The sequence below is a fragment of the uncultured Barnesiella sp. genome (genome assembly GCF_946496565.1).
Lineage (GTDB): Bacteria > Bacteroidota > Bacteroidia > Bacteroidales > Barnesiellaceae > Barnesiella > Barnesiella merdigallinarum.
In genome coordinates, this window is the sequence record NZ_CAMMHD010000005.1 from 1 (window position 1) to 57,671 (window position 57,671).

General features: G+C 54.8%; 53 protein-coding genes and 1 riboswitch (1 of these 54 running past the window's edge). Of the genes, 36 read left to right on the plus strand and 17 right to left on the minus strand.

Annotation, left to right across the window (positions count from 1 at the left end; translation table 11 throughout):
• Positions 1–534: 534 nt before the first annotated feature.
• The 7 genes from rsfS (at position 535) to Q1K76_RS03690 (ending at position 8,223) form a co-directional block, all read left to right on the plus strand.
• Positions 535–891 (plus strand): ribosome silencing factor, encoded by a 357-nt coding sequence (gene rsfS, locus Q1K76_RS03660; RefSeq protein WP_087409671.1) that lies wholly within the window; start codon positions 535–537, stop codon positions 889–891.
• Positions 892–931: 40 nt separating this feature from the next.
• A complete protein-coding gene (gene ftsH, locus Q1K76_RS03665) occupies positions 932–3,022 on the plus strand; it encodes an ATP-dependent zinc metalloprotease FtsH (RefSeq protein ID WP_087409672.1) in 2,091 nt (696 codons plus the stop codon).
• A 235-nt stretch (positions 3,023–3,257) separates the two neighbouring features.
• Positions 3,258–4,103: a phosphatidate cytidylyltransferase gene (locus tag Q1K76_RS03670; protein WP_300131145.1), complete on the plus strand. Its 846-nt coding sequence runs from the start codon at positions 3,258–3,260 to the stop codon at positions 4,101–4,103.
• A 62-nt stretch (positions 4,104–4,165) separates the two neighbouring features.
• Positions 4,166–5,335: an AIR synthase related protein gene (locus Q1K76_RS03675; protein ID WP_087409674.1), complete on the plus strand. Its 1,170-nt coding sequence runs from the start codon at positions 4,166–4,168 to the stop codon at positions 5,333–5,335.
• A 33-nt stretch (positions 5,336–5,368) separates the two neighbouring features.
• Positions 5,369–5,980, plus strand: a complete 612-nt coding sequence (gene udk / locus Q1K76_RS03680) for a uridine kinase (protein WP_087409675.1) — start codon at positions 5,369–5,371, stop codon at positions 5,978–5,980.
• Between the two features lie 4 nt (positions 5,981–5,984).
• A complete protein-coding gene (locus Q1K76_RS03685; RefSeq protein ID WP_258328008.1) occupies positions 5,985–7,379 on the plus strand; it encodes a transglycosylase SLT domain-containing protein in 1,395 nt (464 codons plus the stop codon).
• Between the two features lie 292 nt (positions 7,380–7,671).
• Positions 7,672–8,223 carry a DUF3332 domain-containing protein gene (locus tag Q1K76_RS03690; RefSeq protein ID WP_087409677.1) on the plus strand — a complete coding sequence of 184 codons (552 nt, stop codon included), beginning with the start codon at positions 7,672–7,674 and terminating at the stop codon, positions 8,221–8,223.
• A gap of 113 nt (positions 8,224–8,336) precedes the next feature.
• On the opposite strand, the gene Q1K76_RS03695 is transcribed toward Q1K76_RS03690, so the two are convergent.
• A complete protein-coding gene (locus Q1K76_RS03695; protein ID WP_300131148.1) occupies positions 8,337–9,797 on the minus strand; it encodes an aminoacyl-histidine dipeptidase in 1,461 nt (486 codons plus the stop codon).
• 272 nt (positions 9,798–10,069) lie between these two features.
• Between Q1K76_RS03695 and Q1K76_RS03700 the strand changes: the two genes are divergently transcribed.
• Together Q1K76_RS03700 and Q1K76_RS03705 are read left to right on the plus strand one after the other, a co-directional pair.
• Positions 10,070–10,306: a hypothetical protein gene (locus Q1K76_RS03700; protein ID WP_300131151.1), complete on the plus strand. Its 237-nt coding sequence runs from the start codon at positions 10,070–10,072 to the stop codon at positions 10,304–10,306.
• Positions 10,307–10,335: 29 nt separating this feature from the next.
• Positions 10,336–10,935, plus strand: a complete 600-nt coding sequence (locus Q1K76_RS03705; protein WP_298662174.1) for an OmpH family outer membrane protein — start codon at positions 10,336–10,338, stop codon at positions 10,933–10,935.
• Positions 10,936–11,045: 110 nt separating this feature from the next.
• Here Q1K76_RS03705 and radC read toward each other — a convergent pair whose 3' ends face one another.
• The 3 genes from radC to efp form a co-directional block, all read right to left on the minus strand.
• Positions 11,046–11,747, minus strand: coding sequence for a DNA repair protein RadC (radC, locus tag Q1K76_RS03710; protein ID WP_300131154.1), 702 nt, complete (start codon positions 11,745–11,747; stop codon positions 11,046–11,048).
• 2 nt (positions 11,748–11,749) lie between these two features.
• Positions 11,750–12,745 (minus strand): glycosyltransferase, encoded by a 996-nt coding sequence (locus Q1K76_RS03715; RefSeq protein ID WP_258328002.1) that lies wholly within the window; start codon positions 12,743–12,745, stop codon positions 11,750–11,752.
• Between the two features lie 234 nt (positions 12,746–12,979).
• Positions 12,980–13,543 carry an elongation factor P gene (gene efp / locus Q1K76_RS03720; protein ID WP_008862476.1) on the minus strand — a complete coding sequence of 188 codons (564 nt, stop codon included), beginning with the start codon at positions 13,541–13,543 and terminating at the stop codon, positions 12,980–12,982.
• 187 nt (positions 13,544–13,730) lie between these two features.
• On the opposite strand from efp, the gene rpmH reads away from it, so the two are divergent.
• Entirely contained in the window at positions 13,731–13,886 is a 156-nt protein-coding gene (gene rpmH, locus Q1K76_RS03725; protein ID WP_008862477.1) for a 50S ribosomal protein L34, read from the plus strand.
• An 86-nt stretch (positions 13,887–13,972) separates the two neighbouring features.
• Here the strand turns inward: rpmH and Q1K76_RS03730 are convergent, their stop codons facing one another.
• The 4 genes from Q1K76_RS03730 to Q1K76_RS03745 all read right to left on the minus strand — a co-directional run bounded on the left by Q1K76_RS03730 (position 13,973) and on the right by Q1K76_RS03745 (position 20,869).
• Positions 13,973–15,274: a phosphatase PAP2 family protein gene (locus Q1K76_RS03730; RefSeq protein WP_298663504.1), complete on the minus strand. Its 1,302-nt coding sequence runs from the start codon at positions 15,272–15,274 to the stop codon at positions 13,973–13,975.
• 96 nt (positions 15,275–15,370) lie between these two features.
• Positions 15,371–18,628 carry an exodeoxyribonuclease V subunit beta gene (locus Q1K76_RS03735; protein ID WP_300131157.1) on the minus strand — a complete coding sequence of 1,086 codons (3,258 nt, stop codon included), beginning with the start codon at positions 18,626–18,628 and terminating at the stop codon, positions 15,371–15,373.
• A gap of 13 nt (positions 18,629–18,641) precedes the next feature.
• Positions 18,642–18,986 carry a translation initiation factor gene (locus Q1K76_RS03740; RefSeq protein WP_258327999.1) on the minus strand — a complete coding sequence of 115 codons (345 nt, stop codon included), beginning with the start codon at positions 18,984–18,986 and terminating at the stop codon, positions 18,642–18,644.
• Positions 18,987–19,192: 206 nt separating this feature from the next.
• Positions 19,193–20,869, minus strand: coding sequence for a T9SS type A sorting domain-containing protein (locus Q1K76_RS03745; RefSeq protein ID WP_300131159.1), 1,677 nt, complete (start codon positions 20,867–20,869; stop codon positions 19,193–19,195).
• A 289-nt stretch (positions 20,870–21,158) separates the two neighbouring features.
• Here Q1K76_RS03745 and porU (Q1K76_RS03750) point away from each other — a divergent pair, with 289 nt between their 5' ends.
• The 14 genes from porU (Q1K76_RS03750) (at position 21,159) to Q1K76_RS03815 (ending at position 40,579) form a co-directional block, all read left to right on the plus strand.
• Positions 21,159–24,587: a type IX secretion system sortase PorU gene (gene porU / locus Q1K76_RS03750; protein ID WP_300131161.1), complete on the plus strand. Its 3,429-nt coding sequence runs from the start codon at positions 21,159–21,161 to the stop codon at positions 24,585–24,587.
• 40 nt (positions 24,588–24,627) lie between these two features.
• Positions 24,628–25,245, plus strand: coding sequence for an NYN domain-containing protein (locus Q1K76_RS03755; protein ID WP_087409564.1), 618 nt, complete (start codon positions 24,628–24,630; stop codon positions 25,243–25,245).
• A 234-nt stretch (positions 25,246–25,479) separates the two neighbouring features.
• Positions 25,480–26,127 (plus strand): redox-sensing transcriptional repressor Rex, encoded by a 648-nt coding sequence (locus Q1K76_RS03760; protein WP_087409565.1) that lies wholly within the window; start codon positions 25,480–25,482, stop codon positions 26,125–26,127.
• Positions 26,128–26,133: 6 nt separating this feature from the next.
• Positions 26,134–26,751 carry a fumarylacetoacetate hydrolase family protein gene (locus Q1K76_RS03765; RefSeq protein ID WP_300131167.1) on the plus strand — a complete coding sequence of 206 codons (618 nt, stop codon included), beginning with the start codon at positions 26,134–26,136 and terminating at the stop codon, positions 26,749–26,751.
• A gap of 16 nt (positions 26,752–26,767) precedes the next feature.
• Positions 26,768–30,160, plus strand: a complete 3,393-nt coding sequence (porU, locus tag Q1K76_RS03770; RefSeq protein ID WP_300131170.1) for a type IX secretion system sortase PorU — start codon at positions 26,768–26,770, stop codon at positions 30,158–30,160.
• 52 nt (positions 30,161–30,212) lie between these two features.
• A complete protein-coding gene (gene porV, locus Q1K76_RS03775) occupies positions 30,213–31,421 on the plus strand; it encodes a type IX secretion system outer membrane channel protein PorV (protein WP_087409568.1) in 1,209 nt (402 codons plus the stop codon).
• Entirely contained in the window at positions 31,418–31,894 is a 477-nt protein-coding gene (gene ispF / locus Q1K76_RS03780; RefSeq protein WP_087409569.1) for a 2-C-methyl-D-erythritol 2,4-cyclodiphosphate synthase, read from the plus strand. The genes porV and ispF overlap by 4 nt, the downstream gene beginning before the upstream one ends.
• A 539-nt stretch (positions 31,895–32,433) precedes the next feature.
• On the plus strand, positions 32,434–33,543 hold the full coding sequence (gene mnmA / locus Q1K76_RS03785) for a tRNA 2-thiouridine(34) synthase MnmA (protein ID WP_300131303.1): 1,110 nt from the start codon (positions 32,434–32,436) through the stop codon (positions 33,541–33,543).
• A complete protein-coding gene (locus tag Q1K76_RS03790; protein ID WP_300131172.1) occupies positions 33,540–35,138 on the plus strand; it encodes a S8 family serine peptidase in 1,599 nt (532 codons plus the stop codon). Before mnmA ends, Q1K76_RS03790 begins: the two co-directional genes overlap by 4 nt.
• Positions 35,135–36,400, plus strand: a complete 1,266-nt coding sequence (gene xseA / locus Q1K76_RS03795) for an exodeoxyribonuclease VII large subunit (protein WP_300131174.1) — start codon at positions 35,135–35,137, stop codon at positions 36,398–36,400. Before Q1K76_RS03790 ends, xseA begins: the two co-directional genes overlap by 4 nt.
• 8 nt (positions 36,401–36,408) lie before the next feature.
• The gene (xseB, locus tag Q1K76_RS03800; RefSeq protein WP_087409573.1) at positions 36,409–36,612 is read left to right on the plus strand and encodes an exodeoxyribonuclease VII small subunit; all 204 of its coding nucleotides are present in this window, start codon (positions 36,409–36,411) and stop codon (positions 36,610–36,612) included.
• 107 nt (positions 36,613–36,719) lie between these two features.
• Positions 36,720–38,237: a glutamate--tRNA ligase gene (gene gltX / locus Q1K76_RS03805; RefSeq protein WP_300131177.1), complete on the plus strand. Its 1,518-nt coding sequence runs from the start codon at positions 36,720–36,722 to the stop codon at positions 38,235–38,237.
• Positions 38,237–39,316, plus strand: coding sequence for a hypothetical protein (locus tag Q1K76_RS03810; protein ID WP_087409574.1), 1,080 nt, complete (start codon positions 38,237–38,239; stop codon positions 39,314–39,316). The genes gltX and Q1K76_RS03810 overlap by 1 nt, the downstream gene beginning before the upstream one ends.
• A gap of 27 nt (positions 39,317–39,343) precedes the next feature.
• A complete protein-coding gene (locus Q1K76_RS03815; RefSeq protein WP_300131180.1) occupies positions 39,344–40,579 on the plus strand; it encodes a glycosyltransferase N-terminal domain-containing protein in 1,236 nt (411 codons plus the stop codon).
• Positions 40,580–40,645: 66 nt separating this feature from the next.
• Here Q1K76_RS03815 and Q1K76_RS03820 read toward each other — a convergent pair whose 3' ends face one another.
• Positions 40,646–41,122 carry a low molecular weight protein-tyrosine-phosphatase gene (locus tag Q1K76_RS03820; protein WP_300131305.1) on the minus strand — a complete coding sequence of 159 codons (477 nt, stop codon included), beginning with the start codon at positions 41,120–41,122 and terminating at the stop codon, positions 40,646–40,648.
• A gap of 277 nt (positions 41,123–41,399) precedes the next feature.
• On the opposite strand from Q1K76_RS03820, the gene Q1K76_RS03825 reads away from it, so the two are divergent.
• Together Q1K76_RS03825 and Q1K76_RS03830 are read left to right on the plus strand one after the other, a co-directional pair.
• Entirely contained in the window at positions 41,400–43,526 is a 2,127-nt protein-coding gene (locus tag Q1K76_RS03825) for an Ig-like domain-containing protein (protein ID WP_300131182.1), read from the plus strand.
• A 166-nt stretch (positions 43,527–43,692) separates the two neighbouring features.
• Complete coding sequence (locus Q1K76_RS03830; RefSeq protein WP_300131185.1) at positions 43,693–44,331, plus strand: recombinase family protein; 639 nt, start codon at positions 43,693–43,695, stop codon at positions 44,329–44,331.
• An 81-nt stretch (positions 44,332–44,412) separates the two neighbouring features.
• Here Q1K76_RS03830 and Q1K76_RS03835 read toward each other — a convergent pair whose 3' ends face one another.
• Together Q1K76_RS03835 and Q1K76_RS03840 are read right to left on the minus strand one after the other, a co-directional pair.
• Positions 44,413–45,183 (minus strand): glycerophosphodiester phosphodiesterase family protein, encoded by a 771-nt coding sequence (locus Q1K76_RS03835; RefSeq protein ID WP_300131188.1) that lies wholly within the window; start codon positions 45,181–45,183, stop codon positions 44,413–44,415.
• Positions 45,184–45,218: 35 nt separating this feature from the next.
• Positions 45,219–46,175, minus strand: a complete 957-nt coding sequence (locus Q1K76_RS03840; protein WP_300131191.1) for a haloacid dehalogenase-like hydrolase — start codon at positions 46,173–46,175, stop codon at positions 45,219–45,221.
• Between the two features lie 448 nt (positions 46,176–46,623).
• Here Q1K76_RS03840 and Q1K76_RS03845 point away from each other — a divergent pair, with 448 nt between their 5' ends.
• The 4 genes from Q1K76_RS03845 (at position 46,624) to Q1K76_RS03860 (ending at position 51,242) form a co-directional block, all read left to right on the plus strand.
• Positions 46,624–47,250 (plus strand): hypothetical protein, encoded by a 627-nt coding sequence (locus tag Q1K76_RS03845; RefSeq protein ID WP_300131194.1) that lies wholly within the window; start codon positions 46,624–46,626, stop codon positions 47,248–47,250.
• Between the two features lie 27 nt (positions 47,251–47,277).
• On the plus strand, positions 47,278–47,844 hold the full coding sequence (locus Q1K76_RS03850) for an RNA polymerase sigma-70 factor (RefSeq protein WP_300131196.1): 567 nt from the start codon (positions 47,278–47,280) through the stop codon (positions 47,842–47,844).
• A gap of 1 nt (position 47,845) precedes the next feature.
• Positions 47,846–48,811: a FecR family protein gene (locus Q1K76_RS03855; protein ID WP_258327981.1), complete on the plus strand. Its 966-nt coding sequence runs from the start codon at positions 47,846–47,848 to the stop codon at positions 48,809–48,811.
• Between the two features lie 121 nt (positions 48,812–48,932).
• On the plus strand, positions 48,933–51,242 hold the full coding sequence (locus Q1K76_RS03860) for a TonB-dependent receptor (protein WP_241147868.1): 2,310 nt from the start codon (positions 48,933–48,935) through the stop codon (positions 51,240–51,242).
• A gap of 112 nt (positions 51,243–51,354) precedes the next feature.
• Here Q1K76_RS03860 and Q1K76_RS03865 read toward each other — a convergent pair whose 3' ends face one another.
• The 3 genes from Q1K76_RS03865 to Q1K76_RS03875 form a co-directional block, all read right to left on the minus strand.
• Positions 51,355–51,534, minus strand: coding sequence for a DUF4250 domain-containing protein (locus tag Q1K76_RS03865; protein ID WP_025279088.1), 180 nt, complete (start codon positions 51,532–51,534; stop codon positions 51,355–51,357).
• Positions 51,535–51,661: 127 nt separating this feature from the next.
• Positions 51,662–52,300: a hypothetical protein gene (locus Q1K76_RS03870; protein WP_087409583.1), complete on the minus strand. Its 639-nt coding sequence runs from the start codon at positions 52,298–52,300 to the stop codon at positions 51,662–51,664.
• Positions 52,288–52,800, minus strand: coding sequence for an NAD(P)H-dependent oxidoreductase (locus Q1K76_RS03875; RefSeq protein ID WP_300131200.1), 513 nt, complete (start codon positions 52,798–52,800; stop codon positions 52,288–52,290). Before Q1K76_RS03875 ends, Q1K76_RS03870 begins: the two co-directional genes overlap by 13 nt.
• Before the next feature lie 404 nt (positions 52,801–53,204).
• Here Q1K76_RS03875 and Q1K76_RS03880 point away from each other — a divergent pair, with 404 nt between their 5' ends.
• From Q1K76_RS03880 to Q1K76_RS03905, 6 genes are all read left to right on the plus strand, one after another.
• Positions 53,205–53,534: a winged helix-turn-helix domain-containing protein gene (locus Q1K76_RS03880; protein WP_300131202.1), complete on the plus strand. Its 330-nt coding sequence runs from the start codon at positions 53,205–53,207 to the stop codon at positions 53,532–53,534.
• A 78-nt stretch (positions 53,535–53,612) separates the two neighbouring features.
• Positions 53,613–53,843, plus strand: a complete 231-nt coding sequence (locus Q1K76_RS03885) for a thioredoxin family protein (RefSeq protein ID WP_087408833.1) — start codon at positions 53,613–53,615, stop codon at positions 53,841–53,843.
• An 11-nt stretch (positions 53,844–53,854) separates the two neighbouring features.
• Complete coding sequence (locus Q1K76_RS03890) at positions 53,855–54,259, plus strand: nitrophenyl compound nitroreductase subunit ArsF family protein (protein WP_298663151.1); 405 nt, start codon at positions 53,855–53,857, stop codon at positions 54,257–54,259.
• Between the two features lie 10 nt (positions 54,260–54,269).
• Positions 54,270–54,983, plus strand: coding sequence for an aromatic aminobenezylarsenical efflux permease ArsG family transporter (locus Q1K76_RS03895; RefSeq protein WP_258327977.1), 714 nt, complete (start codon positions 54,270–54,272; stop codon positions 54,981–54,983).
• Positions 54,980–55,429: an arsenate reductase ArsC gene (locus Q1K76_RS03900; RefSeq protein ID WP_300131205.1), complete on the plus strand. Its 450-nt coding sequence runs from the start codon at positions 54,980–54,982 to the stop codon at positions 55,427–55,429. Before Q1K76_RS03895 ends, Q1K76_RS03900 begins: the two co-directional genes overlap by 4 nt.
• 51 nt (positions 55,430–55,480) lie before the next feature.
• A complete protein-coding gene (locus tag Q1K76_RS03905) occupies positions 55,481–56,449 on the plus strand; it encodes a permease (protein ID WP_300131207.1) in 969 nt (322 codons plus the stop codon).
• A 121-nt stretch (positions 56,450–56,570) separates the two neighbouring features.
• Here the strand turns inward: Q1K76_RS03905 and Q1K76_RS03910 are convergent, their stop codons facing one another.
• The 3 genes from Q1K76_RS03910 to Q1K76_RS03920 form a co-directional block, all read right to left on the minus strand.
• Complete coding sequence (locus Q1K76_RS03910) at positions 56,571–56,933, minus strand: DUF190 domain-containing protein (RefSeq protein ID WP_087408836.1); 363 nt, start codon at positions 56,931–56,933, stop codon at positions 56,571–56,573.
• Between the two features lies 1 nt (position 56,934).
• Positions 56,935–57,312: a fluoride efflux transporter CrcB gene (crcB, locus tag Q1K76_RS03915; RefSeq protein ID WP_300131209.1), complete on the minus strand. Its 378-nt coding sequence runs from the start codon at positions 57,310–57,312 to the stop codon at positions 56,935–56,937.
• Positions 57,313–57,334: 22 nt separating this feature from the next.
• Positions 57,335–57,397: riboswitch (Fluoride riboswitch) on the minus strand.
• A 126-nt stretch (positions 57,398–57,523) separates the two neighbouring features.
• Positions 57,524–57,671, minus strand: the end of a protein-coding gene (locus Q1K76_RS03920) for a helix-turn-helix domain-containing protein (protein ID WP_087408838.1). The gene runs 200 nt beyond the window's last position; 148 of the gene's 348 nt are visible here — the last part of the coding sequence; its start codon lies beyond the right edge, outside the window; the stop codon is at positions 57,524–57,526.

The window sequence follows — 57,671 nt, forward strand, 5'->3', positions numbered from 1 at the left end:
GTGAAAGGTGAGAGCAGAGGCAAACAAAAACGAAGTTTTTAAGTTTGACTATGCCGAACCGACTCCTATATTCTGAAAATATAGCGAAAGGTGAGAGCAGAGGCAAACAAAAACGAAGTTTTTAAGTTTGGCTATGCCGAACCGACTCCTATATTCTGAAAATATAGTGAAAGGTGAGAGCAGAGGCAAACAAAAACGAAGTTTTTAAGTTTGACTATGCCAAACCGACTCCTATACCCCGAGAGTACGACGAAAGTCAAGCGGAAAATAAAATATCGGACCCCGATTTCAGATATTTCTTTATTCCAAACCGTATCCTATATTATCGGAATATAGGCAAAGCAACCAAACCTCGCAGCCGAACTTTTCTGTTTTTCATTCGTTATTCTGCAAAATCCTATTATACCCACAGTTAGCAAAAGGAGTTTTTAACGAAAGCCTTAATTTTATAACAAAGCTATTTTCTCGTAATTGGAAAAATCGCATTATCTTTGCAAAATGAGAATATATACATATAAGCCATACAATAAGTAAATGAAAGAAAAACAACTAATCCAAACCATTATAGAAGGCATTCAAGAAAAAAAAGGGAAAAAAATCACCACCGTAGATCTCTCGGACATAGAATCGGCTGCAGCTTCATACTTCGTCATCTGCGAGGGACAGTCGACTACCCAAGTGGCAGCGATTGCCGACAGCGTGAGAGAGTATGTGCAGCAACACACCGGCACCAAACCTTTCGGATACGACGGATACCAAAACAGCCAATGGATAATTATCGACTACGGCAGCATTCTGGTACATGTTTTCCTGCCCGAATACCGCAACTACTACAAACTCGAACAATTGTGGAACGATGCCAAATTGACAGAGATTCCTGACGTGGAATAATTTTTGATACACCATTTGCATCTTATACTATATATAAAATATGGGAAACAACAACATGTCTCCATTAGGGCCTAATAAGAAGAAGCGCATCCGGTTCAACCTGTACTGGATGTATGCGATTATCGCACTGCTTCTGTTTGGCCTCTACTATGCCAACGATCCTTCGATGAGCAAGGAGGTGAACTGGTCGGAATTTGAAAAGATAGCCAAGGAGGGCGGCATGACCAACGTAACGGTTCATGCCAAGAAAGACTACGTCGAGGCTCAACTCAACGACAGCACGGCCAAAGCTATTTTCAAAACCGACAAGATTACCGGCAAGCCCATCGTATACACCAACATACCCTCGGGCGACAGTTTTGCCACTACCCTCGAGGCGTGGAAAAAAGACTACGGCTTCAAAGCCGATGTCAACTACGAGAACAGCAGCGATCTGACCAATATCCTGTGGACCTTCGGCCCCATCGTATTCTTTATTATCTTCTGGATTTATCTGGCCCGCCGAATGACCAACCAGGGTGGCGGCGGTGGCGGCGGCGTGTTCAATGTGGGCAAGGCCAAAGCTCAGCTTTTCGACAAGGACGGAGCCGTGAAGGTAACCTTCGACGATGTAGCCGGACTCTCGGAGGCCAAACAGGAGGTCGAAGAGATTGTAGAGTTTTTGAAGAATCCCAGTCGATATACCGACCTGGGTGGCAAAATACCCAAAGGCGCTTTGCTGGTAGGCCCTCCGGGGACCGGTAAAACCCTGCTGGCCAAAGCCGTAGCCGGCGAGGCCAACGTACCGTTCTTCTCGCTGTCGGGTTCCGACTTCGTCGAGATGTTCGTAGGCGTGGGTGCGTCGCGTGTGCGCGACCTCTTCCGCCAGGCCAAGGAGAAAGCCCCCTGTATCGTCTTCATCGACGAGATCGATGCCGTGGGTCGTGCCCGTGGCAAGAACCCCAACATGGGTTCCAACGACGAGCGGGAGAACACCCTGAACCAGTTGCTTACCGAAATGGATGGTTTCGGGTCGAACAGCGGCGTCATCATTCTGGCTGCCACCAACCGGGCCGACATTCTGGACAAGGCCCTGCTGCGTGCCGGACGTTTCGACCGTCAAATCTACGTAGAGTTGCCCGAGTTGAACGACCGAAAGGCCATCTTCAAGGTACACCTGCGCAACGTGAAGATCGACGACTCGGTCGATGTAGACCTGTTGGCCCGCCAGACCCCGGGATTCTCGGGGGCCGACATTGCCAACGTCTGCAACGAAGCCGCCCTGATTGCCGCCCGCAAGAACAAGAAGAGCGTACAGCGTCAGGACTTTATGGATGCCGTCGACCGTATCGTAGGCGGTCTGGAGAAGCGGTCGAAAATCACGACTCAAGAGGAGAAACGCTCCATCGCCATACACGAAGCCGGGCATGCCTCGATCAGCTGGCTGCTGCAATATGCCAACCCGCTTATCAAGGTGACCATCGTACCACGCGGTCGCGCGCTGGGCGCTGCCTGGTATCTGCCCGAAGAGCGGCAAATCACCACCCGCGAGCAGATGCTCGACGAGATGTGTGCCACGCTGGGAGGCCGGGCCGCCGAAGAGGTATTCCTCGGACGCATCTCGACCGGCGCCTCGAACGACTTGGAGCGGGTCACCAAGCAGGCCTACGCCATGGTGGTCTACTTCGGTATGAGCGAGCAGTTGCCCAACCTCTCCTACTACGACTCTACGGGTCAGGAGTATGGATTCACCAAACCGTACAGCGAAGAGACGGCCAAACTCATCGACAAAGAGGTGAGCCGAATCGTAAACGAACAGTACGAGCGCGCCAAGTCGATTCTGCGCGAGAATGCCGAGAAGCATGCCAAACTGGCCGAGGTACTGATTACCCGCGAGGTTATCTTTGCCGAAGACGTGGAGCAGATATTCGGCAAGCGTCCGTGGATTTCGCGTACCGAAGAGATACTGCAAGACGAAGAGGCAGCCAAGAAGGAGGAAGAGGCCGAACACAAAAAACCGGAGGCCGAAGGCAATCCGACACCGTCTGACGAAAAACCTCAACCGACAGCTGAAGGCACGGCCGACCAACCCAAGGCTGAAAACGGCGAAACAAAAGGAAATGAAAAAGATACCTCCGACTCGAAGGCCTAACCGCCCGACAAGCGAGAGAATCTACATGATACAAGAGATACAGCCGACAATCGACTGTATCTCTTTTTTTATCGCTTTATCACAAAAAAAAACTACCCAGAAGGGCCGCTTTATGGGATTATACCTATATTTGTAAACTATATGAAAGCGTAAAGCACAGCCTATGCCGAGTACCCGCTGCCCGCAACTGTCGCTATATGCCTTATAATTCACCCAACATCAAAAATAAGGAACCGTGAAAAATCTACTGACCCGAACTTTTACCGGTATACTGTTTATCGTTATCATTACTACGGCTGTCTTGTCGGGAGCCTATACCTTTCTGGGCATTTTTGGTATCGTCGCCCTGCTTGGCTATGTCGAATTTCTCATGCTTACCCGATTCGGTAGGCCATTCGATCAACTCACTTTTGTCATCGATATGGCAGGAGCCTGCGCCCTGTTTCTCACGGCCTTTTCCTATTCGGGCCAATTAGGCGAGTCGCTTCATAAAGCCTCGATACTCACCTACCTCATCTATCTGGTAGCACGCTCCATCATCCAGCTCTACCTGTCGCCCGACAAGTCGCCCGTCATGGGTTGGGCATACAGCATATTGGGACAAATCTATATCGTTCTGCCCCTTGCACTGCTCGGTGTATGGGGATACAGTACCGAATATCAACTGCTGTACGGCCACCCCGAATACATACTGATGGCCCTCTTCGCCTTCATCTGGATAAACGATACCGGCGCCTATGTGGTAGGCAGCACGCTGGGACGCCACCGGCTCTTCGAGCGCATCTCGCCCAAAAAGTCGTGGGAGGGATTTTTCGGCGGCCTGCTCTTCTGCATCATTCTCGGCTTCTGCCTCAACTACATCATACCCGGCATGCTCACCACCGCTCAATGGGTAGTCATGGGCATACTTACCTCGGTATTCTCGACCTGGGGCGACCTGTGCGAATCGCTGCTCAAACGCACGGCCGGCGCCAAAGACTCGGGCAAACTGCTCCCCGGGCACGGTGGCATCCTCGACCGGTTCGACAGCGAGCTTCTGGCCTCGCCCGTGATATTCATCTACCTGACACTCGTTTTATAAACCAGATGCTTGCACCGATGCCATTTTTGCACTAATTTTGTGAGCATCAATTACACATACCTATGAGCGACCAACGTTACAACCTGCGCGGCGTATCGGCTTCGAAAGAAGATGTACACAACGCAATCAAGAATATAGATAAAGGTATCTTTCCCAAGGCCTTCTGTAAGATTATCCCCGATATTCTGGGCGGCGACCCCGACTATTGCAACATCATGCACGCCGACGGTGCCGGCACCAAGTCGTCGCTGGCCTACATGTACTGGCGCGAAACCGGCGACCTGAGCGTGTGGCGGGGCATTGCACAGGATGCCCTCATCATGAACATCGACGACCTGCTCTGCGTAGGTGCCACCGACAACATACTGGTATCGTCGACCATCGGCCGCAACAAGCTGCTGGTACCCGGCGAAGTAATCTCGGCCATCATCAACGGCACCGAAGAGCTGCTTGCCGAACTGCGCGCATTGGGCGTGAACGCTTACAGCACGGGCGGCGAGACGGCCGACGTGGGCGACCTGGTGCGCACGATTATCGTCGACAGCACCGTAACCTGTCGCATGAAGCGCAAGGATGTGGTATCGAACGAGCACATACGCCCGGGCGACGTCATCGTGGGACTCTCGTCCTACGGCAAAGCCTCGTACGAAAAAGAGTACAACGGCGGTATGGGCAGCAACGGACTCACCTCGGCCCGCCACGATGTCTTTGCCAAATACCTCGCTGCCAAATATCCCGAGAGCTACGACAACGCCGTGCCCGAAGAGCTGGTATACTCGGGCAAGCTGAAACTGACCGACCAGATTGCCGAACTGGGAATCGATGCCGGCAAACTGGTACTCTCGCCCACCCGCACCTACGCACCCGTCATCAAGAAACTGCTCGACGAGATGCGTCCGCGCGTGCACGGTATGGTACACTGCTCGGGCGGAGCCCAGACCAAAGTGATGCACTTCGTGGAAAACATGCGGGTCATCAAGAACAACCTCTTCCCCGTACCCCCGCTGTTCAGCATCATCCAGGAGCAATCGGGTACCGACTGGCACGAGATGTACAAGGTCTTCAACATGGGTCACCGCATGGAGGTCTATGTCGACGCCGAGGATGCCCAACGCGTGATCGACATCAGCCGCTCGTTCGACATCGATGCCCGCATCATCGGCTATACGCAGGCAGCCGACCACAACGAGCTAATCATCGAATCGGACAAAGGCCGGTTTGAGTACAAATAACGATCAAGTCACACCCCTAAAACCAGAAGCGTCATGTTAATCATAGGAATAGCCGGTGGAACCGGGTCGGGCAAAACCACCGTCGTGCGAAAAATCATTGAGAGCCTTCCTCCCGGACAAACAGCCGTTATTCCCCAGGACTCCTATTATTGGGACAGCAGCGATGTGCCGGAAGACGAACGTCAGAACATCAACTTCGACGAGCCGGCAGCCATCGACTTCGACCTGCTGGTCAAGCACCTCAAAGAGCTGAAGGCGGGCCGCCCCATCGAGCAGCCCATCTACTCGTTCCTCACCTGCACCCGGTCAAAGGAGACGATCACCGTCGAGCCTCGCGACATCATCATCGTCGAGGGTATCCTGATTCTCTGCAACGAAGAGTTGCGCAACATGATGGACATGAAAGTATTTGTCGATGCCGATGCCGATGACCGCCTCATCCGGGTCATCAACCGCGACATCATCGAGCGGGGACGCACGGTCGAGATGGTAATCGACCGCTACCAACGGGTACTCAAACCCATGCACCTGCAACACATCGAACCTACCAAACGCTACGCCGACATCATCATCCCGCAGGGCGGTCACAACACGGTCGCCATCGAGATTATGACCAACTTTATCTCTCACAAGCTCAAAGGGTAAGCCTATGCCGAGGAACATATCCCGCTGGATATATGTGCTCCTCGCCCTCTGTCTGCTCACGGCCTGCGGAGGGAACAAGCAGCACACCGCCGAAGAGGTGCCGAACGACTTCGACTCCATCTGCGAGCGGGGCGAACTGCGAGTTCTCACGCTCTACAGCTCCACCTCCTACTTCCTCTACCGAGGCGAAGAGATGGGTTATGAATACGAACGCATCAAACAGTTTGCCGACCACTACAACCTCAAGACCACCGTCATCGTAGCCGACAACATCAAGCACCTCACCGAGATGCTGCAACAGGGCAAGGGCGACGTCATCGCCTACGAGATGCCCATCATCGGCGACGCCAAAAACGAGTGGCTCTACTGCGGTGCCGAAAACATCACCCACCAAGTGCTCATCCAGCCCCGCAAGCCCAAGGACGAAATGATAAACGACGTGGTCGACCTCATCGGGAAAGATGTCTACGTCGAAGCCGGCTCGAAATACGAAGAGCGCATCAACAACCTCAACAACGAATTGGGCGGCGGCATACACATCCACCACATCGACAAGGATACGGTGGTGACCGAAGAGCTCATCGAGATGGTCTCGACCGGCGAGATACCCTACACCCTGGCCGACAACAACCTGGCGCAGTTGAACCGCACCTATTACAACAACATCGACATCCACCTGCAGGTGAGCTTCCCCCAACGGGCCTCGTGGGCCGTGAGCAAGACCTCGCCCGCCCTGGCACACGCCATCAACCAGTGGGTGAAGGAGAACCAGAAATCCGACTCCTACCGCAGCATCTCGCGCCGGTATTTCGAACTGAGCAAGTCGTTCCCCAACTCGGCCGTGCTGTCGGTCTCGAAAGGACAAATATCCATCTACGACCACCTATTTAAAAAGTATGCCCGCGAACTCGACTGGGACTGGCGCATACTCGCCGCACAGGCCTACAACGAGTCGCACTTCGACACCTTGGCCGTATCGTGGGCCGGAGCCCGGGGACTGATGCAACTGATGCCTCGCACGGCACAGGCCTTCGGGGTATCGGCCCAGGAGATTACCAACCCCGAGAAGAATCTGAAGGCGGCCGTCAAAAGCATACAATCGCTCAACAAAAGCCTCTCGGCCATCCAGAACAAAAACGAGCGGCTCAAGTTTATCCTCGCCGCCTACAATGCCGGGCTCGGCCACGTGCTCGACGCCATGGCGCTGGCCGAGAAGTACGGCAAGAACCCCTATGTATGGGACGACAACGTGAGCGACTTCATCCTGCTCAAGAGCAACCCCGAGTATTTCAACGACGAAGTGTGCAAATTCGGCTATTTCAGAGGACGCCAAACCGTAGCCTATGTTCATGAGGTTCTGCGATATTACAAAATATATCAAGAAAAAATCCCCTTATAAAAACCTTTTTCTCCAAAAGTTTTTTATCTTTGTAAAAGATAGAAGTCAATCGGTCTGGTAGAAGAACGTCGATTTTCACCGGTCTCTGTACTCGTCAGTCCTCCCTCTCCCCGACAAGAGACGGGAAATGCCGTGTGTGAGTCTCCTGCTCGATGAACCTGAAATTGGCCCTATCGCCATCAAATGAATTGCCGTGCAGCATGTTTCGCGCCATCTTTTGCCACCATGCCGCCCTCTTTTTCAACTTACTAAATTTTGCGTATTACATATTTCTAACTAAAAATTTAAAACGATGAAAAAGAACAAACTGAATGTGGCTATTGCCCTTACCTTAGCAGCGACTCTCTGCTTCTCGTCTTGTATCGGATCGTTCAGCCTCACCAACAAGGTACTTAGCTGGAACGGCGGTGTAGGCAACAAATTTGTAAACGAACTCGTATTTATCGCCTTCCATATTATCCCGGTATACGAGGCAACCGTATTTGTTGACCTCATTGTGCTCAACTCTATTGAATTCTGGACCGGCAGCAGCCCCATCGCTCAGGAATCGACCAAGGAAGTGAAAGGCGAAAACGGTGACATCTATCTGGTAAAGACCGATAAAGACGGCTACACCATTACCAACACGGCCGACAACTCGACCATCGGTTTCGTATTCGACAGCAACGACAACTCGTGGTCTCTCTCGGCTAACGGCGAAACGACCAAATTCATGACCTTCGTCGATGACAACCACGTACAAATGGTAGGTGCCGACGGCAACAACATGACCGTAGAGCTTTCGCAAGCCGGTGTACTGGCCTACCAACAAGCTGCACAACAGCTCAATCTGGCTATGAAATAAGCTCCGTATCACATACAAAAAAGGGAGGCAATCGCGCCTCCCTTTTTTTGTATCTATCCCCGCCAACGGCGAGACTATGCCGGGGAGGGAATCCCCTCCCCGAGCGGAATGTATCAATGCTCGGCAGCCACCTTCTCCAGGATGAGAACCAGGTGATTCCAGAACTTCTCTACGGCCGGGATGTGCATCATCTCGTCGGGAGAGTGTACGCCCCGCAACGTGGGACCGAACGAAATCATGTCGAGTTGCGGATACTTCGTCAGGAACAGGCCGCACTCGAGACCGGCGTGGATAGCCTTGATGGCCGGGGTCTGCTGGTAAAGCTCCTCATAGGCAGCCACGGCAATATCCTTGATGTGCGAGTGCATGTTGGGTTTCCATCCGGGGTAACCGTCGCCATGCGTAGGCTCGGCACCGGCCATCCGGAAAAGACACTCTACCTGATAGGCGATGTCGTACTTCTCCGACTCGACCGAACTGCGCTGGCTCGTAGCCACCACAATCTTACCCGGCTCGGTCATCTTCACCGAGGCCAGGTTGGTCGAGGTCTCTACCAACCCCTCAATATCGTGGCTCATGGCTATCACCCCGTGAGGTGCCGCATAGAGGGCACTGACGAGCGAACGGGCCACTCCATCTTCAATCATGAACTCGGGTGCATCGACCGTAGCAACATCTACCGTCACATTCGGGTCCACGCCACTCAACTCGGCAGCCACATCGGCAGCAAAGTGGTTGACCTCGGCCCGGATAGCCTCCTTATCCTCGGGATTCACGGCAATCACCGCCATGGCCTCGCGCGGTATGGCGTTGCGCAGGTTACCGCCGTCGATGGCACACAGGTGAATCTCGTGACGTTGCATGCACAGCCACAGGAAGCGGGCCAGCAGTTTGTTGGCATTGCCGCGGCCCAGATGAATATCGCCACCCGAGTGGCCGCCCAGCAGGTTCTTCACCTCGACCCGCAAGTAGAACTTACCGGCCGGTAGAGGCTCCTGCTTGTAGGTAAAGGTCGACGTGGTGTCGATACCACCGGCGCAACCGATAAAGATTTCGGCCTCGTCTTCCGAATCGAGGTTCAACAGATATTTGCCGTCGATCATACCGGCTTCGAGACCGAAAGCACCCGTCAATCCCGTCTCTTCATCGACGGTAAACAGCGCCTGTATGCGACCATGCTTCAACTCCTTGTCGGCCAGCACCGCCAGAGCGGCAGCAATACCGATACCATTGTCGGCACCCAACGTCGTGCCCCGAGCCTTCACCCACTCGCCATCGACATACGTCTCGATGGGGTCATTCTCGAAGTCGTGTTTCACATCGCCGTTCTTCTCGCACACCATATCCATATGAGCTTGCAAGATAACGGTAGCAGCCCCTTCGCAACCCGGGGTAGCCTCTTTGGTAATCACTACGTTGCCCGTCTTGTCGACCTGGGCTGCCAGATTTTGTTCCCGGGCAAAAGCCAACAGGAACTCACGAATGCGCTCCTCCTTTTTCGAAGGACGGGGAACCTGAGTAATGGCATCGAAATAGTGCCAAATTGATGAGGGTTTCAGTTCTTTAATCTCCATTTTTTTCTATTTTAGTTACAATTTGTTCATTGCTAAACTTTCTGTACTCGAAGAAATTTATGTTAAATTTCCCGTTTTTACCGATTCTATCGTCAAAATATTTCCATTCTTCGACCAAATTCACATTTTCCTTTCCTATATTTGCACAGCAAAGACGGCCGTAAGGCATACACAACCAACACGTTTGTTTCTGCCCGCTCGGGGGTCTTTGTTTTACTATACAAATATAGTGAAAGGGAAGTGCAAAGACAAATGAAAAGACGAGTTTTCAAATGGACAGAGCCGAACCGATCTCTGTATTTTTAATGAAAGAAGGAATGTGGATTATTTTACTTTTTACCATAGGGTTTCTTGCACTGGCTGTCATACTCTTGGGCATACGGGTTTTCTTCGTCAAGGGAGGCAGGTTCCCCAGCCCGCACATCAGCGACAACAAATACCTGCGTAAAAAGGGTATTTCCTGCGCGGTCTCTACCGATGCACAGGAGAGGAAGGAGAAACTTATATAACGATATAATATTTTAGACTGATAAATAACATGAAGACTTTTACTCTTGCAATCCGGACTGTAGCTGTGATTGCCGTTTCTTTATTGATGGTACAATGCGGCAATAAACAAAACGCATCGAATCAACCCTCCAACAACACCGCATCGTCGGCCTCCTTCGAAGGGAAATTACCCATCGCTTACATCAACGTAGATTCTTTGCTCTCCAAATACAACTATGCAAAAGATCTCAACGAAAAGATGATCAACAAACAGGAGAACGCCCGCGCCTCAATCAACGAAAAGGCTCGTCAATTAAAAAAAGAGCAGGACGACTTCCAACGCAAATATCAAAACAACGCTTTCCTCTCGCCCGAGAGAGCTCAACAGGAGTATCAACGCCTCGAAAAGAAAGCTGCCGACCTGCAAGAGTACGCTCAACGCCTCGACAACGAGAACATGCTCGAGCAACAAAAGATGCTCATGCAGATGAACGACTCGATCAACACCTTCATCAAAGAGTATAACCAAGACAAAAAATACGAGGCTATCTTCAACAACGCCAGCACTCTCTACATCAACCCCGCCTACGACATCACCAACGAGGTGGTCGAGCTGCTGAACAAACGCTACGCCGCTGCCAAGAAATAAGATTACAAAACATTTTCCATAAGACAAGGGGCTGTGTCGATACAAATTCAGGCACAGCCCCTCATATTTTAAACCTATGATACCATTGAAAGTATTACGAGAAAAAGACACTACATCCGCCCCTCGTCGGCATAGCTGAAGTAGCCCTCCTCGCCCACGATAATATGGTCGAGCACGGCAATATCGAAAAGCGAGGCAGCCGCCTTGATCTTGCTGGTTACCTTATCGTCGGCACCACTGGGAGCCAAATTGTTCGACGGGTGATTGTGACACAGAATCAGGGCCGAGGCCAACTGCTGCAAGGCCGACCGCATGATCAGCTTCACATCGACTACTGTCGCCGCAGTGCCACCCTGGCTTACCCGCAAGGTATCAATTACCCGGTTGGCCCGGTTGAGCAGGAGCACCCAGAACTCCTCGTGCGGCAAGTCAATCATTTGCCCCCGCATGAGGCTGTACACATCGGCACTGTGGGTAATGGCGGGACGCTTGGGCAACTCCTCGTCGCGCCTGCGGCGCCCTATTTCCAACGCCGCCATAATGGTAATGGCCTTGGCTTCGCCTATCCCTTTGAACGGTTTCACGAAATCGTCTATACCATATTTTCCCAGCCGGTTCAGGCTGTTGCCTGCCGCATTGAGAATGCGTTGCGAGAGCTCCACTGCCGTCTCGTCCACATTGCCCGACCCGATGAGAATGGCTATCAGCTCGGCATTGCTCAAGGAGCGGATGCCGTGCAGCATCATCTTCTCGCGCGGACGGTCTTCGGCCGCCCACTCGGTTATCTTCAACTTGTCGCGCTTGCGGTCCATGGCTACTTTCCTTTACGCAGGCGCACCTCTTCGGCTTCGTCCCGACCGCGGCCGAGTATCACCTTCAAGAAGTAGGCTTTCAAGAAACCCACACCATATCCGCACAATTGTATGAGACTGGCTACCACCGACAACGCGGCTATTTTGAGCCGCTTGTTCACGCACCACGACACGATAAAGACCGCCAACAGATAGGCAACCAACGGCAGAATGGCCGGCCACCAGAAGAGCGACCCTATAATCATGACCAACGCCCCTACGACAAAACAGGCCGGAAGCCAGTGAACGAGCTTCAGCGTATCGGGGTAAAGCAGGTAGAGCGAAATGCGCGACATCCCGAATATATACACCTGCCTGAAAAACAGCCGCAGGTTCACCCTGCGCTTGTGGTAGACAAAGGCATCGCGTATGAGGGTAATGGAGAATCCGGCCTGACGGATGCGGGTACTCATGTCGATGTCCTCGCTGAACATCTCGCGGAACCCGCCCACCCGCTCGTAGACCTCGCGCGAAAAGCCCATGTTGAAGGTACGCGGGGTAAACTTCTCGAGCTGGACCTTCCCGCCCCGGATACCACCCGTAGTGAGAAACGAGGTCATCGAATAGTTGATAGCCTTCTGCACGTCGCTGAACGAGTCGTGAGCAGCATCGGGACCTCCGAAACAGTCGGTATAGTGTCGTTGCAAGGCCGCACTCAGCACCTCGAAGTAACGGGCCGGTATCACGCAATCGGAATCGAAAAAGATAAAATAGCGACCCGATGCCCGCTCCATACCGTAGTTGCGAGCAATGCTACGCCCCTCGTTCTCCTTATAATAGTAGTGTATGTCGACCGACGACTCGTAACGCGCCACGGCATCGGCACACCGCACGGTCGAACCATCTTCGACCAAGACGATTTCAAAATCCTTACAGGTTTGTTGCGACAGGCTCGCGAGCAGGTCGCTCACTTCGTCGGGCCGGTTGTATACCGGTACAATAATCGAGAAATAGGGCATAACGGTAATATTCTGTTTCGTACAAATATATAAAAAGGTAAGTGCAGAAACAAATGAGAAAACAAGTTTTCAAATTCGACTATGCCGAACCGGCTCCTATATCCGTGAAACAGATATACATCTTTCATCTCAAACACCCATCCAAGAGCTGGGCCGAAACATATCGGGCACAAAAAAACGGGCCCCGTTTGCACGAGACCCGTTTTTTTATGGCATGAATGCGGAATCGATTCTTTATTTGGCACGCTCGATATACGAACCGTCGCGAGTATCGACTACAATCATCTCGCCCGTTTCGATAAAGAGAGGCACGCGTACCGTAGCACCCGTCTCGACCGTAGCCGGTTTAGTGGTGTTGGTAGCGGTATCGCCTTTGAGACCCGGCTCGGTGTAGGTCACCTCGAGCTGTACCTTTACCGGCAATTCGGCAAAGAGCACCGTCTCGGTCGAAGCATCGGAAACCACCTCGACAACCATACCCTCTTTCAGGAAGTCTACACCCGTGATAAGGTCTTTGTTGATAATCAGGTCGTCCCAAGTCTCCTGATTGAGGAAGTGATAGTGTTCACCCTCGTTGTACGAGAACTGATACGGACGACGTTCTACCCGTACATCTTCCAGTTTTTCACCGATATTGAAGCGGCGTTCAAGCACACGACCCGATACCACATCTTTGAGTTTGGTACGCATAATCGTGTTTCCCTTACCCGGTTTTACATGTAAAAATTCTACACAGAAATAGAGCTTTCCGTCCAAACGGATACAGGTTCCGTTTTTAATGTCTTGCGAGTTAATCATACTTTGTATACTGTTTTGTATTTATATTATTCTTTGTTTCTGAACTTTCGAGGTACAAAAGTAAACTAAATCAATAAAATCTCAAAAAGAAAATCCCCAAAAATGGGTAATCTCTTGGTTTATTAAAAAAAAGTATCTATTTTTGCAGTCCGAAAAAAGGAATAATAACGATAAAAATATAACGGCAATGAAAAGAACATTTCAACCTTCGAACAGAAAAAGAATTAACAAACACGGATTCCGTTTGAGAATGTCTACTGCAAACGGTCGTCGCGTACTGGCCAGCCGTCGTGCAAAAGGTCGTGCTAAATTGACGGTTTCGGACGAAAGACATCCTTTCTAAAAAAATTTATCCGACATATGAAACGGGGCTGTATCCGACGATGCAGCCCCGTTTCATATTATATCGGCTCCTCCGGCCGATACCTGTCAGAACAGAATATTGGCCGAAGCTCCCCACGTGAGCGACCGGATAGCACTACTCCCCGAGCGAGCCTCCGAAACGCCCAACTCCTGCGAGGGCAACAGGCTGTACGAGACCAAGGCCGAGGTGTAGTCACAAAAGAAACGGGCCCCGAAGTTGCGCTTCATCATGTAACCAATCGACACACCGGTACTCCATACGAAGCTGTTGCGACCAAATTCGATAGACTCACAGTTCAGGGCATTCGACGGGATATAGTTGTACCCGGCCAATACCTTTCCGCCCAACGACCAGCGACTCGAACAGGGATATTGCAAGTAAACACCGGCCATGGCCCGCCCCTCGTCGATAGGTTCCAGTGCTGCATCGGGCCGGGTATTGAGCGAAACCGGAATATTCGACACCGTAGCCAAACCACCGCACCCGATGTATTTGTTGAAGAAATAGGCTCCCTCCACACCTATCCGGCTGCCAATGCCGGTATTGAGTTTCATGCCGTTACCGAGACCTATGCGTCCCAGCCCCGACGAGAAACCCATGTAGAGGCCCACAAACGAGGGCTTCTCGAGCAAAGGGTAGTAGGTAGGATCGAGATTCAAACCCTTGTCTTTGAATATCAGATCGGCCAGGTAATAGCCCAGTTCGGTCGACAGGATACCGATGCCGGCACCAGCCAGTACATCGGAAACCCAGTGACGATTGTTCAACTGCCGGCTTACGCCGGTTACCGCTGCTACCGTAAAAGCCGAGATGCTGTACCAGGGACTGCGGTCGCCATACTCCTTGTGCAGCATCATGGCCGTCATAAAGGCCGTAGCCGTATGGCCCGAGGGGAACGACTTGTAGTTGCTGCCGTCGGGGCGCTGCACATGTGCCGTATATTTAATGGTGTTGACCACCGTAGCCATGATGGCGGCCGAAAAGGCATCGGATACCAGCATGCGACCCCACGAACTGCGGCTCTCTACGCCGAAACCTTTCAGCCCCAGCATCACCACAGCCGGAGCATACTGCAGGTAATTGTCATACTCGTATTTGAACTTGGGTACATAGTCGTTACGCAACTGGCGGAAACGCTCGCGCCCCGGTATGGTAGCCACACCGGCAACCACCAGGGGCACCCCTACGTAAGTCATCTGGAAGCCCTTGGTCGAGGTAAACCGGTCGACCTTCTGGTTGAACCGCTGCCACGAGTTGAGCGGCCGTACATCGATTGTCGTATCGCGGGCTACGGACTGGAGCGTGATTTCGGCACGTGCCGGTAGCATGGACAGGACCACGACAACGGCAATCCACAATCTTGTCATGTGTTTCATCTTGTTTAAAAAGCTTTTAGCATAACGGTATTACCGCACAAAGGTAAGGGCAATTATGCGGTATATCCAAAAAACAGAGCCTTGTATTTACTCGACCGCCTCTATCTTTCCCAACGAAAGATACCAGATGAAGCCCGACACGCGGGCATAGCCCATCTCGCCAATCAGCTGCATGTAGGTGCGCACCTGCTTCTTGTAGGACGAACGCTCTACCGCACCGAACTTATAGTCGATTACCACCACCTCGTCGGGGGTCTCGACCACGCGGTCGGGCCGATAGAACGAGCCGTCGGCCTGCAAGATTTCCCGCTCGCTCCACACCTTGGCCCCGGGCAGAAACCACGACCTTACCCGCTCGTCGCCCAGCCACGCCTCGAGTTTCTCGAGAGTTTCGGCTGCCTCGGCTGCCGAGAGTTCGCCGGTCTGTACAAAGGACTCGACCGTCTCGTCCAGACGATCGAGGGTATCGACCTCGCTCAAGATGCGGTGCATCAGGGTACCGTAGGCGCGGTCGTTACCCTCGCCAAAGACACCCTTGCCCTGCAACCGCAAGTGCAGCCGGTTGCCCGGCTCAATCGAGCGATAGGGGCCCGAGATTAGCGTCAAGGCCGTCGATTCCGGCGTCGGCCGCACCTCGGCCCGCCAGTCGCTCCCCTCCTCGTAGTGCAGGTCTCCCCCATCGCCTCCGTCGGGGAAAAGTATCTCGTTCAACAACGCCGATATGCTGCCCACACTCTCCCGTTTGCCCCGGTTCTTCTGGGCCGGAGCGAAGATATGCAGCTCTTCACCGGCGCGGGTAAAGGCCACATAGGCCACGTTGAGGTTGTCGATATAGGCGTGCATCTTCTCGTCGAAATATTCGGTAGCGTAGTAGGTCTGGGCCAGCCGGCTGCCATACCGCAGGGGCAACACGGGAATCTGCGAGAAGGGCTCGCCCTGTGTGCGGCACCAGATGAAATTGGTCTTGTCGGTACGGTGGTCGAGTTTCCAGTTGCAGAACGGGATAATCACCACCTTGAACTCCAGCCCCTTCGACTTGTGTATGGTCATCACCCGCATGGCATCCTGCTCTTGCGGGGTCGTGACCGAGAGCTTGTCTTCGTTGTCGTCCCACCAGGCCAGGAACGAAGCCAAATCGGCCGTATGCGTGCGGCAATACTCCAGCACATAATCCTGGAATGCCTGTATATAGACCCGCTCGCCCCGCTCGTCGTCGACCTGGGCAAAGCGGGCGATAATGCGCTCGCACATCTCGTAGAGCGGCTCCTTGCGCACACTCTCGACAAAGCGCATGAAGTCGTCGTCGAGGTGTTGCCCCACATCGCCGTGGCGCTCGAAGTAAGTGAGTATCGCGGCCGTCTCGTCGCTGCCGGCAGCCTGCTGCCGGTTGTATTCATAGACTGCCATCACCCGGTTCAACTCGTCCGAGGGGTTCTGGATATAGCGCAGAATACCCACCAGCAGCCCGATGACCGGCGAGTTCTTGATGAGCAGCGACTCGCTCGAGATGACATCGAACCGGTAGCGCGGGTCGCTGTTCTCTTCGTTGAGGCGCAACAGCAGGTCGACCAGCAGCGTACCCTCACGGGCCGTACGGGTCAGGAAGGTTATATCGCCGGGCGAATAGCCCCGGTCCTGCAGGTCGCGCAACAGGTCGGGGATACGCGCCAGGGCCTCTTCGCAAAAGTCGTCGCGGGTATCGGCCTCCCACATCGTCACCGACACCCGTCCACCCCGTGCAAGGTTCGAACCGCACACCCGTTGCGCTATATCGGCATAGGCCTTGCGCACCTTCACCTCGAAACTGCCATCGACCAGAGCCGACTCGGCCACCTCACTCTCCAGCCCCTGTTGCAACCGCTCGGCCGCCTGACCGAATATCCGGTTGTTGAACTCGACTATGCGTGCACAACTGCGGTAGTTGGTATCCATCGTCCGCTCCTCGTACTGCGACGGGCGAAAACGCGATTGAACCCCCTCGTTCAGCAGCGACCAATCGGAGTTTCTCCACCGGTAGATGCTCTGCTTCACGTCGCCCACAATCAGGTCGGTATAGTCGTGGCTGAGACTCTCGCCGATAAGCGGCGCAAAATTGCCCCACTGCAGATTCGAGGTATCCTGAAACTCGTCGATCATAAAGTGGTTGACCCGGGTCCCTATCTTTTCGTAGATAAAGGGGGCATCGTTCTCGTTGATTACCTCGTTGAGAATACCGGCCGTATCGGAGAGCAGCAGCACGTTGTGCTCCCGTTCATACTCCTCGATGCGGCGGTCTATATCGACCAGAATGCCCAGGGCATAGATATATTTCGAGCTCTGTACCGCCGTATTGTAGCGCACATAGGGCTCGCCGAAGGCATCGACAATCGTCTGCATCACCGGGTTGAGCTCGGCATACAGTGCGTCGAAGCACCCGGGCCGGCTGCTTTTGACGAACCAGTTGTCGCCGTTGTCGACATTTCCCCTGAAAGTTGCGGTAGGCGGGTCGAATTTTCCGCCGGCCAACTTGTCGAAATAGAAAGCCCACGAATTACTCTTACCCTTGAAACTCTCGGCTGCCACACCGTGCCGGTCGAGCACCTCGCGGCCCGTCTCGCCCAACTCACGCAAGAGCGACTCATACTCGCTCTTCACCCGGCGCATCTCGCGCAGATAGCGGTCGAGCACCGTTTTGTCCTTGATCTGGGCGAGAATCGACTCGCGGAAAAGTTTGTAATTCTCCTTCGACAACTCGCCGGCCAACTCGCGCAGGTCGTCTTTGCGGTCGGCCCGGTTGCCCAGGCTCCACCAGTTGCCCGACTCGATACGCTCCTCGGCATAGTGCACCAACCAGTTGAGCAGCCCCTTCTGGTCGTCGTCGGAGAGGTCGGAATACATGCGGTCGATAGCCGAAGCGGTGACGAAGTCGTTGTCCATCTCCACCTCGAAACTCCCCTGCAACCCCACCTCGCGGGTAAAGTTGCGCAACACCTGCTGGAAGAAGCGGTCGATGGTACTGATGTTGAAGTAGGAAAAGTCGTGCAGCAGCACATACAGCGTATCGGCTGCCGTCGCCTGCACCTGCTCGGGGCCGCAGCCAAACAGCCGCGTCAGTTCACCCAGGTAGGGCGACCGCCCGGTGTGGTGAGCCAGCAGGTCGAGCTGCGCCACGATGCGGTGCTTCATCTCCTCGGTGGCCTTGTTGGTAAAGGTCACCGCCAGGATGCGCCGATGCGCCGAATCGCTCTTGCGGTAGATGCGATAGTGCCCCTCTTCGTCGCGGTAGCCCAACAGCAGTTTTATGTATTCGAGCGTGAGGGTATAGGTCTTTCCCGACCCGGCCGATGCCTTGTAGATGTGCAGCATAGCGATACTCCTCTCAGATTATGCGGGCCCGATACCCATCGGCCAGCAACAGTTCCAGTACCTTCTGGCGGAAATCGCCCTGTATCAAAATCTCGCCGTCCTTGTCCGAGCCGCCCACGCCGCACTTGGTTTTCAGCTTCTTGGCCAGCGTGTGCAGGTCGTCGGCCGTACCCACGAAACCCGTCACGAGGGTGACCGACTTACCGTTGCGGTTGCGCTTGTCGAGCGAGATGCGCAACTTCTGACGGGCAGGTTCCAGCGTATCGGGTTCAACCTCTTCGTCGGTTTCGAACTTAAAATCGGGATTGGTCGAATAGACCACATTGAGCCTATCTTTCCAGTCGTTATTCTTTTTCATTGCTGCTGTTTCTTGGATTCATACTCTTGAACAAAGATAGCGAAAGGAGAGAGCAGAGACAAACGGGAAAACTTGTTTTTCAAGTTTGGCTATGCCGAACCGCATCCTATCTTCGTGTAACAAAGATAGTGAAAGGCGAGTGAAAATACAAAAAGAGGGAGCCCCCGTCTGCAGGAGCTCCCTCGGTATGGTGTGGCTAAAATCGGTTATTTCACGAATTTAACAACCTTTCCGTCTACTACAGCCATGTAAACGCCACCAGCCAAAGACGATACCGAAACGGCATCGACATCGGCAGCGCTCATCACTACACGGCCGCTCAGGTCGTAAACCTTCACGCTGTGTGCGCCTTCGGCATAGAGCACGCCGGCAGCGTAGTAAACAGCCGTGGCTTCAACCTCGTCGATACCCGATACAACCTGGAAGGTAACGGCAATCGCTACGCTCTCCTCTTCGACCGTAAAGTAGTAATAGCTGTCGTCTTCGTTGGCCGTGAGAGCCTCGCCGTTTTTCGTCACGCTGCTTACGGCATAACCTTCGGCAGCCGTAACAACGGCACGCAACTGAGTACCGTATGCAACCTGAGTAAGGTCGGCTACTTCGCTCCACGTGTTGTCGGCCTCGTTGAGAGCCTGGATTTCAACCGAGCCCTTGTCGGCCGGAACATCTACCGTCACAGCACCATATTGCGTGGCAGCACCCTCTTCGGCAATCTTGACTACATAGTCGCAGTAGTTCAACTCGGTAGCCGTCGTAGAACAGGGGTCTCCGTCATAGGTAGCACCTTCGGCCGTTTTGCAGATGATGAAACGGATAACCACCATTTCACCTACCGAGAGATCGGACGGGATGGTAATGGGGAAGGTTGCCGTCTTGTCGGTGGCCGAAGCCGTAGCACCCGATTGCGAGTCGTTATTTATATTGGTATAGAGTTCGCCCGTACCCGGAACACCTTCGTACCAGCTACCTTCGTAAGTACCGAAAATCTTGTCGGCAGCACTCGGTGTTACATCGCTTCTCAACAGGAATACCGTCAAACTACCCCAGGCATCGGAATAAGTAACCTTCAAATCGAAAGTGGCACCGGGATTGGCCAGGATAGGAGTGTCGCTATTGTCCCAAGCCTGATTAGCATTCGTTCCGGTGGGAGTGAAAGTCAGCGGCGATTCGGCCAACAGGCCTACACCGTTCAGCACTTCGCCTTTAGTTTGGGCCCGCTTGTTACCGGTAGTACCGGCTGTGGGCTTGCCAAAGTCGTCGTAGCTGGCCTCTACAACCGGGTCCGGTTCTACAGGAGCATTGTTTTTCTCCAACTTAAACGAAGTGAAAGCATAGTAAGCCCAACCCGAAACGGGGACATTGGCGGCAAACCCCATGTTGTAGTTGGCACTCTCGTCGGCCGTAAACACATAGGTATAATCGGCATAACTGTTTGTTAATTCCACGTTCTCACCCACAAATACCTTCTCGGCACTGGCAGGATCGCCCTTGGAATAGAAGAAGCCCAGGTTTCCCACATTCTTCGAGCTGGGATATTTTGCCCGGAACGTAAACCGATACTCACCCGGCTCGAGCGTACTCTTTATGCAGAAAAAGTCGCCACGGCTTCCATTACTAATAAGATAGAGCGGATAAACGCCGTTTTCCTTATAATTGACATTGTATTTCAACTCACCATAAGAACCGCGTCCCGGGATATTGGCATAATAATTTTCGGGCAGCGACGACAGCAATTCGCTCGTCTTTTTTTCAACTTCAGAGGTCAAATCTTCTTCACTTACCAAAGTCCAATCCCCTTGTGCATACGATAACGACACGCAACCCATAAAGGCTACAACCGTCATTACCAACTTCTTAAAATTAAAAAAAGTAATTTTTTTCATAAGAATATTGTATTAGAAAACTGTATTTTTAATGACAAGCAAATGTAACATTTTTTATGCAATTCCTCAAATTTATAACAAAATTATCGGCCCGATAATCGCTCAAAAAACATTTTTTATCAATTGAACCAACAATCTACCCGGGCAACAACGATCGAGCCCGCTGTCAAAAACCACCATATCAATCTGTAAACCAAATATTTAAACTACATCTGAATATTCCAAATCAATCGACTATATTTTCACGCGACTGCAATAATCGCACGACTTCTCCGTTGTATAAGATACGATGAAAGCATTTACACGACACACATTATATATACCTCACCTGCTCACCCGGCTGCATTTGTGGCTGTGCCTGACGCTTATCGGCCTGGCAACCGGCCCGTTGCAGGCGCTGAATGCCAGCCACTACGCCTCAAAGTCGCAACTGGCCGACGGACTGTGGGTGAAGATTGCCGTTTCCGAATCAGGTATCCACCAAATCACCTACCGGGAGTTGAGCCGATGGGGATTCTCCAACCCGGCTGCCGTGACCATATACGGGTATGGCGGCGCCATGTTGCCCGAAACCTTCTCGGACGACGACCCCGACGACCTCGAACAGATACCCTCTCTGAATACAGGCTCCAAGATTCTTTTCTATGCACAAGGGCCCGTGACCTGGAGCTACAACGCCAAGACTCAGGAGTATGACCACGAGACCAACACCTACTCTACGGCCGGCTACTACTTCCTGACCGACAGCAAAAGCGCCACCGCCACCCTGGGCCAACGCGACGGCGGAGCCACGACGGGTATGACCGACATCACCTCGTTCGACGAGCATGCCGTCTACGAACAAGAGAGCTATTCGCCCGGCGCTACGGGCCGTGTATTCCTGGGCGAAGACTTCCGCTACACGACTTCGCGCAACTTCACCTTCGAACTTCCCGGTGTCGACAACTCGGAGGCGGTGAAACTGCGCACCTCGTTTGCCGCCAAAATCATAGGCGGCACCGGCAAACTGGTCTTCACCTATCAGGGGCAGACTCTGCCCGAAAGCTCGACCGACAACCTCGCCTCGGGCTCGGAGAGCTCTTACGAATTTTTCAAAGCCACCTCGACCCTCAAGGAGATTAACCTCGACAGCGAAGAGCTGGCCTTCTCGCTTCTGTTCCGCCAGAACGGGGGAAGCCTCTCCCTGGCCCGGCTCAACTACTTCCGCTTCAACTACAAACGCAAGCTGCAGCTCTATAACGGCAGCATCCAGTTCCGTCTGAAACAGGTGCCGCAAAACAGCTGCTACAACCTGCAGGGCTACACCTCGACCACGCAAATCTGGGACATCACCGACCCGCAGCGCCCGGTCGCCGTCACCCCCGCGGTGAGCGGCAGCAATGCCCGGTTCGTGCCCTTGCAGGCTCACGAAGAGTATGTGGCCTTCGATACCCAGGCCACCGTAGGCTCGGTGTCGTTTGTCGAGTCCGTCGCCAACCAGAACCTGCACGGCATGGCCACCCCCGACATGGTGATTCTCACCCCCAAGGAGTACCTCTCCTATGCCCAGAGTATTGCCCAGCTGCATAGCCAGCTCGACGGCATGGAGGTGGCCGTCATCGACCACGAAAAGGTGTTCAACGAATTTTCGTCGGGTACCCCCGACGCCACGGCCTACCGCCGGCTGATGAAGATGTTTTTCGACCGCGAGGGAGGCGTCAACGGCAAACAGCTCTACCTGCTGCTGTTCGGCAAGGGACTCTACGACAACCGCAAGATAGGCGAGACCGGCAAGTACATCAAATACCCCACCCTGCTCACCTACCAGCACGGGAGCGGTAACGACGAGCGGGCCTCCTACACGACCGACGACTACTTCGGCTTTCTCGACGACGACTCGGGTACCCGCATCGCTGCCGACAAGCTGCGTGTGAGCGTGGGCCGTCTGCCCGTGAAAAGCGAACAGGAGGCTCAAGATATGGTAAACAAGCTGACCGCCTACGTGGCCAACACCGACAAAGGGTCATGGAAAAACCAGGTGTGTGTCGTAGCCGACGACGAGAACTACGCCATCCACATGCAACAGGCCGAAGACATCTGCTCCATCTTCGAGAACAGCGACGCCCACTGCTTCATCAACAAAATCTACACCGATGCCTATACGGCCGAAATCACCTCGACCGGCCGCACCTATCCCTCGGCCAAGAAGAAACTCTTCCAGGTACTCGACGACGGAGTGCTCGTAGTCGACTACATCGGCCACGGCAGCACCGTGGCCTGGACCCACGAAGACCTGCTCAACATCACCGACATACAGTCGATGTATCTGAAGCGGTTGCCCCTCTTCATCACCGCCACCTGCGACTTCGGCCGCTACGACCACGAGGATACCTCGGGCGGCGAGATTCTCTGCCTCAACCCCAGCGGCGGAGGCATCGCCCTCATCACCACCACCCGCGTGGTATACATCAGCGACAACCACTACCTCAACACGGGAGTGGCCAACCAGATATTCACGCGAAACGAAAACCACGAGTATCCCCGCCTGGGCGACATCCTGCGCGAGGCCAAGTGCAGCATACAACAGACCGACAGCAACAAACTGAACTATACCCTGTTGGGCGACCCGGCCCTGCGGCTGCTCTATCCCGACTATCAAATCAAGGTAACCGAAATCAACGGCTACGACATCACCCAGACGACGCCCACCATCCAGGCCCGCGACTCGGTATTCATCAAGGGCGAAATCTACACCCCGCAAGGGCAAAAGGTCACCGACTACAACGGCATCATCTGCCCCACGGTCTACGACTCGGAGGTATCGGTGGTGACCCACGGGTATGGAGAGGAGGGCAAAGCCTTCGAGTTCTCGGAGCGCAGCAACCGCCTCTATGTGGGCAAAGACTCGATTGTGGGGGGCGAGTTTGAAATCGCCTTCAAGGTGCCGCGCGAAATCAACTTTGCCGACGACAAGGGGCTGATAAACCTCTACAGCTACAACGACGCCGGCCAGGAGGGGAGCGGCAACGAATCGAACTTCGTCGTGGGCGGCTTCAACGACGACTCGAACGAAGACTTCGACGGGCCCGAGATTTACTACGCCTTCCTCAACTCGCAGGACTTCCAGAATGGCGATGTCGTGAACGAGTCGCCCCTGCTGGTAGCCGAGGTGTATGACCCCTCGGGTATCAACATCTCCGATGCAGGCATAGGCCACCAGATGACCGTCACGCTCGACAACCACACCATCTATACCGACGTGGCATCGTACTTCGACCCCGCCATCGGCGACTTCGGCCGCGGCTACATCAACTACCCGCTGAGCGACCTGAGCGAGGGCAACCACACCCTGCGGCTGAAGGTATGGGATACCGAGAACAACTCGTCGGAAATCGAAATCGCCTTTACCGTACAGGCCGGTCTGAAGCCCGTCATCTACGACCTCTATGCCGACCAGAACCCGGCCAGCACATCGACCAACTTCTACCTGCGGCACAACCGCCCCGACGCCCTCATCAACGTGACCATCTCGGTCTACAACCTCATGGGCGTGGAGGTATGGCGATACACCGGCAAGGGACTCTCCGACATGTACCGCTCATACCCCGTCAACTGGGACTTGACCGACAGCAGCGGCCGACGGGTACCCGGCGGTATCTACCTCTACAAGGCCGTCATCTCGACCGACAACGAGCACGAGACCACCCGCTCGAAGAAGCTCTGCGTCACCGGGCAATAGCACGGTCTGAAAAAAGATTCGAACTTAACCATTACACACCATGAACAACACCTATCAATCGATTGGACTCTTTATCGACGGAGGTTACTACGCCAAGGTGAACGAAGCCTTGAGCGACCACTTCGACCTGAACATAAACCTGCGTGCCCTGATGACACTCATCCGGGAACAGATAGCCCGGATGAGCGGGGTGGCGCCCGCCTCGTGCCACATCACCGAGAGCCACTACTTCCGCGGCCGCTATCGGGTGAACAACGCCCACGACAAACGGCTGCTGTACAGCGAACGCAAGTTTGAGGACACGCTCATCGAAAACGACGTCATCTTCCACTACAAACACCTGCGCGAGATTCGCAAAGAGGGCGAGACAACCGTCATCGAGAAGGGCATCGACGTGTGGTTTGCCCTCGAGGCCTACGAGCTGGCCCTCTTCCGCAAGTTCGACTATGTGGTGCTGATTACGGGCGATGCCGACCACGAGATGCTCATCAAGAAACTCAAGGCGCTTAAGATAGAGACCATCCTGCTCACCTGGGATGTCGAGGAGAACTCGAGCACCTCGGGCCTGCTCAAGGACGAGGCCTGCATACACCTCGAGATAAGCAAGCTGCTGGCCGAAGACCGCAATCTGCTCAAACGTCTCTGCCAGAACGGATAGCCCCGGAGCCCGACCCTCCGGGCCACAAACAGCAGAACCGCCTCGCACAAGCCGGGCGGCACCCGCTCCGCGACAAAAAAGAATGGCTAAAAAATCTTATTTGTCCCAAAATTCGGTATTTTATTATACCTTTGTAAATCAAATGAAACAGCCCCTCTCCGGCATAATCGGGCGTGCACCCGTTTCTGCCGGCGGTTCGTCGTTTCGTTGTAGGGATAAAACAGATGAAAGAAGATGTACAGTTCTGATTCGAAATCTACCGTTAAGTTACCGGAGCCCTCGCTTCGCCGGCTCCCCTGGTATTTGGCTTACATCAAATTGCTGCAAACCAAAGGCGAGGAGTATGTCTCCTCCACACAGATAGCAAAAGAGATTGGCGTAGATTCGTCGAAAATAGCCAAGGATCTCTCATTTATCAACATCTCGGGGAAAACCCGGGTGGGATACGAAATCAATTCGCTGGTTGCCGTACTGGAAGAGTTTCTCGGATTCACCTCCATGCACAAGGCCTTCATCTTCGGGGTGGGTAGTCTGGGGGCCGCCCTCATGCAAGACTCGGGTCTGTCGCAATACGGGCTCGAGGTGGTGGCCGGCTTCGACATCAAGCCCGAGCTGGCCGGCACCTATGTCAACCACATACCCATCTACCACCTCTCCCAGTTTGCCCAGAAGCAAAAGGAGATGGGCGTGCAGATCGGGATTCTCACCGTCCCCATCGACAAAGCCCAAAGTGCTACCGAAGAGATGATTGCCGGAGGCATCAAGGCGATATGGAACTTCACCCCCTATCGTATACGCGTGCCCAAGCACATCGTCATCCAGAACACATCGATTTATGCCCATTTGGCCGTCATGTTCAACCGGCTGAACAACATCAAGTAACTACCTATGAAAATTATTGCCGTTGGCTGGAATTATCAATCGCACAATGCCGAAATGGCCCAACAGGAGTTGCCGCAGGCACCCGTTGTATTTACCATGCCCGAGACCTCGCTGCTCAAAGACGGGAAACCCTTCTTCTTGCCCCAGTTTTCCAACCGCATCGAATACGAAACCGAACTGGTGTTTCACATCTCCCGCCTGGGAAAAAACATCGCCCCCAAGTTTGCCCACCGCTACTACGACTCCGTGACCGTAGGCATCGACTTCACGGCCCGCGACATACAGGCCGAGGCCCGGCGCACGGGCAACCCGTGGGACATCTCCAAGGGGTTCGACTACTCGGCTCCCATCGGCCGGTTCGTGCCGCTGCCCGAAATGCCGCCCAAGGCCGACAACATAGAGTTTTCCATGCGATTGAACGGCGTCCCGGCGCAACAGGGCAACAGCCGCAACATGATTTTCTCGATCGACCGCATCATCGCCTACGTGAGCCAGTTCTATACCCTCAAAATCGGCGACATCATCTTTACGGGCACTCCCGCCGGAGTAGGCCCGGTGAAGATAGGCGACCACATCGAGGGGTTCATCGGCGATACCCGAGTGCTCGATTTCTTTGTCAAATAGCCCGTCCGTCACACCCATGCGTCCTTTTGCCCGAAACATCATCGTACCGATACTTACCGCACTCTGCCTGCTCTTGGCCCCGGAGGCCTTCGGCCGGCCCGGCAGCGACTATGCGGCAACCTCGGTATTGGCCGAAGGGAGCTGGGTGAAAATATCGACCGACGAGGCCGGCATCTACCAGATTACCGACGAGCAGCTCGCAGCGTGGGGATTCTCCGACCCGTCGAAGGTCAAGCTCTTCGGCTACGGGGGTCTCGTCATCGACGAGCTCTTTGCCAACGACGACAACTACATCGACGACCTGCCTCAGATTCCCCTCTGGCGGCACAACGGCAAACTCTATTTCTACTCCACCGGGACTACCCGCTGGACGCTCGACAACGTCAACCTCGAGTTTGCCCACCGGCTGCACCCCTATTCGACCCACGCCTACTACTTCCTCACCGACCGGGAGGTACCGGCTGCCGAGATGCCCCTCCGCAACGGCATACCCACCGGCAACGAGAGCGCCGTCTCGACTTACGACGCCTACACGGTACACGAGCAGGAGCTCGTTTCGGTAGGGAAAACCGGGCAGAACTTCTTCGGCGAGAGTTTCACGCAGACCGCCGAGCAGGATTTCACCTTTCACCTGACGGGGGCCCAATCGGCCACCCTGAAGATACGGGTGAACTTCGGGGCCAAAATCAGCAGCGGCGAGGGCTATATACACATATCATACAACGGCACCGAACTGCCGGCAGGCACCGCCAACCGCATCTCGAAATACTACGACTCACACGAATTTCTGCGGCAGGCCACTCCGCTGCACACCGTAGGCCAGGCTACCGAAGAGTCGACCATCGGGCTGCGTTACGAACACAGCGGTCCATCGGAGTATGCCTACCTCGACTACATTCGCCTCAACTACCGAAGGGCTCTGCAACTCTACGACGGACAGGTTGCCTTCCGCTTCATCAACCGCCGGGACAACGATTGCTATCAGATAGGCAACACCACCGACTCGACGCAGGTGTGGGACATCACCACGCCTCATGCACCGCAACAAGTCGCGACCGCCTTTGACGGGCAAACTACCCGCTTCGTCCCGGGCGACATCCAACTGCGCGAGTTCATCGCCTTCGACCCCGGCTACACGTTCCCTTCACCGACCTTCGTCAAGCAGGTCGAGAACCAGAATCTGCACGCATCGCCCATACCCGACCTCACCATCATCACCCCCACCGTCTTGCGAAGCGAAGCCGAGCGAGTAGCCCGCCTGCATCAAGCCGAAGGACTGACGACTCTGGTCGTGGACCAGGAGCAGATTTTCAACGAATTTTCGTCGGGAACCCCCGACGCCACAGCCTATCGCCGATTGATGAAGATGTTTTACGACCGGGCTGCCAACGAGAGCGAACGCCCCCGTTACCTGCTGCTCTTCGGCGACGGCTCCTACAACAACCGCCAGGCCATGGCCTCGCTGCATACCCCGCAATGCAACAGCCTGCTCACCTACCAGTCGAAGACCAGCATCGACGAGCGGGAATCGTTCGTGGTAGAAGACTATTTCGGATTTCTCGAGGACGGTTCGGGCACGGAAATCAAGACCGACCGCGTGTGTCTGGGCATAGGCCGCTACCCCGTAACCTCGCTCCAGACCGCCAGACTGGCCGTAGACAAACTCTACCAGTATGCACAGAACACCGACCTCGGCCCGTGGAAGAATACCTTCTGCATAGCAGCCGACGACGGTGACGAAGCCGTACACACCAAACAGGCCGACCAGGGATGCGACACCCTGCTACTCGAAAACACCGATACCCCCCGGCTGGAGTTCCGCGTCAACAAGGTGTATGTCGACTCTTACTACCTGGACCCCGTTTCGAAAAAATGCCCCGATGCCAACCGGGAGTTGATGAAGAATCTCGACGAAGGGGTACTCGTGTTCAACTACATCGGCCATAACGATGCCGAAGTAGGGTTCACGGGCGAAGGCCTCTTCTCGCGATACGAGATGGACAACCTCACCAACAGCCGCTGGCCCCTCTTCATCACCATCACCTGCAGCTATACCCGGTTCGACGAAGAGGACCTGACAGCGGGAGAGAACGTGCTGCTCAACCCCACGGCCGGAGCCATCGCCCTCATCACCACCACCCGCGTGGTCTATACCGACGGCAACGACAAGATAAACCGGCGACTGATGAACCGGCTGCTGTCGCGCGACGAGAACGGCAACTCCCTGCGCATAGGCGACGTTTTGAAACTGGTCAAACGCGACTTCAATACCGAAATCGATAAAAACAAACTCAATTTCGTGCTTCTGGGCGACCCAGCCTTGCGACTATTCTACCCGCAGAACAAGCTGAAAATCACCCGAGCCGGCAGCACGGGCGAACGGTTGGCCGTCTACATGAAACCCGGCAAAAGCTACACGGTCGAAGGCGAGGTATACGACTACGGAGGCCAACTCCTCGACGACTTCAACGGCGAGGTATACTACTCGCTCTACGACGAGAAGAAAAGCTTCACCACCCTGGCGCATCAGGATAAAAAGACCTATACCTACAACTATCGGCCCGACCTCCTTTCCACGGGAAAAGGCTCGGTAGAGAACGGCCGGTTCCACGTCGATGTCACCCTGCCGGTCGAGAACTCCCATTCGGGCAAATCGGCCCTGCTCATCCTCTATGCCTGCGACCCCACGTCGGGACAAGAGGCCAACGGATATACCGAGGAGCTGTTTGTCGACAGCATTGCCGGCAATTCAACCCTCGACAGTCAAGGCCCTGCCATCCAGTATGCCGAAGTCAATACCCGCTCCTATGCCGATGGCGCCTCGGTAGCCAACCCGGCCACCTTCTATTGCCAGATGTCCGACCCCTCGGGTATCTACACCGGCAACACGCTGGGCCGGCAAATGATGCTGTTGCTCAACGGTTCGACCCTCGACGACAACCCTGTGCGTTACTTCCGCCCCTCGACCGACGGCTCGACCGGCGAACTCGCATTCCCCTTGCCCACCCTGCAGAGCGGTAACTACACGATTACCCTCCGGGTATTCGACAACGCAGGCAACTCGTCGGAGGTCAACACCACCTTCGAAATAACACCCGAAGCCTCGGGCTATACCCTCTCGCTCGACGAGAACCCGGTCACCGAGCAGGCCACCCTGTCGTGTCTCGACACGGAGGGCCGTGAAATCGGAGAGGTGAAACAGGCTCGCATCGCCATCGTCAACAGCCTGGGCGAGGAGGTGTGGTATCGCGAGACAACCGGCAGCAACCCCTTCCCGATTACCTGGAACCTGCTCGACCTCAACGGCCAACGGGTACCGGCCGGCCGATACGAATGCCGGGCCTACCTCGAAACCGAATCCGGGACCCTCGCCACGCCGTCCAAAAAAATCGTGGTTATCACGCAATAATCGGGGGGAATCTCTGTTTATTATATACATGTAATTTGTAATACCTTGTACAATGAAAAGAGGCTTTTTGCATATCATACTCCTTACGCTCGTGTCGCTCGTCTTCCCTACGGGTGCCCTTGCCGCCGGCGGTAATACGACCAAAAACGAATTCAACCCCATCAACACCGGTGTCACCTCGTTGAGCATCACGCCCGACTCGCGCGGTGCCTCGTTGGGCGACCTGGGTGCGGCTACCGACCCCGATGTCAACTCGCAATTCTGGAACCCCTCGAAATATGCCTTTGCCTACAGCCAGGCCGGTGTGTCGCTCTCGTACACCCCGTGGTTGCGCAAGTTGGTCAACGACATCTACCTGGCCTATCTGGCCGGCTACTGGAAGCTGGGCAGTAACGACATGCAGGCTATCAGCGCCTCGCTGCGCTACTTCTCGCTGGGCGAAATCACACTCACCGACAACCAGGGTAATGCCCAGAACAGCATCACCCCCTACGAAATGGCCTTCGATGTAGGTTACTCGCGCAAGCTCTCCGAGAAGTTCTCGATGGGTGTCGTATTCCGCTACATCTACTCCGACCTGGGTTTCCACTACGACGAGTCGAGCGTATCCGACGCCTCGGGTGCTTCGGCCTTTGCCGCCGACATATCGGGTTACTACACCACCTACCCCATCATCGGCCGCAACGAGTGCCAGTGGTCACTGGGTTTCAACATCTCGAACATCGGTACCAAAGTATCGTATGACGGGGGTAACGAAAGTGCCTTCCTGCCCACCAACCTGAAGATAGGAACCTCGTTCCTCTTCCCGCTGGCCGACTACAACACGCTCTCGCTCAACCTCGACTTCAACAAACTGCTGGTACCCTCGACACCTCAGGTAGCCAACTACGAGACCGATGCCGAGTATGAAGAGGCCAAAGAGAAGTGGCAAAACACCTCGCCCATCTCGGGTATCTTCCAGTCGTTCAGCGATGCCCCCGGCGGATTCAAGGAGGAGTTGCGCGAAATCAACTTTTCGATTGGTGCCGAATACTCCTACAACCAGCAGTTCTTCCTGCGGGCCGGATACTTCAACGAAAACAAATACAAGGGTAACCGCAAATACTTCTCCTTCGGTGCCGGCTTCTCGCTCAACGTGCTGAAAATCGATGCCGCCTACATGGTGGCTACCGCACAGACGAGCCCGCTGGACCAGACGCTTCGTTTCACCCTCTCGTTCGATATGGACGGACTTAAAGAACTGGTAGGACATCGCCGATGAAGACACGTGTAGGTTTTGGTTTCGATGTGCACCGGCTGGTCGAAGGCCGGGAGCTGTGGTTGGGCGGTATCCGCATAGACCACTCGTTGGGATTGCTGGGCCACTCCGATGCCGACGTGCTCATCCACGCGCTGTGCGATGCCCTGCTGGGGGCCGCCAACATGCGCGACATTGGTTATCACTTCCCCGATACGGCTGGCGAATATGCCGGTATCGACAGCAAGATTCTCTTGAAAAAAACCGTGGAACTCATCCACGGCAAAGGCTATTCCATCGGCAATGCCGACATCACCGTCTGTGCCGAACGCCCCAAACTCAACCCTCACATCCCGGCCATGCAACAGACACTGGCCGCCTGCATGGGCGTCGACCCCGACGACATCTCGATCAAGGCCACTACCACCGAACGTCTGGGCTTCACGGGCCGTGAAGAGGGAATCTCGGCCTATGCCGTCGTACTCCTCGAAAAATAAACGAAGAGAAAGCTGTCACCCAACAGCTCTCTCTTCGACATTCTGCGTAAAGCCTAACCAAACAATTTTACCGGCATACGAGCTATGACCCAATAAGTAGTTCATATACCGTATTCGTTTATGGCCTTTTGCAGAAAAAAAGTAAACCGAAAATTCCCCTTCTTTGTTATAACCCCATCTCGTCGCGGCTCATGAAATACAGAGCCTGATAAAAAATAAAAAGCGTGAGCCCGATGGTTTATCCTATTCGAGGTCCAGCAAAAACCGTAGGTGGATAAAACAACCGGCCCACGCTTGCTTTATGTAACAAGCGCAGGCATTTAGTTGTCAATTACCCCACCTAAGAGAATTTTGCTGATTCCGAATAGAGGTAATTTTCTAAACGCTTATATTTTCAATATTTTCGTCAAAGATATTCTTTTTCTGTTAAATAGTCCAAGAGCTCCCCACACTTTAACATTTCAGGTTTATATGTTTTTTAGAATATAATTGCTCCCCGCCTCATAAAAGTTAGCTATTTTTGTACCCTTATGAAACGTATGGAATCGAACAAACGAGTATTGATAGGCATGAGCGGAGGCATAGACAGCTCTGCGGCCTGCATGATTTTACAGGAACAGGGCTACGAGGTCGTAGGGCTCACGATGCGCATGTGGGACCTGCCCCGCCACTTTCCCCGCGAAGGACAGACCATCCCGCAGTTTGCCCTCGAGGCCCGGGAGCTGGCCGAGAAAATCGGCATCGAGCACCACATCCTCGATGTGCGCGACGAGTTCAAGAGCTCCATCATCAAAGGCTTTATCGACGAATACCTCAAGGGCAACACCCCCAACCCGTGCGTCATGTGCAACCGCCTGTTCAAGTGGCACTACCTGTTGCAGGAGGCCGACCGGCTGGGCTGCTCGTGGGTGGCGACCGGCCACTACGCCCGCATACTCGACCGCGACGGCTACCGGGTGCTGGCCCGGGGCGTAGACCCGAAGAAAGACCAGTCGTACTTCTTGTGGCGGCTGGGGCAGGAGGAGCTCTCGCGCACCATCTTCCCGCTGGGTGGAGTCACCAAAGAGGAGATCAAGCGCTATGTCGAGGGCAAAGGATTCCACGAAAAAGTCGAGAAAAAGGAGAGCATGGAGGTCTGCTTCATCCCGGGCGACTACCGCGACTTCCTGCGGGAGCAGTTGCCCGATCTGGCCCAACAGGTGGGAGGCGGATACTTTGTCGACTCGACCGGCCGCAAGCTGGGACAGCACAAGGGCTTCCCCTTCTATACCATCGGGCAGCGCAAAGGGCTCGAGATTGCTCTGGGCAAACCCATGTTCGTCACCCGCATCAACCCGATCAAGAATACCATCCGGCTGGGCGACCGCGACGAGCTGCTCACCCGCCGCATGGTCATCACCGATGTACTCGAGGCAACACCCGGCATACTCGAATCGGCCGGCCCCGTCGACGTGCAGATACGCTACCGCAGCAATGCCATACCGGCCACCCTGCAAAAGGGCGACACTCCGGGCGAATGGCTCGTCTGCTTCGAGAGCGACGCCTCGGCCGTCACGCCGGGACAGTCGGCCGTCATTTACAGCGACAACACCGTCATCGGCGGCGGCATCATTGCCGACCAACGATTGTTGAAAAAATACAAGGAATGAAACTACGTCTACTCACCCTGCTCGTCGTGCTGGCCACGCTCCTCGGCAGCGAGGCTCAGGAGTGGCATTACCGTCTGTGGTTCAGCAACAAGGGAGAGTCGGGCTACTCTCTCGACAGACCCGATGAGTTTCTGTCGGCCCGGACTGTAGCCCAACGCGAGAGGTGGGGCATCGCCATCGACTCGACCGATCTGCCCATACCGGCCACCCGGCTGCAACAGCTGTCGCAACTGGGCGGTCGCATCCTGGCCGTGTCGAAATGGCTCAACACCGCCACCATAGCCCTGACCGATACCGCCCTGTTCGGCAACATCGAGCGGCTGCCGTTCGTCGCCCGGTACGACTACCTGGGTTCGCCCGTGCAGAGCAGCAATACCGTGAGGCCCCGACAAAAGCAGGTAGAAGAGACGGACGACACCACCTACGGCGATGCCGCCTGGCAAATCGCCCTGCACAACGGCGACCGGCTGCACCGGGACGGATTCCGGGGCGAGGGGATGACCATCGCCGTCATCGACGGCGGTTTCCTCAATGCCGACCGAAACCCGCGCTTCGACCCCGACCGCATCGTCGGCTACCACGACTTCATCGACGACGAAATGGACTTCCGCAACGGCAACGCCCACGGCTCGTCGGTACTCTCGACCCTGCTCACCAACGACAGCAACTACTTCGTCGGCACCGCTCCGCAAGCCTCGTACTGGCTGCTGCGGTCGGAAGACACCGACACCGAATACCCCACCGAAGAGGACTACTGGGCCACGGCACTCGAATATGCCGACAGCCTGGGCGTCGATGTCGTCACCTCGTCGCTGGGCTACACCGGTTTCGACGACCCGCGCTTCAGCCACACTTGGGAGCAACTTGACGGCCGCACCGCCTACATCTCACAGGCTGCCGCCCGGGGGGTACGGAAAGGACTGCTCATCGTCGTGAGTGCCGGAAACGAAGGGGGTGGCGACTGGAAGAGACTGACCGTGCCCGGCGATGTCGACGGGCTCCTCACCGTGGGGGCCGTCACCCGGGAGCGGCAACGCGCCTACTTCTCGAGTGTGGGCCCCACCGCCGACGGACGCATCAAGCCCGACGTCGCGGCATTGGGTGCCGGAGCCGCTACCATCGACCCCGACGGGAACCTGCTGCAGAAAGACGGCACCTCGTTCTCGACCCCCATCATCGCAGGGCTCACCGCCTGCCTGCGGCAAGCGTTGCCCCACCTCTCGGCCCGGGAGATTATCGATCTCATCCGGCAAAACAGTTCGCAATACCTCACCCCCGACAGCCTGCTGGGATACGGTATCCCCGACTTCCAAGCCGCCTACCGCCAAGGCTCGGGCACCGAGACCATCCGCACCGGCCAGACTCCGCTGCAACTCACCTACCGGGAGGGCAGCCCCGTCGTCACCATTGGCCCGCTGCCGCCCGACGAGAGCGAAATCGCCCTCGGCATCTACGACCTGGAGGGGGCGTTGCTGCAGGAATACCGTCTGCCCGAAGGGGCCGAACTGGACCTGCACGATTTGAAGAAGGGAATATACCTGCTGTCGGCCCGCGGTCGGCAACACAGTTGGACACAAAAGATACAACGGTTATGACCGAAGCACGAAAAGAGTTATCGCTGTTCGAGCTGAATGCCCGTGTGCGCGACGCCCTGCAAGAGGCGTTGCCCGAACGCTACTGGGTGCGGGCCGAGGTGAGCGAAGCCCGCGTACACCCCTCGGGCCACTGTTACCTCGAGCTTATCGAGAAAGAGGAGGCCACGGGACGAACCATCGCCAAGGCCCGGGCCACGATATGGGCCTCGACCTTCCGCCTGCTGCGCCCCTGGTTCGAGCAATCGACCGGGCAAATCTTCACGGCGGGCATCAAGATACTCATCTCGGTGAGCCCCGTCTTTCACGAGCTCTACGGCTACAGCCTCACCATCCACGACATAGACCCGGCCTACACGCTGGGCGATGCAGCCCGCCGGCGGGCCGCCATCCTGCAGCAACTGCGCGACGAGGGGGTGGCCGACATGAACAAGGAGCTCGTCTGGCCGGCACTGCCGCAGCGCTTTGCCATCATCTCCTCGCCATCGGCCGCCGGGTATGGCGACTTTATGAACCAGATTCAGAACAACCCCTACGGGTATAAAGTATACACGGCGCTCTTCCCCGCTTCGATGCAGGGCGAGCAGACCGAGAGCTCCATCATCGAAGCCCTCGACCGCATTGCCTGCCACGAAGAGCTCTTCGACGGGGTGGTCATCATCCGGGGCGGCGGTGCCACCTCCGACCTCAACAGCTTCGACAGCTACCCGCTGGCCGCCAACATCGCCCAGTTCCCCCTGCCCGTCATCACCGGCATCGGCCACGAGCGCGACGATACCGTCATCGACCTGGTAGCCAATACACGGGTCAAGACCCCAACCGCCGCGGCCGAGTGGATTATAGCCCGCCTGCACGAAGCCGACCTGCACGTGGCCGGCCTCTCCCTGGCCGTGAGCGACGAAGTGCGCAACCGCATCCTGCGCGAGAAGCAGACCCTGCAACGCACCACCTCGTCGCTGCCCCTGCTCATCGAGCGACGCATCGCGGGCGAACGGCACAAGACGGCAATGTGGCTCGAGCAGATACGCCACGCCCTGCGCTCCCGCCTCGACGCCGAGCGCAACCGCCTCGACACGATGGAGACCACCGTCACGCTGGTATCGCCCCAATCGCTGCTGCAACGGGGCTACAGCCTCACCCTGCACCACGGCCGGGTAGTCAAGAGCATTGCCAACGTCGCCCCGGGCGCAACCCTCGAAACCTTGCTGGCCGACGGCTCCGTCACCAGCCGGGTCGAAAACATCCAACCTTCGAAAACAAAATAGATACCGATATGGCCCAGAATACCGAACTCTCCTATGCCCAGGCGATAGCCGAGCTGGAGAAAATCGTCACCAAACTGCAAAACAACGAATACGAAATCGACGAGCTGCAAAAGTGCACCGCCCGGTCGCTCGAACTGCTCAAGTTCTGCAAGTCGAAACTCTTCGAGACCGACGAGGCCCTGCAGAAAATCCTGAACGAGCTGAACGAGTAGCCGACCCGTCGGCCGCCCGGCCCAGCGCCCCACATAGAATATATGCGGGGATATAGGCTAAATCAAAAAAAATGTTTAATTTTGTCGCGTTTTTCAACGATATGAATATGACCGAAAGAAAAGTACGGGTGCGTTTCGCACCAAGTCCCACGGGCCCCCTGCACATTGGCGGAGTCCGTACCGCTCTCTATAACTATCTGTTTGCCAAGCAACACCACGGCGACATGATTTTTCGCATCGAAGATACCGACTCCCAACGGTTCGTACCGGGAGCCGAGGCCTACATCATCGAAGCCCTCGAATGGCTGGGCATCCACTTCGACGAAGGGGTGAGCTACGGCGGCAACTACGGCCCTTATCGCCAATCGGAACGCAAAGAGATCTATCGCCAATACGTAGACCAGCTGCTCGAAGCCGGCAAAGCCTACATCGCTTTCGACACTCCGGCCGAGCTCGATGCCAAACGTCACGAAATACCCAACTTCCAATACGACGCCTCGACCCGCATGCAGATGCGCAACTCGCTCACGATGAGCAAAGAGGAGGTCGACCGGCTCATTGCCGACGGCACCCAGTACGTGGTGCGGTTCAAGATTGAACCGGGCGAAGACGTGGTAGTCGATGACCTCATCCGCGGCAAGGTGACCATCAACTCGTCGATTCTCGACGACAAGGTGCTCTACAAGTCGGCCGACAACCTGCCCACCTACCACCTGGCCAACATCGTCGACGACCACCTGATGCTCGTCTCGCACGTCATCCGCGGCGAAGAGTGGTTGCCCTCGGCCCCGCTGCATGTACTGCTCTACCGCGCCTTCGGCTGGGAAGATACCATGCCCCGCTTTGCCCACCTGCCGCTGTTGCTGAAACCCGACGGTAAGGGCAAACTGAGCAAACGCGACGGCGACCGCCTGGGATTCCCCGTATTCCCGCTCGAGTGGCACGATCCCAAGACGGGCGAGGTTTCGTCGGGCTACCGCGAGGCCGGATACCTGCCCGAGGCTGTCGTAAACTTCCTCGCCCTGCTGGGCTGGAACCCCGGCAACGACCAGGAAATCCTGTCGATGGACGAGCTCATCCAACTCTTCTCGCTCGAGAAGTGCAGCAAGAGCGGCGCCAAATTCGACTACGAAAAAGGCAAATGGTTCAACCACAAATACATCCAGGAGAAGAGCAACGAAGAGCTCACGACCCTCTTCATGCCCATCCTCAAAGAGAAAGGCATCGAAACCGACCCCGCTACCGTGGCCCGCATCATCGGACTGGTCAAGGGCCGTGTAAGTTTCGTCAAGGAGCTGTGGGACCAGGCCGCCTTCTTCTTTGTCGCTCCCACCAGCTACGAAGAGAAATCGGTGAAGAAACGCTGGAAAGAGGATACTCCCGCCATCATGCGCGAGCTCATCGAGATACTGCGCAACCTCGACGACCTCTCGTCGGCTCATGCCGAGAAAGTGGTCCTCGACTGGATCGAGCGCAACGGCTACCACCTGGGCAACGTGATGAACGCCTTCCGGTTGGCCGTAGTAGGTGAATGCAAAGGCCCCCACATGTTCGACATCACCGAAATCATGGGCAAAGAAGAGACTATCAAACGCATCGAGAGAGCCATCGAATACCTGGGTTGATGAATCGTCGCTGCACACATACGCTACTGCTCGTCGCCCTCGTGGCCGCCCTGCTCCCCGCCCGGGCGCAGGAGGTGGCGTGGAGTGTCGACATGACCGCCTTCTTCGACAACCGGGAGTACAGCTACTCCAAGGTCGAGTCGCAAACCTTCTTCGGCACGCGGCTCTCGCCCGAGATAGGCTTGCGTATGGGCAACAGCTCCATCATGGCCGGCGCCTCGTGGGTACAGCCCATCGACGGCTCTACCGACCATGCCCGCATACACCCCACGGCCTACTACCGGTACCAGTCGTCGAGGTTCCGCATGTCGATGGGTATGTTTCCCCGCACCCAACTGCTCGAGAACGTACCGGCCATCCTGCAATACGATTCACTCACCTACTTCCGCCCCAACATCGCGGGTGCCCTGTTCCAGTATGTGCACCCCAAGGGCTTTGCCGAGCTCTATGCCGACTGGCGGCAGGTACAGACCGAGGTGAAACGCGAGGCCTTCATGGTGGTCTTCAACGGACGGTGGCAACCCCTGCCCTACCTCTTCGCAGGCGGGCATCTGGTGATGAACCACCTGGCACGCCCCCGAAACTCGGACGACCGCTACACCGTGACCGACGACCTCATCGCCAGCCCCTACGTGGGTCTGGACCTCACCCCCTGCACCCCGCTCGACACGCTCACCCTCAAGGTGGGCTACCACGTCAGCCTCGAGCGGCTGCGCAACGTGGGCACCTGGCACCACCCGCAAGGCATCCTCATCGACCTGTTGGCCGAGTGGCGGTTCCTGGGGCTGCGCAACACCTTCTACAAGGGGGGCGCGCAAATGCCGTTCTATCCCCAGTTGGGCGCACAGCTCAACCAGGGCGACCCCTTCTACCAGTCACCGACCTACAACCGCACCGACGTATATGCCTATATCTTCCGCAAGAGCTACCTCAACTGCATGGCCTCGATCAACGTGCACTACACACCGGGGCACTGCGACCTGCAACAACAGCTCATCGTGCGGTTCTATCTCGACGACCAGGCCTGGAAAGACCGGGGGCAGACAAAGAAACGAGAATATCTGAAAAACATCTTGTAAACCCGACAAGAGAATTTTTGGTTGGCTATGAAATGTATCTATAATTTTGGAATATATTGCTACAAACAACTGGTCGCTCTGGCCGGCATGCGCAACGCCAAGGCCCGCAAACTGACGCAGGGGCAGAAGGGTATCTTCGACTACCTCTCCCGCAAGGCCGACCCGCAGGGCGGATACCTGTGGATACACGCCTCGTCGCTGGGCGAGTTTGAGCAAGGCCGCCCGCTCATCGAGGCCATCCGCAAGGCGCGCCCCGAGACCCGCATCCTGCTCACCTTCTTCTCCCCCTCGGGATACGAGGTGCGCAAGAACTACGAGGGGGCCGACCTGGTGTGCTACCTCCCCTTCGACCTGCCGGGCAACGTGAAGCGTTTTCTCGACCTCACCCGCCCCACCGAAGCCATATTCATCAAATACGAATTTTGGGCCAACTACCTCAACGAACTGAAACGGCGGAACATCCCCACCTACATCATCTCGGCCATATTCCGGCCCAAACAGGTATTCTTCCGCTTCTACGGCGGCTACTTCCGCCGCATCCTGCGCAATTTTACCCACCTCTATATCCAGAACGAACAGTCGCGCCAACTGCTGGCCGGCATCGGCATCACCAACGTATCGGTGGTGGGCGATACCCGCTTCGACCGCGTGAGCGACATACGGCGCTCGGCCAAGGAGCTGCCCCTCATCGAGCGCTTCGCCCAGGGCAAAAAGGTACTCATCGCCGGCAGTTCGTGGCCCAAGGACGAGGAGTTCCTCATCGACTACTTCAACCGTCGCGACGACATCAAGCTCATACTGGCTCCGCACGAGATTCACGAGTCGCACCTGCTCTTTATCGAGAGCCTGCTGAAACGCCCCGCCCTGCGCTACACGCGGGCAACCGAGGCCGAGGTGACCGCGTGCGACTGCCTCATTGTCGACTGCTTCGGGCTGCTCTCGTCGATCTACCGCTACGGCACGCTGGCCTACGTGGGCGGCGGGTTCGGTGCCGGCATCCACAACATTGCCGAGGCGGCCGTCTACGACCTGCCCGTCATCTTCGGGCCCAATCACCAGCGGTTCAAGGAGGCTCACGAACTGATAGCCTGCGGCGGCGGATTCGCCATCGCCTCGAGCGAGGAGTTCGACACCACGGCCGACCGTCTGCTCGACAACCCCGAAGCCCTGGCCACTGCCAGCCACAACGCCGGCCACTATATCGCCTCGCACACGGGCGCTACCCGGCTCATCCTGAAAGATCTTTTCGGTATCGAAGCCTGACACTACCAGCAAAAGCCATCGCCCCGCCTGCCGACAGGCGAGGGAGAGCGGACCATGCCCGCATTGCTACGCCTCGGTGAGCGAGTCGATAAGCCCCTCGCAGGCATCTTCGAGCACATTCAGCACATTTTCAAAACCATCGGCCCCGCCATAATAGGGGTCGGGGATACAGTCTACCGGATAGTGTCGGCAATAGTCGGTCATGCGCTGCACCTTGGCCGTCTGCTCGGGTGTATCGGCCATCGACCGCAACGTGTCGATGTTGCGATCGTCCATACCCAGAATGAGGTCGAAACGGTCGAAGTCGTCGGGCCGCACCGGGCGGCTGCGATGTTCCAGCAGATACCCCCGCCGGGCCGCATGAGCCCGCATGCGAGGGTCGGGCAAATCGCCCGCATGACCACCGTAAGTCCCGGCCGAATCGACCTCGAAACAATCGGTCACCCCACGCTCGCGCGCCAGGTGCAGAAACACCCCCTCGGCAGCCGGCGACCGGCAGATATTCCCCAGACATACAAACAAAATCTTGACCGGTTTCTTTATCTCTTCCTTTTTCATTGTGTCAGTTATTTGAGTCAATAGATGCTGCAAAATAAATAAAAAGTGGGCGAACCGAGGGGAAGGTATGACATTTTCATTAAAAAAAGAAAGTTTCTTCCCGAAACGCTTTTACTTTCAAGAGCTATTTTATATTTTTGTTATTCCTTAACCAAGGCACTCAAAACGAAAGATATAGCATACGAGAACTCTAAAAATTATATCTATGAAGAAAAATTACTTTTTACGCACAGCTATCTTATTAGTAACGCTGTTATGTGGAATGAATGCAGGTTGGGCCGACACCTATACCAAAATCTCCACGCTCGACGAACTGACCGATGGCAAGTATGTGATTGCCTATGGTACAACTTGTGCAATGAACAATACGAATGCAGGTAAATATTTCAATCCAACCGATATAAGTCCTGTTGACGGTTCTATTCTCAACCCCGACGCCTCGATTGTTTGGGAAATAAAAACGACCGAGACCGGCAGCACCATAAGTAACGGTGATATTTTTGTTTACTGCTCGGGCGAAAAAAATGTTCCTGCCAAAGCATGGGCCGACGGAGACAATAAGTTTTACTGGACCTTCACAGAATCGGATGGCGAATTTATAGCAAAAAGCGTAGGTTCATCAACTGTATTGTATTTGAAGTACAACCCCTCAAGTCCTCGCTTCACGACTTACAAATCGGGACAACAAGACCTGACTCTCTACAAGCTCGAAGAATCGGGTAAATCGAATCCCAACCTGGCCTTTACTGGCATCACGGGCGATGTAACCAAACAGCTCTCCGAGGGCAGTTACAGCAGTGCAGCCACCTCGGCTTCCGACGCTGCCATCGTATATAGCAGCAGCAACCAGGAAGTGGCCACGATTGCTCAAAACGGTCTCGTTACACTGGTGGCCGGCGGTACGACTACCATCAAGGCCGAAGTAGCCGAAACGGCTACCTACGAAGCCTCTTTCGTAGAATATACCTTGACTGTTGTTGACCCGGCTATGATCAAGACCTTTGCCAAAGTGACCAGCGGTGCCGTAACCGATGGCAAGTACATCATCGTATACCAGGATAGTGACGATGCTACCTCGGTAAAAGCCATGAACACCACCAACGAGAAGAGCTACTTCATGTATACCGACGTTGACCTTACCGACGGTAAAATCGTAACCGACGACCAATCGATTATCTGGGACATCACCACACAAGCCAACGGCAGTATGTCAATCAGCAATGGCGACAATATTTTCGTAGGTTACAGAGGTAGCGGCAACAACGCATACATCTACGAAGCATACACCGAAAAGAATTGTGATTGGACATTCACGTTTGCCGATGGCCTCTTCACATGCACAAACGGTTCCGTAACAGACCGTCAGCTCCAATACAATACCAATTCACCCCGTTTTGCCTGCTACACCGGCAGCCAGAAGAACCTCACCCTCTACAAACTCGACAGCGGCAAACAAGCCGTAACGGTAGCCTTCAACGAAGTTAACGGCGACAAAGAGGTATTCTTCACCGAGAGCTTTACCTACAACAGTGCCGCCACGGCTACTCCCGAGCGTCCCATTACCTACAGCAGCAGCAACCAGGAGGTGGCTACCATCAGTGCCGAAGGTATCGTAACGGTAGCAGGCCCGGGTACCACGATTATCAAAGCTACCACCGAGGGCGATGACTCCTACGAAGAGGGTGCCGCTCAATACACCTTGACGGTACGGGCTGCGTCGGTTACGCTGCCCTACTCGACAGACTTCAAATCGGGTCTGGGCGAATGGCTCACCTATGTTACCTACGGTACGACCGAATGGGGTTCGACCTCTTACGGTGCACAAGCCAACGGCTACAACAAGGGCGACGGCGAGACTTTCCTCGTTTCTCCGGCCGTAAGTGCCTCCAGCATCGTGCTCTCCTTCGGTAGCGAAGTGGCTTTCAATGGTCCTGACGCTCAACTCTTCTATTCGAGCAATTTCGACCCCAGCACCATGACGCAACCCGCCGAGGCTACCTGGACCGAAATCACCGACATGGCCACTTGGGCTTCGTCGCAAGAGACTACCCCCTCGGGCGACATCGAGTTGAAGAATCTCACCGCTCCTATCCGCTTCGCTTTCAAATACACCTGCTCCGAGGCCGAAGGTGCTGCCCGCTGGACCATCACCGACCTCAGCATCAAAGAGGGTGTAGCTTCGGGTATCGAAACGGTAGAAGCCAACGGCATGAAGATCATCAACGGTAAAGGCCAGGTAACCATCGAAACGGCCGAGGCTGCCCACGTTGCCATCTATGCCCTCACCGGTGCACAAGTTCGTCAACTCGACCTCGTTGAAGGCACCAACGTCGTAGAATTGCCTGCCGGCATCTACGTAATCGGTCACCAGAAAGTAGTGGTATTCTAATCGAATACAGCAATCGATCATCATACACAGGAGACGGGCTCGCGCCTGTCTCCTTTTTTTATACCCACCCGCCGACCTCATCGAGCCCGCCATCTTCGGGGCAGTCTCATTTTCTCACCCTCGCGGAAATACCATACCTTTATCCTCCGACAAAAAACAATACAGTATGGTAATTGCATATTTAAGAATCAGCACCAGCAGACAGCACCTCGACAACCAGGCCGACGAAATCAGACGTTTTGCCCGCTCTCGCGACATGAACATCGACCGGTGGGTAACCGAGATTGTAAGTGGAAAGAAAGACCAACGAGAGCGAAAACTCGGAAGGGTAATCAGACAGTTGAAACCGGGCGACACCCTTATCGTAACCGAAATCTCGCGATTGAGCCGTACCCTCACCGAAATCATGGCCATCATGGGCCGATGCCTCGAGAAGCAAATCACCATCTACTCGACCAAAGACGGCTATGCCTTCGACAACACCATCAACAGCAAGGTGCTCTGCTTTGCCTTCGGCCTTGTGGCCGAAATCGAACGTAACCTCATCTCTATGCGAACCAAAGAGGCGCTGGCCCTGCGCAAGGCCGAAGGGGTAATCTTGGGCCGCCGCAAGGGGAGCATCACCAAATTGCGTCTCCTCATCGACCACGAGCCCGATATTATCGAGCGGCTGGCCCGAGGCGAGTCGATTCGCTCGATATGCCGGGGATACGGTGTATCGACCGACACCTTTCTCAAGTTGCGCAAGCTGTCGCCCCGGGTAGAGTGCGCCTTCCGCTACAAACGGCTACCAGCCCCCGAATAAACCGGGGGCTGTACCCGTATACCCGGATACAGCCCCCTCGTGAGAAATGGTCTAATCGTCTATTTAAAGTTCAGTCGTATCTTATTTCTTCAGCATCTCCAACAGCAGCACCGGCTCGTTGGTGGTGATATAGTCGGCCTTGTGGTCGATGAAGTATTGCAGGTCTTCGGCCTTGTTGACCGTCCACACATTCACGGTGAGGCCCAGGAGGTGTGCCTCGTCGATCCATTGCGGATTGGCTTTCAAAACCTTATAGGCATAGTCGAGGCCGGTATAGCCCAACTCCTTGAGTTCGGCCGGGGTCTTGTCGCCGTTGAGATAGGCCACCTTGGCCTCGGGCGCCAGCTTTATCAGTTCGGTCCCCACCAGGTTGCTGAAGGCAATATACTCCACCTGCGCCTCCATCTTCTTGGCCTTCACCATATCGACCACCTTCCGGGCCAGTTCGATATTGCGCTCGGGAGTCGACTGGGTTTTCAGCTCCAGCACCAGAATCATGGGAGCCAGTTTCTTGCCGGCATCGAGGTAAGCCTCGAGCGACGGGAGAGTCTCGCCGTTTTTCAGTTTCGAACGGGTGAGCCGGTCGAAATTGCTCTTCTCGATCTCCAGCCCGTCGAGTGTATGGGCATCGTGATTGACCACCAGCCTGCCGTCGGCCGTGAGCCAAATATCCAGCTCCGACCCCCAGCAACCGGCCTCATGAGATTTTTGCAACGAGGTGAGCGAATTTTCGGCCGAGCCTTCGCATTTCCAGTACCCCCGATGCGCTACGGCATGGGTGGTGTATTGGGCACAGACACTCTGCGATATTGCCAGCAACAGGGCAGCCGCCATAAAGAGTTTCGATTTCATAGTTATCTCACGTTTTTATTGGGTTTATAACTTGTTCAAGGTTTCATATTCTCGGCATTGGTCCTTATCTCGAAGAGAGCCGTCTTGAAATCGACCTGCGTATCGCGCACATCGTTGCAACGGACGATAAGGGCCCCCTCCTTCTCCCAATACGACTTCACGGTGTGGCCGTTCATGGGACCGTCGGCTTCGCCCCGCACGGTTACATCGTCGGGGTTGACGACAATCTTCAATCCCCGCGATTCGTTGAGCATGTCCATATCGCCCCGACTGTTCCCCCCCACAATGAGGGGCACCGCCTTGATGTAGGTAGGTATCACCTGTGCCTTACCGTCGTCCTGAGGTATGGGCATGATAATCTCGTCGCTCATCACACCGTTCTTCACCACCCCCTTCACGCCCAGTACATGCGTCACGGGGATACCCAACTCGTCGGCCACAAAGCGCTGATAGAGGAACTCGGGCGAGGCGGTAAGAATCCATACTTCAAAGCCAAACTCCTTCAGATTGGCAATCAAGGCCTTCATCTCGGGATACATTTTCCCCTTATAAGAGCGCATGTAGCAGTCGTAACCGATTGTCGCAATCTCCTCGGTAGTCATGCCGGCGAAGAAATGGACCCGATCCTCGACATAGGGTTTGCCCACGTTGTTGCCATCCTTCACCATGCGGTCGATAATCGCCATCTTCTGCCGGGCCAACCGGTCGGTGCGCTCCCGGTAATGCGTCTGGGCATAGGCATAGAGAGCCTCGTCGGCCAGATAGTAGGGGGCTTGCCCGAATACGGTACCATCGCAATCGAAGACGGCAACCTTGCGGTCGGTAATCGAGAGAGTCGTTTGCAGAAACTCCTCTATGCGTTCATTCGTCTCGGCGGGCCAGGTCGAAATGGGCCGATAGGTTTGAGCCGACAACACTGAGACTACACTCACGGCGAGTATTACCCAGGTTTCACGCAGCCGACTCAATCGGGGAAAATCTATCCTCTTCATATAATTATCATCGGTATGGTTTACAACATCGACAAATATACAAATTTTATTCTTCTCCACGGTTTTCAAAGGGGAAAATTTCGAAACAAAAAGCAAATTAAAAAATCAGAAATCGAAAGGAAACGAAAATTTAATATCTCTGTAATCTCCCTGTCAACAGACAAAGCAACCCAATGCCCCGGACAATCGCCTCGAATATTACGAAAGGCGATAAAACCGGAACGATAATTCCGAAAATTTTATTTTGCTGATAATAAGATAGATACGAAAAATTATGAAAAATTTTTTCAGCACAGGTAGGGGGATTTTCAAACTCCGGCGTTATAAGGTCAAAATCACATAGCTAAGCGACCCACACGGGAAAGCAAAAGCAGCCGGCTTCCCACCACGCACAACGCGGAGAGAAAAAACGGCTCACTATTTACACAACGAAAAAAATTAACAAATTATGAAAATCAAATTTATTGCATTACTTTTGTGCGCAGCCGTAAGCAGCAACGTAGCAAAAGGGCAAGAAACCACCCATAACACCCAGTCTATGCCCCGCCACGAAATACGCCTCTCGGCCAGCGACGGACTCACACTCGGACTTGCAAACGTCTTTGGCATGGGCTTGAGCGACGCCGTAACAGGCAGCAAGCGCAGCGACGAAAAATCGAGCCTGGTATACAGCCTGGGTTACAGATACTCGATTGCCCAATTCAGAGTAGGTGCCGACCTGGGATTCGTTCAATCGACCGGCAAGCTGACCCTGATTGGCGAAACGGCTCCCTCACTGAAAGAGAAAGACCTGAACTTCATGCTGTTGCCCACGGTCGAATTTGTATACTTCAAACGCGGTGTCGTTGAACTCTACGGTGGTGCTGCCGCCGGTGTAAATCTGGTGAACCACACCGAAAAGAGCCTGAACCAGACGGCCGCCAGCAACGCCAAGAAGAGCGACCTCTCTACCACCTTTGCCTACCAGGTAAACCCCATCGCCCTGCGAGTTGGCAACCAACGCATCGGTGGATTCCTCGAAGCCGGCCTCGGATACAAAGGCTTTGTGACCGCCGGCGTAAGCTTGAGATTCTAATCACCCCATAACCTGCGAGTGCTACCCATGCGAGAGACCAGAAAAGAAACCTTCAAGTCCCTGTTCCAGAAACACTATCCTCGGCTATGCCATATAGCCTATGGATATGTGCTGGACCGAGACGACTCGGAAGACATTGTACAAGAACTCTTTATCAATGTCTGGGACAAAGGGAAAGATACCTTGCCCGAGAAAGAGTTTGCCGCCTACATGACCACTGCTATTCGAAACAACTGCATCTCTTTCCTGCGCAAGAAACAGGGCGCCTTCGTTTCGATCGACGACTATCCCACTGCCGCCATCGACACGCCTGATGAAATCTATGATGAAGCCGACGAAGCGAAATCGCCCGACAATCTCCTGCAAGTAGCACTCGCATCGTTACCTCCTAAATGCAAAGAGGTCTTTTTACTGGCCAAACTCAAAGGTATGAAATACCGCGAGATTGCCGAGAAACTGAACCTTTCGGAGAAAACCATAGAGAATCAGATGACCCGGGCTATCCGACTCCTGCGCACCTATGTAGCCGAAAACAACGCCTTGCGCATGGCCCTTATCTCAATCGTTTTATCAATCTTCTTAAACTGCATGTAAAATGGGAAATCACGACGACATAGACGAACTGTTGGCCAAACACTTCGCTCACGAACGGCTCACCGCCGCCCAGCAGGCCAAACTGGATCAATGGAAAGCTGCATATCCCGAAGAGAGCCAACGATTGCAACGGCTTATCGAGATGCCTATCTTCAGCGACACCTCGTTCAAGGTCGATACCGAAAAAGCCTGGGCCAAAGTAGAACCGCAACTCAAGGAGCACTCCCTGAAAATCGGTCGCTTCTCGCACAAAGCCTGGTTCTACTCCGCTGCCGCAGCCATTGCCCTCATACTGATAACTACCTGGATGATACTCTCTCACGAGACCGACACCCAAACCGTACGCTACGCCGATATAACCCAAACCGAAAACGTTCTTTTGCCCGATGGGTCGGAGGTTACCCTCTATCCCCATGCAACCCTGGCATTCCGATATGCCGACGACGGGACCGCCCGTCAGGTAGAGCTCACCGGGAAAGCGTTCTTTCACGTAAAAAATCGTGACAACGCCCCCTTCAAAATCTCTGCCGGACAGATGACGGTCGAAGTCCTGGGGACTTCGTTTCTCGTCGATGCCGCTCACGACAACAAGTCGGGCGTGTTTGTCGAGAGCGGACGGGTGAAGGTCTCTACCTCATACAACAACGTCATTCTGGAAGCCAACGAAAAGGTCGAAATCGCCGACGACCAGATGACACTGGGCCTGATCGAAGACCCCGCCTCCTTCTTCGGGAGGGGCGACTCGGTACTGGTTTTCAAAAACAGTCCCATCGCCACGGTGGTCCAGGAGGTGGAAAAACAGACCGGTGTAAAAATAGAGCTCGGTAAAGGGCTCGACCGAAACACGGTCACCACCAAAATCAACGTGAGCGAGCGTGAGAGCATAGCGGCCGAACTGGCTTTCGTGTGCGGCTGCCAATGCGACACCCTGGAAAAGGGGCGACACTACAAACTTTATTATGAGTAAGTTACAATTCTTATTCTCTATAATAGCACTACTTTGGGTTCATTCATCGTTAGGTGAAATTACAAAAAGACCCGTTGCGATAGCAGAAGAGCGGATATCAGTCTCCGCCTCTTCTGCTTCTGTGTTACAATGGTTCGAGCAAATCGAGCAGCAGTGCGACATCACCCTCTCGTACAACCCCTCGTCGATCGACCTCGACCGGGTGTGCACCTTCAAAACGGCAGGTGTCACCACCGTGGGGAAACTGCTGAAAGAGCTCCTGCGGGACTACCGCTTCAAGACCATCGAGATCTCACCCCGCAAACTGGTCATACAAATAGGCGAAGAGAAGTTCTTCACCCTCTCGGGTACCATCAGCGAAGAGGGAAGCAGCGAAAAGCTCTACGGAGCCATCGTCTCGCTTTACGACGAAAACGAACGGAAACAGTACACCCTCTCCGACGAAAACGGCCGATTCAGACTGCCGTTGCCCGAAGGGAGTTACCGACTCTGCATCACCTGCATGGGATACGAGCCTTATGAACAGACGATTGTCGTCGACCGCGACCTGACCTTGCAACCCCAACTCAATGCCCAGCTCTTCGAAATCGAAGAGGTCACCGTGAATTCGCGCAAACTGAGCAACTCGCTCGACGAACTGGCTCCTTCGAGCATGCTCTCGTTCAACAGCAACGACCTCTTTTCGCAAATCTGGATTCTGCCGGGCGTGACCGGCATACCCACCGGCAACAACTTTCTGGTCGACGGAGGCGGATACGACGAGAACCAGCTTCTGCTCGACGGCGTGCCCGTATACCACCCGGGGCACCTCAACCTGATGCTGCCCGTATTCAACGGCGACGCCGTGAAGAATATCGTCTTTCACAAAGGGTTCTTCCCCACCAAACTCGAGGGGAAGCTCTCGTCGATTACCGAAATAAACCTCAAGGACGGCAACAAACAGGAGCACATGCGCACCCTCTCGCTCGACATGCCGGCCGCCTCGATCATGCTCGAAGGCCCCATACTCAAAAACAAACTCTCCTACCTGGTGAGTGCCCGGCGCAGTTGGCTCGACCTGCTCGACGAGTTTTTCTCCGAAGAGGACCGCCTCAACCACTCGACGCTCGACTTCAACGCCAAGTTGTCGTACGACATCTCGCCGTCGAGCTCGCTCAAGGCTCTGGCTTACCATGCGCAAGACATCTACCGCATGCCCGTCGGCCCCAAAGAGAAGATTACGGCCATGCGCTGGAACAACCAAATCTACCAGCTCGCCTACAACTTTTCGAAAGGGAAATTGAGCAACACCACCTCGCTCTTCTACACCTCACACGAAAATGTGGCGCATGCCGGAATACTGGGTTTCGAAACCGCGACACGCAGCTACATTCACAGCGGCATCAAGTCGATGAACGTATCGACCGAGTTCACATACAGCTACGACAACATCTACACCACCCGTTGGGGAGCCAAATATGCCCACGAGGTCTACGACCTGGCCATCCTGGGCGACACGGTACGTGTGCGCCACGAGCCCATCGACCAATTCTCGATTTTCTACGACAACCTCATCCGCATCACTTCGCAACTATTCACCCAGGTGGGAGTCCATTTCATTGGCTATCTGCCCGAGAAGCACCGCGACTATTACAGCATCCAGCCCCGCTTCTCGCTCAAATACTCGCCGTGGACCAACGACCTGTTCTATCTCAACTTCTCGCGCATGGAGCAGTTTTACCACTACCTGCGGTTCAACACCTTCTACATGCCCACCGACTTCCGGATGCCCAGCATCGAGTCGTACAAACCACGCTCGTCGGAACACTACGAGGCGGGGTGGAAACACAACCTGCGCAACGGCGCCCTTGAGCTGTCGGCCTACTACAAGACCCGCCGCAACATCGTGGCCCTGCGCCCCGAGACCTTTGTCGAAGATACCGAGTGGGGCAACTACATCATGACCGGCAACGGCGACAGCTACGGCATCAAATGTTATTTCTACAACTACTGGCGGCACTGGTTGCTGCAACTCTCCTACACCTATGCCCGCAGCCGCGAGTGGTTCGACGAACTGAAGGCCAACGGGAAAATACCCTCGCTCTACGACATCCCCCACCAATTGAGCGGAGCCGTCACCTACAACCTCAACAGCAGCTCCTCCTTCTCGTTGGGCGGACTGTTGAGGTCGGGCAAGATACTCGAAATCGACGAGACAACTTTCGACCCCTTCCCCATCGAGCAGTTCCACACCCGGCGGGCTCCGCTCAACTACCGGGTAGACGCCGGCTATTCGTTCAAGAAAAATTTCGGGGACGACAAATTGCTGCTGCTTCGCGTAGGACTCTACAACATCGTGGGCAACCCGCCCGAAGAGGAGTTGCTCGACTTCTACTCCGTGCACTGGCCCTACAACTGCATGCCTTACGGGAGCATCAGCTTCAAGTTCTGAACAGGCAAAAAAAAATTCAGCTCCGGGTCTCGGGCTGAAATCAAAAGAGAGTCACAAACCGGCCACGGCACAAAACTCTCCCTGCGGGGAGGGCAAGAGCCGGTGCGACCGGTTACCAAAACTTGTTCTGGCTGGGGTTGTATTCAAAACCCGCACTGCCCAACTTGGCCACCAGGTCGGCCTTGCTGATGTGCATGTCGTCGCACAGCGCATCGAGCGAGGCATAGTTGTCGCGCAACTTGGTGTTGATAAACGAAAACAAGATCATCGGATCTTCGGGTAAGGTATTCATAATCTATTCCTTTCTGTTTCGGGGTGCAAAGATAGCAATTTCCCCCACAGGTGATACAAGAGAGCGGGAATAAAAATCACCACCCCGCCCCTTGCATATCGGCCGGGCCGGCAGCCGGGCCAGCGCCTCACTCTCCCGTCGGAGGCGTGTGGGGCAACCGCCCGTCCTCGATTTGCATCGTCTGCATCTGGCTCTTCGACACGCCGAACTTGCGGCCGAACGCGGTCCAATAGTACGTCGAGGCCCATATAAACAACCGCTTGCTCAGCGGCATGGTGGCCTGTATCGTGCGGTATTCCCCCCGGGCTACCGACCGTGCCAGCCGCTTGATGGCCCGCACGGCTACATACTTGAAGGGTGTACCCAGAATGGCCTCGCCGCTGCCCAACTCCAGAATAGACCCCAACCGATAGCCGTTCTTCCGGCAGTAGAGGCGCATCATCTCTATGGCAATCTCGTTCTGGGTATACTCCAGAAAACCACAGTTAATCAGGATGGAGACCACCGGCTTACGTGCGGGTGGACAGCTCTCCAGCACCTTCAGAAACTCGAGGAACCCCACCGGCAGGGCATCGGCATAGAGGGGGAAGACAAAGAGCACATCGGTATACCCCGCCATCTGCTCGCACAACTCGCGATGATTGCGTCTGGTCAGGTTGAAATAGACCGTCTCGGCCGAGCAGTATTTCATAAAAAGCTCGGCATATCGCTTCGAATTCGACTTCGGAGCCCGGGGGCTGCCGTTGATAATCATTACTCGTCCCATAGTTCCACAATGTTTTTTACACAGTTTTCCAACTCGGCTTCGGAGGTGAATATCACCTCGTGACTCTCGAAGCTCATATTACTCGCATTGCGGGCTACCAGCCGACGGAAGAGAGCCTGCTCCTCGGCATCGATGTCGCCATAGGCCACAATCGTAGCCCGCTTGGGCACCACGGCCCGCTGCACATGGTGCGTCTCGCCCTTGACGATGCGGATAAAGGCCTGCTGCACCGGGATAGCCCGCTCGAGCATGCGCTTCATCACCGTATCGTATCCGCCGTAAATCATCCGGCTCACATAGAGCACCCGGTCGCTGGCGGCAATATAGGGATAGACCCGGGTCGCATCGTCGCGCATCACACACTTGCCCGGCGTACGGGTCCAGCATCCGAAGCAGCCTGTACAGTTGGCTATCTTCAGCGACGAGAGGTCGATATACTTTATTTCCGAATGGTCTCGAATGTTCAATCGAATAGGTCGGTCACTCATAATCAGTTTCATAATCAATCGTTTTAAGGGTCAATACGCCACAGCAATCTACCGGCCAAATTTATATTGGTTCTAAATAATCCCCGAATTGGGTGGCAAAAATAGGCCATTTCACCACTCTCTCCAAAACGGCAGTTGCCGGTCTATCTATTTTTAGAACTTTTTATTGTTTCTTTTCAAGTTTGCCGAGGAGTGCATTTTCTTCGTCAAAGCGCTCCACAATCTTTTTGTTTTCAATACAATACAGTTTTATACCATCTCCGGACATTCACTCTACGATACAACAACCGACCGCAGGCTCGTGTTCAGGCTGCACGCCTCGGCCCTTGTCTTGTAATACAATCGGGAAAAAAATGAGCGCGACCTGTTGTCCGGCAAACATATTGTTCGTATATTTGCGAACAATAATTCTGACTATGGACGAAAAACGAGACTATACCCTCACTCAGGAACAGTTGGCCCGGTATGCCAAAGCCCTGGGGCATCCGGCCCGGGTGGCCATCCTGCACTTTCTGGCCCAGCAGGAGACCTGCTACTTCGGCGACATCCACGAAGAGCTGCCCATCGCCAAAGCCACCGTATCGCAACACCTGAAGGAGCTGAAGGAGGCCGGCCTCATCCAGGGCGAGGTCGAGACACCCAAGGTGCGGTATTGCATCAACCGGCAAAACTGGGAGAAGGCCCGCCGACTGTTCGGCGAGTTCTTCGAGCAGTGCGTCTGCTCGTCGGGGAAGTGCTGCCCGTAACAGCCCCCCCCGTTTTTTTTTCGAACCTATTGTTCGTTATTCTACGAATTACGTTTAACTAATATAATTACAACAACTATGGAAATTAAAGTTTTAGGAACCGGCTGTGCCGGGTGCAAAGCATTGTATGAACGAGTAGAACAAGCCCTCGCCGAGCTGGGTATGACGGCCACCCTCACCAAAGAGGAGGACTTGATAAAAATCATGGCCTACAACGTGATGACCCTTCCGGCTCTTGTCGTCGACGGAAAGGTGGTAGCCAAAGGCAAAATATCGACCGACGAGATAAAAAGCATTCTCACCCGATAAACGCAGCAGCCATGAAACCGATACTCCTCACCCTTTCGTTCCTGCTCTACCTGACGGCGAGCCTGGCACAAACCACACCCGATACCTATGTCGAGGTGCTCTACTTTCACGGCAAACAGCGCTGTGTCACCTGCAAAGCCATCGAGAGCTGCACCCGCGAAGTTATAGACGAACAGTTTAACGCTCAAGTCAAAGAGGGAAAAGTACGATTCCGGGCCATCGACATTTCGACCCCCGACGGTGAAAAACTGGCCGACCGCTATCGGGTAAGCCGCTCGTCGCTCTTCATCAACGGGTGGAACAACGGCAAGGAAAGCCGCAACGACCTCACCCTCTTTGCATTCCGGAATGCACGCAGTCACACGGAGCTATTCAAGCAGGAGGTAAAAGAGACGATTGTCCAACTCCTGAAATAACCCCATCCCCATGGAATATCTGCAAACCCTGCTCGAACAGAGCGAGATGCCCGTCATCACCGCCTTTCTGCTGGGACTGCTCACGGCGGTAAGCCCCTGTCCGCTGGCTACCAACATCACGGCTATCGGCTTTATAGGCAAAGACATGGCCAACCGCAACCGCATGTTTGCCAGCGGCATTCTGTACACCGTCGGGCGCATAGTCGCCTACTCGGTGCTGGGGGCCATACTCATTGCCATCCTGCGAAGCGGAGCCGATACCTTCCTCATCGAAAAGGAGATAAGTCGGTGGGGCGAACAACTGATTGCACCACTGCTTATCTTCATCGGTCTGTTCATGCTGATAGGCGACAAACTCCCGCTCGCCCGGTGGGGCTTCTCGCCATCGGCCAAGAGCGAACGGTTGAGAGGCGCATGGGGCAGCCTGCTGCTCGGTCTGCTCTTTGCCTTGGCCTTCTGTCCCACCAGCGGGGTGCTGTATTTCGGTATGCTCATCCCCATGTCGGTCATCGAGCCCGAAGGCTATCTGCTCCCCGTGGTCTTTGCCCTGGCTACCGGACTGCCGGTTGTCGTGGCGGCCTGGATACTGGCATACAGCGTGGCGGGTATAGGCAAATTCTACAACCGCATGCAACTCTTTCAAAGATGGTTCAACCGCCTGGTGGCAATCATTTTCATCGCCATCGGCATCTATTATGCACTCACTCAACTCAATTGGATATGAAAATCTTGATTCTCTGCACCGGCAACAGTTGCCGCAGCCAGATGGCTCACGGCTTTTTACAATCGTTCGATGCCAATCTGCAAGTTTTCTCGGCAGGAACCCATCCGGCCGAGCAGGTCAACCCGCATGCCGTCGAGGTGATGGCCGAAATCGACATCGACATAAGCCATCACCGCCCGACCGATGTCGCAACCTGCCTGAACGAAACGTGGGACTATGTCATCACCGTGTGCGACCACGCCCGCGAGAGTTGCCCCGCCTTCTCGGGAGAGGTGCGCCACCGGCTGCACATCGGCATCGAGGACCCCTCGGAAGTCACCGGGTCGCCCGAGACGATAAGGCAAGCCTTTATCCAGGCTCGCGACCTGATAAAAGAGAGGTTCTCCCGATTCTATCTGACCGAGATTCTGGGGAAAGAACTGCCCCGATGTGCCTGTGAACGATAAATTTTTAAACGTAACGTTCGTAATATTACAAACAAAAAAACTTAGCCTGTTATGATACAACAATTTGCCGACTGGCTGGTATACGACCTGTTCGGGTTGAGTGCCGCCACCCCGCTCGGCAGCTCCCTCAACTTCTTTTTCTACGATTCGATAAAGATTATTATCCTGCTTTTCTTCATCAGTGCGATTATGGGTATCGTCAATGCCTACTTCCCCATCGAACGGCTGCGCGACTACCTCACCTCGCGGCGCCTCTACGGACTGCAATATCTGTTCGCCTCGCTTTTCGGAGCCATCACCCCCTTCTGCTCCTGCTCGTCGATACCGCTCTTCATCGGGTTTGTCAAGGGAGGCATTCCTCTGGGGGTCACCTTTGCCTTCCTCATCACCTCGCCGCTGGTCAACGAGGTGGCCGTGGCCATGTTTCTCGGCACCTTCGGGTTGCGCATCACCCTCGTCTATGTGGTGAGCGGCATCCTGCTGGGCATGATTGGCGGCTTCGTGCTGGGCCGGTTGAAGCTGGAGCCCTACCTGAGCGACTGGGTAAAGCAGATACAACAAAACGCCTCGGCCGACTTCAACACCTGGGAGCGCGAACAGACCCCCTTCGTGAAACGGTTGCCCTCCATCCTGCGCGAAGCGTGGGGCATCGTGAAAGGGGTACTCCTCTACATCGTCATAGGCATAGGCATCGGGGCCGCCATGCACGGGTATGTGCCCGAAGGATTTTTCGAGCACTACATGTCGCGCGACAACGTGTGGGCCGTACCCCTCTCGGTTGTGCTGGCCGTACCCATGTATGCCAATGCCGCCGGCATCGTGCCCATCATCGAGGTATTTGTAGCCAAGGGCATACCCATCGGTACCGCTCTGGCTTTCATGATGGCCGTCGTGGGGCTCTCGCTCCCCGAAGCCACCCTGCTGAAAAAGGTGATGACCTGGCGACTTATTGGTATCTTCTTCGGCATCATCACCCTTTTTATTATCTTGTCGGGATACCTGTTTAACGCCATCCTGTAACCGACAGCAATCGGGGAGAGTGAGCCGGGATTCCTTCATCTCGACTCCCCTCCCCGTTTCTCCTTTTTACCGGCACGGCGAAGATAGCGGTACCGACTGCTGCGGGCACTGCATCGTGTATCTACCGAACGGCCGGTCTGTCCCCCTTTTTCAGGAAGAGAACCTCGACATCCTGGCAGGTAACCAAACAGCCTTTAGGCAACGATTCGAACCACGGAGCCATTTGCTCGACAAAGGCATCGATCTTGCTCTCTTCATCGATCATCTCGACCACTACCGGCACCTTCTCGGTAAACTCCCAAAACTTGACCGGAGTCAGTTCGCTACTGGTTCCGTAACCCATGAGACCTTTATATACGGTAGCTCCTGCCAAGCCAGATTGCCGGGCCTTGTAGGCAATCGTCTCATAAGCCGATGCGTGATCTACCTTATCGGTATTGCTCAAATAGACCCGCAATGCCTTATACTTTTTTCCCAATTCCATATCACAACCATTTTACAAGGGAATACCCCACATACAACATGAAAAGGCCGCCCAACAAACTCAACCCCACATAGAGAAACAGGTAAAAGAAGTTGGCATCCCTAATCATCTGGAAACTCTCATTGATAAATGTCGAAAAGGTGGTAAAGCCGCCGCACAGTCCTACGGTAAGAAACAGGCGTAGATTCGCACTCATCAGGTTGTTCCGTTCAAACAGTCCGTAAAAAAGACCTATGGCCAGACAGCCCAGAATGTTTACCCAGAAGGTCCCGACCGGGAACGAGTGAAAGCCCCAGCTTTGTATCGCTTTGGAAAGAAGATAGCGCAGCGCACCCCCGGTAAAACTGCCGGCCCCTACAATCAGCAATGTCTTCAGCATAAAATGTCATTTTATTATTGTATCACAAGTAGGGATCATCAGCACATAAAGGCGGTTAAAGGCTAATCCCATAGCCGGTGCAAAGATAGTGAAAGGTGAGCGACAAGCAAAGATGCTTGCATTATTTGCTTGGCCGAACCGCATCCTATCTTCTGTAAAAAGAGGATAAAGGCGCGGCCTCATACCGTCTCAAACAGAAAATCCACCGGCCTCACTTGCCGTACTTCCGCTCAAACAGCTCTTTGTTTTTCGTACCCCACTCGAGCATGGCGTCGATGATGGGAATCAGGGTCATGCCCAGCGGCGTGATGGAGTATTGCGAACGCGGCGGCAACTCGGCATAAATGGTCTTTTCGACC

Coding starts and splice junctions, on each gene's coding strand:
- Q1K76_RS03790 (WP_300131172.1), top strand. CDS start 33,540: ATGAAACTACGTCTACTCACCCTGCTCGTCGTGCTGGCCACGCTCCTC.
- Q1K76_RS03695 (WP_300131148.1), bottom strand. CDS start 9,797: ATGGAGATTAAAGAACTGAAACCCTCATCAATTTGGCACTATTTCGAT.
- crcB (WP_300131209.1), bottom strand. CDS start 57,312: ATGCTGAAGACATTGCTGATTGTAGGGGCCGGCAGTTTTACCGGGGGT.
- rsfS (WP_087409671.1), top strand. CDS start 535: ATGAAAGAAAAACAACTAATCCAAACCATTATAGAAGGCATTCAAGAA.
- Q1K76_RS03830 (WP_300131185.1), top strand. CDS start 43,693: ATGGTAATTGCATATTTAAGAATCAGCACCAGCAGACAGCACCTCGAC.
- Q1K76_RS03850 (WP_300131196.1), top strand. CDS start 47,278: ATGCGAGAGACCAGAAAAGAAACCTTCAAGTCCCTGTTCCAGAAACAC.
- xseB (WP_087409573.1), top strand. CDS start 36,409: ATGGCCCAGAATACCGAACTCTCCTATGCCCAGGCGATAGCCGAGCTG.
- porU (WP_300131161.1), top strand. CDS start 21,159: ATGAAAGCATTTACACGACACACATTATATATACCTCACCTGCTCACC.
- Q1K76_RS03840 (WP_300131191.1), bottom strand. CDS start 46,175: ATGAAGAGGATAGATTTTCCCCGATTGAGTCGGCTGCGTGAAACCTGG.
- Q1K76_RS03885 (WP_087408833.1), top strand. CDS start 53,613: ATGGAAATTAAAGTTTTAGGAACCGGCTGTGCCGGGTGCAAAGCATTG.
- Q1K76_RS03765 (WP_300131167.1), top strand. CDS start 26,134: ATGAAAATTATTGCCGTTGGCTGGAATTATCAATCGCACAATGCCGAA.
- xseA (WP_300131174.1), top strand. CDS start 35,135: ATGACCGAAGCACGAAAAGAGTTATCGCTGTTCGAGCTGAATGCCCGT.
- Q1K76_RS03865 (WP_025279088.1), bottom strand. CDS start 51,534: ATGAATACCTTACCCGAAGATCCGATGATCTTGTTTTCGTTTATCAAC.
- ispF (WP_087409569.1), top strand. CDS start 31,418: ATGAAGACACGTGTAGGTTTTGGTTTCGATGTGCACCGGCTGGTCGAA.
- Q1K76_RS03880 (WP_300131202.1), top strand. CDS start 53,205: ATGGACGAAAAACGAGACTATACCCTCACTCAGGAACAGTTGGCCCGG.
- Q1K76_RS03730 (WP_298663504.1), bottom strand. CDS start 15,274: ATGACAAGATTGTGGATTGCCGTTGTCGTGGTCCTGTCCATGCTACCG.
- porU (WP_300131170.1), top strand. CDS start 26,768: ATGCGTCCTTTTGCCCGAAACATCATCGTACCGATACTTACCGCACTC.
- Q1K76_RS03905 (WP_300131207.1), top strand. CDS start 55,481: ATGATACAACAATTTGCCGACTGGCTGGTATACGACCTGTTCGGGTTG.
- Q1K76_RS03690 (WP_087409677.1), top strand. CDS start 7,672: ATGAAAAAGAACAAACTGAATGTGGCTATTGCCCTTACCTTAGCAGCG.
- Q1K76_RS03700 (WP_300131151.1), top strand. CDS start 10,070: ATGGACAGAGCCGAACCGATCTCTGTATTTTTAATGAAAGAAGGAATG.
- Q1K76_RS03715 (WP_258328002.1), bottom strand. CDS start 12,745: ATGCCCTATTTCTCGATTATTGTACCGGTATACAACCGGCCCGACGAA.
- Q1K76_RS03685 (WP_258328008.1), top strand. CDS start 5,985: ATGCCGAGGAACATATCCCGCTGGATATATGTGCTCCTCGCCCTCTGT.
- efp (WP_008862476.1), bottom strand. CDS start 13,543: ATGATTAACTCGCAAGACATTAAAAACGGAACCTGTATCCGTTTGGAC.
- Q1K76_RS03870 (WP_087409583.1), bottom strand. CDS start 52,300: ATGGGACGAGTAATGATTATCAACGGCAGCCCCCGGGCTCCGAAGTCG.
- ftsH (WP_087409672.1), top strand. CDS start 932: ATGGGAAACAACAACATGTCTCCATTAGGGCCTAATAAGAAGAAGCGC.
- Q1K76_RS03895 (WP_258327977.1), top strand. CDS start 54,270: ATGGAATATCTGCAAACCCTGCTCGAACAGAGCGAGATGCCCGTCATC.
- mnmA (WP_300131303.1), top strand. CDS start 32,434: ATGGAATCGAACAAACGAGTATTGATAGGCATGAGCGGAGGCATAGAC.
- Q1K76_RS03675 (WP_087409674.1), top strand. CDS start 4,166: ATGAGCGACCAACGTTACAACCTGCGCGGCGTATCGGCTTCGAAAGAA.
- Q1K76_RS03740 (WP_258327999.1), bottom strand. CDS start 18,986: ATGAAAAAGAATAACGACTGGAAAGATAGGCTCAATGTGGTCTATTCG.
- Q1K76_RS03910 (WP_087408836.1), bottom strand. CDS start 56,933: ATGGAATTGGGAAAAAAGTATAAGGCATTGCGGGTCTATTTGAGCAAT.
- gltX (WP_300131177.1), top strand. CDS start 36,720: ATGACCGAAAGAAAAGTACGGGTGCGTTTCGCACCAAGTCCCACGGGC.
- rpmH (WP_008862477.1), top strand. CDS start 13,731: ATGAAAAGAACATTTCAACCTTCGAACAGAAAAAGAATTAACAAACAC.
- udk (WP_087409675.1), top strand. CDS start 5,369: ATGTTAATCATAGGAATAGCCGGTGGAACCGGGTCGGGCAAAACCACC.
- Q1K76_RS03845 (WP_300131194.1), top strand. CDS start 46,624: ATGAAAATCAAATTTATTGCATTACTTTTGTGCGCAGCCGTAAGCAGC.
- Q1K76_RS03810 (WP_087409574.1), top strand. CDS start 38,237: ATGAATCGTCGCTGCACACATACGCTACTGCTCGTCGCCCTCGTGGCC.
- Q1K76_RS03735 (WP_300131157.1), bottom strand. CDS start 18,628: ATGCTGCACATCTACAAGGCATCGGCCGGGTCGGGAAAGACCTATACC.
- radC (WP_300131154.1), bottom strand. CDS start 11,747: ATGGACCGCAAGCGCGACAAGTTGAAGATAACCGAGTGGGCGGCCGAA.
- porV (WP_087409568.1), top strand. CDS start 30,213: ATGAAAAGAGGCTTTTTGCATATCATACTCCTTACGCTCGTGTCGCTC.
- Q1K76_RS03855 (WP_258327981.1), top strand. CDS start 47,846: ATGGGAAATCACGACGACATAGACGAACTGTTGGCCAAACACTTCGCT.
- Q1K76_RS03835 (WP_300131188.1), bottom strand. CDS start 45,183: ATGAAATCGAAACTCTTTATGGCGGCTGCCCTGTTGCTGGCAATATCG.
- Q1K76_RS03875 (WP_300131200.1), bottom strand. CDS start 52,800: ATGAAACTGATTATGAGTGACCGACCTATTCGATTGAACATTCGAGAC.
- Q1K76_RS03890 (WP_298663151.1), top strand. CDS start 53,855: ATGAAACCGATACTCCTCACCCTTTCGTTCCTGCTCTACCTGACGGCG.
- Q1K76_RS03900 (WP_300131205.1), top strand. CDS start 54,980: ATGAAAATCTTGATTCTCTGCACCGGCAACAGTTGCCGCAGCCAGATG.
- Q1K76_RS03745 (WP_300131159.1), bottom strand. CDS start 20,869: ATGAAAAAAATTACTTTTTTTAATTTTAAGAAGTTGGTAATGACGGTT.
- Q1K76_RS03815 (WP_300131180.1), top strand. CDS start 39,344: ATGAAATGTATCTATAATTTTGGAATATATTGCTACAAACAACTGGTC.
- Q1K76_RS03760 (WP_087409565.1), top strand. CDS start 25,480: ATGTACAGTTCTGATTCGAAATCTACCGTTAAGTTACCGGAGCCCTCG.
- Q1K76_RS03705 (WP_298662174.1), top strand. CDS start 10,336: ATGAAGACTTTTACTCTTGCAATCCGGACTGTAGCTGTGATTGCCGTT.
- Q1K76_RS03825 (WP_300131182.1), top strand. CDS start 41,400: ATGAATGCAGGTTGGGCCGACACCTATACCAAAATCTCCACGCTCGAC.
- Q1K76_RS03755 (WP_087409564.1), top strand. CDS start 24,628: ATGAACAACACCTATCAATCGATTGGACTCTTTATCGACGGAGGTTAC.